General features: G+C 62.6%; 57 protein-coding genes, 1 tRNA gene and 1 riboswitch (2 of these 59 cut by a window edge). Of the genes, 29 read left to right on the plus strand and 29 right to left on the minus strand.

Translation table 11 applies throughout. From position 1 onward, the window contains the following. From tolB to R2N11_RS01885, 6 genes are all read right to left on the minus strand, one after another. Positions 1-487 carry the start of a Tol-Pal system beta propeller repeat protein TolB gene (gene tolB, locus R2N11_RS01860; protein ID WP_199032789.1) on the minus strand. It extends 815 nt beyond the left edge of the window, so only the first 487 of its 1,302 coding nucleotides appear in the window; the start codon lies at positions 485-487; its stop codon lies beyond the left edge, outside the window. A 55-nt stretch (positions 488-542) separates the two neighbouring features. Continuing rightward, a complete protein-coding gene (gene tolA / locus R2N11_RS01865) occupies positions 543-1,580 on the minus strand; it encodes a cell envelope integrity protein TolA (RefSeq protein WP_199032788.1) in 1,038 nt (345 codons plus the stop codon). Positions 1,581-1,617: 37 nt separating this feature from the next. Continuing rightward, positions 1,618-2,052: a protein TolR gene (gene tolR, locus R2N11_RS01870; protein WP_316679906.1), complete on the minus strand. Its 435-nt coding sequence runs from the start codon at positions 2,050-2,052 to the stop codon at positions 1,618-1,620. A gap of 19 nt (positions 2,053-2,071) precedes the next feature. Further along, entirely contained in the window at positions 2,072-2,764 is a 693-nt protein-coding gene (tolQ, locus tag R2N11_RS01875; RefSeq protein WP_199032786.1) for a protein TolQ, read from the minus strand. Further along, on the minus strand, positions 2,761-3,165 hold the full coding sequence (gene ybgC, locus R2N11_RS01880) for a tol-pal system-associated acyl-CoA thioesterase (RefSeq protein ID WP_316679907.1): 405 nt from the start codon (positions 3,163-3,165) through the stop codon (positions 2,761-2,763). The genes tolQ and ybgC overlap by 4 nt, the downstream gene beginning before the upstream one ends. A 90-nt stretch (positions 3,166-3,255) precedes the next feature. Further along, positions 3,256-4,008, minus strand: coding sequence for an SDR family NAD(P)-dependent oxidoreductase (locus R2N11_RS01885; protein WP_316679909.1), 753 nt, complete (start codon positions 4,006-4,008; stop codon positions 3,256-3,258). A gap of 138 nt (positions 4,009-4,146) precedes the next feature. Next, positions 4,147-4,284: riboswitch (ZMP/ZTP riboswitch) on the plus strand. Between the two features lie 131 nt (positions 4,285-4,415). Here R2N11_RS01885 and glyA point away from each other — a divergent pair. Together glyA and nrdR are read left to right on the plus strand one after the other, a co-directional pair. Then, positions 4,416-5,663: a serine hydroxymethyltransferase gene (gene glyA / locus R2N11_RS01890; protein ID WP_021195235.1), complete on the plus strand. Its 1,248-nt coding sequence runs from the start codon at positions 4,416-4,418 to the stop codon at positions 5,661-5,663. 131 nt (positions 5,664-5,794) lie between these two features. Beyond that, positions 5,795-6,259 carry a transcriptional regulator NrdR gene (gene nrdR / locus R2N11_RS01895; protein ID WP_316679910.1) on the plus strand — a complete coding sequence of 155 codons (465 nt, stop codon included), beginning with the start codon at positions 5,795-5,797 and terminating at the stop codon, positions 6,257-6,259. Positions 6,260-6,293: 34 nt separating this feature from the next. Here nrdR and R2N11_RS01900 read toward each other — a convergent pair whose 3' ends face one another. From R2N11_RS01900 to R2N11_RS01925, 6 genes are read right to left on the minus strand one after another with little or no spacing between them, the layout of a single operon-like run. Next, on the minus strand, positions 6,294-6,776 hold the full coding sequence (locus tag R2N11_RS01900) for a type IV pilin protein (protein ID WP_316679912.1): 483 nt from the start codon (positions 6,774-6,776) through the stop codon (positions 6,294-6,296). A gap of 2 nt (positions 6,777-6,778) precedes the next feature. After that, entirely contained in the window at positions 6,779-10,231 is a 3,453-nt protein-coding gene (locus R2N11_RS01905; RefSeq protein WP_316679914.1) for a pilus assembly protein, read from the minus strand. Further along, positions 10,231-10,821, minus strand: a complete 591-nt coding sequence (locus R2N11_RS01910) for a pilus assembly PilX family protein (protein WP_316679916.1) — start codon at positions 10,819-10,821, stop codon at positions 10,231-10,233. Before R2N11_RS01910 ends, R2N11_RS01905 begins: the two co-directional genes overlap by 1 nt. Then, the gene (locus tag R2N11_RS01915) at positions 10,818-11,558 is read right to left on the minus strand and encodes a PilW family protein (protein WP_316679918.1); all 741 of its coding nucleotides are present in this window, start codon (positions 11,556-11,558) and stop codon (positions 10,818-10,820) included. Before R2N11_RS01915 ends, R2N11_RS01910 begins: the two co-directional genes overlap by 4 nt. Beyond that, positions 11,555-12,130, minus strand: a complete 576-nt coding sequence (locus tag R2N11_RS01920; RefSeq protein ID WP_430715403.1) for a prepilin-type N-terminal cleavage/methylation domain-containing protein — start codon at positions 12,128-12,130, stop codon at positions 11,555-11,557. The genes R2N11_RS01915 and R2N11_RS01920 overlap by 4 nt, the downstream gene beginning before the upstream one ends. Next, a complete protein-coding gene (locus tag R2N11_RS01925; protein ID WP_316679919.1) occupies positions 12,121-12,657 on the minus strand; it encodes a GspH/FimT family pseudopilin in 537 nt (178 codons plus the stop codon). Before R2N11_RS01925 ends, R2N11_RS01920 begins: the two co-directional genes overlap by 10 nt. Positions 12,658-13,317: 660 nt before the next feature. Here R2N11_RS01925 and R2N11_RS01930 point away from each other — a divergent pair. The 11 genes from R2N11_RS01930 (at position 13,318) to R2N11_RS01980 (ending at position 21,600) form a co-directional block, all read left to right on the plus strand. Beyond that, positions 13,318-13,512 (plus strand): type II secretion system protein, encoded by a 195-nt coding sequence (locus R2N11_RS01930; protein ID WP_316679920.1) that lies wholly within the window; start codon positions 13,318-13,320, stop codon positions 13,510-13,512. Between the two features lies 1 nt (position 13,513). Beyond that, on the plus strand, positions 13,514-14,449 hold the full coding sequence (locus tag R2N11_RS01935) for a PilW family protein (RefSeq protein WP_316679921.1): 936 nt from the start codon (positions 13,514-13,516) through the stop codon (positions 14,447-14,449). A gap of 29 nt (positions 14,450-14,478) precedes the next feature. Then, on the plus strand, positions 14,479-15,255 hold the full coding sequence (locus tag R2N11_RS01940; RefSeq protein ID WP_316679922.1) for a pilus assembly protein: 777 nt from the start codon (positions 14,479-14,481) through the stop codon (positions 15,253-15,255). Further along, a complete protein-coding gene (locus R2N11_RS01945; protein WP_233176894.1) occupies positions 15,255-15,656 on the plus strand; it encodes a type IV pilin protein in 402 nt (133 codons plus the stop codon). The genes R2N11_RS01940 and R2N11_RS01945 overlap by 1 nt, the downstream gene beginning before the upstream one ends. Further along, positions 15,644-16,225 carry a GspH/FimT family pseudopilin gene (locus R2N11_RS01950; protein ID WP_316679923.1) on the plus strand — a complete coding sequence of 194 codons (582 nt, stop codon included), beginning with the start codon at positions 15,644-15,646 and terminating at the stop codon, positions 16,223-16,225. Before R2N11_RS01945 ends, R2N11_RS01950 begins: the two co-directional genes overlap by 13 nt. A 24-nt stretch (positions 16,226-16,249) precedes the next feature. After that, a complete protein-coding gene (ribD, locus tag R2N11_RS01955; protein ID WP_316679924.1) occupies positions 16,250-17,362 on the plus strand; it encodes a bifunctional diaminohydroxyphosphoribosylaminopyrimidine deaminase/5-amino-6-(5-phosphoribosylamino)uracil reductase RibD in 1,113 nt (370 codons plus the stop codon). Between the two features lie 5 nt (positions 17,363-17,367). Further along, on the plus strand, positions 17,368-18,003 hold the full coding sequence (locus R2N11_RS01960; RefSeq protein WP_316679925.1) for a riboflavin synthase: 636 nt from the start codon (positions 17,368-17,370) through the stop codon (positions 18,001-18,003). Between the two features lie 118 nt (positions 18,004-18,121). Next, the gene (gene ribBA, locus R2N11_RS01965; protein WP_199030319.1) at positions 18,122-19,264 is read left to right on the plus strand and encodes a bifunctional 3,4-dihydroxy-2-butanone-4-phosphate synthase/GTP cyclohydrolase II; all 1,143 of its coding nucleotides are present in this window, start codon (positions 18,122-18,124) and stop codon (positions 19,262-19,264) included. A 102-nt stretch (positions 19,265-19,366) separates the two neighbouring features. Continuing rightward, positions 19,367-19,861 (plus strand): 6,7-dimethyl-8-ribityllumazine synthase, encoded by a 495-nt coding sequence (ribH, locus tag R2N11_RS01970; protein WP_199030320.1) that lies wholly within the window; start codon positions 19,367-19,369, stop codon positions 19,859-19,861. 41 nt (positions 19,862-19,902) lie between these two features. Beyond that, positions 19,903-20,370 carry a transcription antitermination factor NusB gene (nusB, locus tag R2N11_RS01975; protein WP_039597640.1) on the plus strand — a complete coding sequence of 156 codons (468 nt, stop codon included), beginning with the start codon at positions 19,903-19,905 and terminating at the stop codon, positions 20,368-20,370. A gap of 45 nt (positions 20,371-20,415) precedes the next feature. Then, entirely contained in the window at positions 20,416-21,600 is a 1,185-nt protein-coding gene (locus R2N11_RS01980; protein ID WP_316679927.1) for a pyridoxal phosphate-dependent aminotransferase, read from the plus strand. 93 nt (positions 21,601-21,693) lie between these two features. Here the strand turns inward: R2N11_RS01980 and R2N11_RS01985 are convergent, their stop codons facing one another. Then, the gene (locus R2N11_RS01985; RefSeq protein ID WP_316679928.1) at positions 21,694-22,875 is read right to left on the minus strand and encodes a transglycosylase SLT domain-containing protein; all 1,182 of its coding nucleotides are present in this window, start codon (positions 22,873-22,875) and stop codon (positions 21,694-21,696) included. Between the two features lie 537 nt (positions 22,876-23,412). On the opposite strand from R2N11_RS01985, the gene ubiD reads away from it, so the two are divergent. The 5 genes from ubiD to R2N11_RS02010 all read left to right on the plus strand — a co-directional run bounded on the left by ubiD (position 23,413) and on the right by R2N11_RS02010 (position 30,253). Next, the gene (gene ubiD, locus R2N11_RS01990) at positions 23,413-24,924 is read left to right on the plus strand and encodes a 4-hydroxy-3-polyprenylbenzoate decarboxylase (protein ID WP_316679929.1); all 1,512 of its coding nucleotides are present in this window, start codon (positions 23,413-23,415) and stop codon (positions 24,922-24,924) included. A 127-nt stretch (positions 24,925-25,051) separates the two neighbouring features. Beyond that, entirely contained in the window at positions 25,052-26,557 is a 1,506-nt protein-coding gene (locus tag R2N11_RS01995) for an NAD-dependent succinate-semialdehyde dehydrogenase (protein WP_199030324.1), read from the plus strand. An 82-nt stretch (positions 26,558-26,639) separates the two neighbouring features. After that, positions 26,640-28,694 carry an acetoacetate--CoA ligase gene (locus R2N11_RS02000; RefSeq protein ID WP_316679931.1) on the plus strand — a complete coding sequence of 685 codons (2,055 nt, stop codon included), beginning with the start codon at positions 26,640-26,642 and terminating at the stop codon, positions 28,692-28,694. 128 nt (positions 28,695-28,822) lie between these two features. After that, positions 28,823-29,569: a hypothetical protein gene (locus R2N11_RS02005; protein WP_316679932.1), complete on the plus strand. Its 747-nt coding sequence runs from the start codon at positions 28,823-28,825 to the stop codon at positions 29,567-29,569. Positions 29,570-29,656: 87 nt separating this feature from the next. Beyond that, positions 29,657-30,253, plus strand: a complete 597-nt coding sequence (locus tag R2N11_RS02010; protein ID WP_199030327.1) for a ParB-like protein — start codon at positions 29,657-29,659, stop codon at positions 30,251-30,253. A 59-nt stretch (positions 30,254-30,312) separates the two neighbouring features. On the opposite strand, the gene R2N11_RS02015 is transcribed toward R2N11_RS02010, so the two are convergent. Beyond that, positions 30,313-31,518: an aromatic amino acid transaminase gene (locus R2N11_RS02015; RefSeq protein ID WP_316679933.1), complete on the minus strand. Its 1,206-nt coding sequence runs from the start codon at positions 31,516-31,518 to the stop codon at positions 30,313-30,315. Positions 31,519-31,551: 33 nt separating this feature from the next. Next, on the minus strand, positions 31,552-32,478 hold the full coding sequence (locus tag R2N11_RS02020) for a DMT family transporter (protein WP_316679934.1): 927 nt from the start codon (positions 32,476-32,478) through the stop codon (positions 31,552-31,554). A 118-nt stretch (positions 32,479-32,596) separates the two neighbouring features. Between R2N11_RS02020 and R2N11_RS02025 the strand changes: the two genes are divergently transcribed. From R2N11_RS02025 to trmB, 6 genes are all read left to right on the plus strand, one after another. Continuing rightward, the gene (locus tag R2N11_RS02025; protein WP_199030330.1) at positions 32,597-33,103 is read left to right on the plus strand and encodes an Lrp/AsnC family transcriptional regulator; all 507 of its coding nucleotides are present in this window, start codon (positions 32,597-32,599) and stop codon (positions 33,101-33,103) included. A 112-nt stretch (positions 33,104-33,215) separates the two neighbouring features. Beyond that, on the plus strand, positions 33,216-33,620 hold the full coding sequence (locus R2N11_RS02030; RefSeq protein WP_316679935.1) for a hypothetical protein: 405 nt from the start codon (positions 33,216-33,218) through the stop codon (positions 33,618-33,620). A 137-nt stretch (positions 33,621-33,757) separates the two neighbouring features. After that, positions 33,758-33,831 (plus strand) — tRNA-Gly (locus R2N11_RS02035). A 158-nt stretch (positions 33,832-33,989) separates the two neighbouring features. Next, positions 33,990-34,310 (plus strand): metalloregulator ArsR/SmtB family transcription factor, encoded by a 321-nt coding sequence (locus R2N11_RS02040; RefSeq protein WP_199030332.1) that lies wholly within the window; start codon positions 33,990-33,992, stop codon positions 34,308-34,310. A 115-nt stretch (positions 34,311-34,425) separates the two neighbouring features. Continuing rightward, positions 34,426-35,394 (plus strand): acyl-CoA desaturase, encoded by a 969-nt coding sequence (locus R2N11_RS02045; RefSeq protein ID WP_316679936.1) that lies wholly within the window; start codon positions 34,426-34,428, stop codon positions 35,392-35,394. A 66-nt stretch (positions 35,395-35,460) separates the two neighbouring features. Beyond that, complete coding sequence (gene trmB / locus R2N11_RS02050; RefSeq protein ID WP_316679937.1) at positions 35,461-36,213, plus strand: tRNA (guanosine(46)-N7)-methyltransferase TrmB; 753 nt, start codon at positions 35,461-35,463, stop codon at positions 36,211-36,213. 18 nt (positions 36,214-36,231) lie between these two features. Here trmB and R2N11_RS02055 read toward each other — a convergent pair whose 3' ends face one another. From R2N11_RS02055 to R2N11_RS02070, 4 genes are all read right to left on the minus strand, one after another. Then, on the minus strand, positions 36,232-37,344 hold the full coding sequence (locus R2N11_RS02055; RefSeq protein ID WP_316679938.1) for an NADH:flavin oxidoreductase/NADH oxidase: 1,113 nt from the start codon (positions 37,342-37,344) through the stop codon (positions 36,232-36,234). A 115-nt stretch (positions 37,345-37,459) separates the two neighbouring features. After that, positions 37,460-38,341: an undecaprenyl-diphosphate phosphatase gene (locus R2N11_RS02060; protein WP_199030335.1), complete on the minus strand. Its 882-nt coding sequence runs from the start codon at positions 38,339-38,341 to the stop codon at positions 37,460-37,462. Between the two features lie 64 nt (positions 38,342-38,405). Then, positions 38,406-38,999: a DUF1439 domain-containing protein gene (locus tag R2N11_RS02065; protein WP_199030336.1), complete on the minus strand. Its 594-nt coding sequence runs from the start codon at positions 38,997-38,999 to the stop codon at positions 38,406-38,408. Positions 39,000-39,005: 6 nt separating this feature from the next. Then, a complete protein-coding gene (locus R2N11_RS02070) occupies positions 39,006-39,263 on the minus strand; it encodes a YkgJ family cysteine cluster protein (RefSeq protein ID WP_316679939.1) in 258 nt (85 codons plus the stop codon). A gap of 193 nt (positions 39,264-39,456) precedes the next feature. Between R2N11_RS02070 and R2N11_RS02075 the strand changes: the two genes are divergently transcribed. The 4 genes from R2N11_RS02075 (at position 39,457) to R2N11_RS02090 (ending at position 42,901) form a co-directional block, all read left to right on the plus strand. Further along, entirely contained in the window at positions 39,457-40,200 is a 744-nt protein-coding gene (locus R2N11_RS02075) for a TetR/AcrR family transcriptional regulator (protein WP_199030338.1), read from the plus strand. 95 nt (positions 40,201-40,295) lie between these two features. Next, positions 40,296-40,946 (plus strand): protein-L-isoaspartate O-methyltransferase family protein, encoded by a 651-nt coding sequence (locus R2N11_RS02080; protein WP_199030344.1) that lies wholly within the window; start codon positions 40,296-40,298, stop codon positions 40,944-40,946. A 26-nt stretch (positions 40,947-40,972) separates the two neighbouring features. Then, on the plus strand, positions 40,973-41,305 hold the full coding sequence (locus R2N11_RS02085) for a rhodanese-like domain-containing protein (RefSeq protein WP_048935108.1): 333 nt from the start codon (positions 40,973-40,975) through the stop codon (positions 41,303-41,305). 117 nt (positions 41,306-41,422) lie between these two features. Then, positions 41,423-42,901 (plus strand): TolC family outer membrane protein, encoded by a 1,479-nt coding sequence (locus tag R2N11_RS02090; RefSeq protein WP_199030339.1) that lies wholly within the window; start codon positions 41,423-41,425, stop codon positions 42,899-42,901. Here R2N11_RS02090 and R2N11_RS02095 read toward each other — a convergent pair whose 3' ends face one another. The 4 genes from R2N11_RS02095 to R2N11_RS02110 all read right to left on the minus strand — a co-directional run bounded on the left by R2N11_RS02095 (position 42,902) and on the right by R2N11_RS02110 (position 47,486). After that, positions 42,902-43,618, minus strand: a complete 717-nt coding sequence (locus R2N11_RS02095) for an META domain-containing protein (RefSeq protein WP_199030340.1) — start codon at positions 43,616-43,618, stop codon at positions 42,902-42,904. Positions 43,619-43,730: 112 nt separating this feature from the next. Continuing rightward, positions 43,731-45,056: a lipid IV(A) 3-deoxy-D-manno-octulosonic acid transferase gene (waaA, locus tag R2N11_RS02100; RefSeq protein WP_316679940.1), complete on the minus strand. Its 1,326-nt coding sequence runs from the start codon at positions 45,054-45,056 to the stop codon at positions 43,731-43,733. After that, entirely contained in the window at positions 45,056-46,054 is a 999-nt protein-coding gene (gene waaC, locus R2N11_RS02105) for a lipopolysaccharide heptosyltransferase I (RefSeq protein WP_316679941.1), read from the minus strand. Before waaC ends, waaA begins: the two co-directional genes overlap by 1 nt. Positions 46,055-46,097: 43 nt before the next feature. Continuing rightward, complete coding sequence (locus tag R2N11_RS02110) at positions 46,098-47,486, minus strand: phosphomannomutase/phosphoglucomutase (protein ID WP_316679942.1); 1,389 nt, start codon at positions 47,484-47,486, stop codon at positions 46,098-46,100. Positions 47,487-47,607: 121 nt separating this feature from the next. Between R2N11_RS02110 and R2N11_RS02115 the strand changes: the two genes are divergently transcribed. Next, positions 47,608-48,546: a GumC domain-containing protein gene (locus R2N11_RS02115; protein WP_316679943.1), complete on the plus strand. Its 939-nt coding sequence runs from the start codon at positions 47,608-47,610 to the stop codon at positions 48,544-48,546. Positions 48,547-48,614: 68 nt separating this feature from the next. Here R2N11_RS02115 and R2N11_RS02120 read toward each other — a convergent pair whose 3' ends face one another. From R2N11_RS02120 to R2N11_RS02145, 6 genes are all read right to left on the minus strand, one after another. Next, positions 48,615-50,552, minus strand: a complete 1,938-nt coding sequence (locus R2N11_RS02120; RefSeq protein WP_316680030.1) for a polysaccharide biosynthesis protein — start codon at positions 50,550-50,552, stop codon at positions 48,615-48,617. Positions 50,553-50,560: 8 nt separating this feature from the next. Continuing rightward, positions 50,561-51,736, minus strand: a complete 1,176-nt coding sequence (locus tag R2N11_RS02125) for a DegT/DnrJ/EryC1/StrS family aminotransferase (RefSeq protein WP_316679944.1) — start codon at positions 51,734-51,736, stop codon at positions 50,561-50,563. A 48-nt stretch (positions 51,737-51,784) separates the two neighbouring features. Further along, positions 51,785-52,411 carry an acetyltransferase gene (locus tag R2N11_RS02130; protein WP_316679945.1) on the minus strand — a complete coding sequence of 209 codons (627 nt, stop codon included), beginning with the start codon at positions 52,409-52,411 and terminating at the stop codon, positions 51,785-51,787. Then, the gene (locus R2N11_RS02135; protein WP_316679947.1) at positions 52,408-53,001 is read right to left on the minus strand and encodes a sugar transferase; all 594 of its coding nucleotides are present in this window, start codon (positions 52,999-53,001) and stop codon (positions 52,408-52,410) included. Before R2N11_RS02135 ends, R2N11_RS02130 begins: the two co-directional genes overlap by 4 nt. 64 nt (positions 53,002-53,065) lie before the next feature. Then, a complete protein-coding gene (locus R2N11_RS02140; protein WP_316679948.1) occupies positions 53,066-54,334 on the minus strand; it encodes a glycosyltransferase family 4 protein in 1,269 nt (422 codons plus the stop codon). 2 nt (positions 54,335-54,336) lie between these two features. Then, a protein-coding gene (locus R2N11_RS02145) for a heparinase II/III family protein (protein WP_316679949.1) crosses the window boundary here: on the minus strand, positions 54,337-55,613 show its 3' portion. The gene runs 574 nt beyond the window's last position; only the last 1,277 of its 1,851 coding nucleotides appear in the window; its start codon lies beyond the right edge, outside the window; its stop codon occupies positions 54,337-54,339.

The following is a 55,613-nucleotide window of genomic DNA, read 5'->3' on the forward strand; positions in this document are numbered from 1 at the left end:
CTCGTTCGCCGATCAGCTTCTGGTAGATGTAGTCGGCAATTTCATGCGCAGCCAGACGCAATTGCCCTGGGCCGCGCGTGAGCGACAGACCACCCAGGCTCTCGCCCTTGGCGGTGTCATACAGGCGGAAGCGGATCTCGTAGCGGTCACCATTGCGCGTGACGGTGCCGCCCACGAAGGCAGCAGCGCCACGCGTCTTCCAGGCACCCAGATCCGGGGCCGGATTGTCCGGCACCACAGCGCCGGCCACATCCACGTTGGAGAAGCGCCCGCTGCGAACCAGGTCAGCCCGAACGATGGCCGAGAGGTTCTGCGGGGCTTCCGCCTCGCCCTGGAAGTTAGCGATGGCGATCGGGTACTGGCTCGATCCGACCCCCGAAATCTCAACGTTGAGCTGGGCGTGGGCCACACCAGCGCATGCTGCAGTCAGCAGCAATGCCTGCGCGGCTCGTCGGAAGATCGGAATCCACATCTTCATCATGTTCATCGTCCGTATCAAATCTGTGAACCGAAGCCAGCGCCACTCGGGCGACGCCAGCGCGTTATTCCTTAGGTCGGAACGTCAGGTTGACGCTCGACGGTGCCTTGCCGTTGGTATCGCGCGGCAGCGGGTCGGAGCGATCTACAGCCCGCAGCACGGCTTCATCATAGGCGCCGTTGCCACTCGACTTGGTCAGCCGCTTGGACAGGATCGAGCCGTCCGGCGCCATCGTCACCGCCACCACTGCTGCCGGGTTGCCGCTGATGGCGCCCGGGTCGAATACGATGTTCGGCTTGACCTTGGCGCGCACGCGCTCGGCATACCCGGCAGACGCCGTACCGCCCGTGCCCTGCGCATTGCCAACACCGCCGCCCGAGCCCTCCGCCTTGCCGGCACCACCTGCCAGAGCCTGCATGCGCGCCAAATTGGCGTTGCGCTGGGCATTGGCCTTCGACTCGGCAGCCTTGCGCTCTGCATCAGCCTTGGCCTTGGCATCGGCCGCAGCCTTGGCCTTCAATTCCTTCTGCTTGGCTTCAGCGTCCGCCTTGGCCTTGGCTTCTGCCTGGGCTTGCAGCTGCGCGTTCTTGCGGGCCTGTGCTTCAGCGGCAGCCGCCTTTTCCTTGGCCTGCTGTTCGGCCTGGGCCTTGCGTTGAAGTTCCGCCTGGCGGGCCTGCTGCTCCTTTAGCTGCGCCTGGCGTTGCGCTTCGGCACGATCCTCAGCGGCGCGGCGGGCGAGTTCAGCCTGACGCGCGGCCGCCACAGCAGCCGCTGCGGCCGCAGCTTCATGCTCACGCTTCTTGCGCTGCTCCAACGCAATGTCGGCTTCCTCTTCCACCTTCGTCGGCGGCGCCTTGATAACGGGCTCCGGCTTGACCTCAGGCGGAGGAGGCGCCGTCTGGACGGCCTGCTGAACGGCAGCCTCGTCCCACAGTTCAGCTTCTTCACCACGCGGTGTGCTGCTCTGCCACTGCACGCCAAAGTACAGGAAGGCGATCAGCAACAGATGCGTGAGGACTGCCAGTCCGAACGCGCGCAGTGTGCCGCGCTCGCGAACAGGCTCGTAACGATGCAACGCAGGGCTCAACGACCTTGTAGCCATGACGTTCAGGTTGCCTCGCCCGGAAACATCTTCGCGTTCATTGCGACTTCACCATCAGGCCGATGCGCTTGATGCCATCGCCCTTCAATACGCTCATCACCGTCAGCACGCGGTCGTATTGCACGGCTTTGTCTGCGGCGATGACAACTGGCTGATCAGGGTTCTCGTCGGTACGCTGCTTGACGAAGGCGCGCAACTCATTGTTGTTGGCGAGCTTCTGCTCGGTGGCACCCGAGCCCGTCTTGATGCGAGCAAGGATCGTGCCGTCGCCCTTGATGGTCACGACGATGGGCGGTTGGGTCTGCTGCGGCGTAGCGTTGGCCACGGTCGGCAGGTTGACTACACCGGGGTTCACCACGGGCGCCGCCACCATGAAGATGATCAGCAGCACCAGCATCACGTCGATGTACGGAACGACGTTGATGTCGGCCTTGGCCCGTCGGGCGCGGCGCGTTCGCTGGATGGTAGCCATAGCGATCCGTCCTTAGCGCTTAACGCGTTTGGCGCTGGAGGATGTTCGAAAACTCCTCCATGAAGCTCTCGAACCGGTTGGCCAGACGGTCTATCTCGGTGGCGTAGCGGTTGTAGGCAATCACTGCCGGAATGGCCGCAAACAGGCCGATGGCCGTGGCGACCAGCGCTTCAGCAATACCCGGCGCCACCGCAGACAGCGTGGCCTGCTGCACGTTGGAGAGGCCGCGGAAGGCGTTCATGATCCCCCACACCGTGCCGAACAGGCCGATGTACGGGCTGACCGAGCCGACCGAAGCCAGGAACGGCAGGTGCGATTCGAGCGAATCCATCTCGCGCTGGTAGGCGGCGCGCATGGCCCGGCGGGCAGCATCGAGGATGGCGCTCGGGTCGCCACCGCCGCGCTGCTGCTCGCGCGTCTTGAGGTATTCGCGCATGCCAGCCTCGAAAATGCGCTCCAGCGCACCCGTCTTGTGGCGGTTGTTGGCCGCGCTTTGATACAGCGCATGCAGATCGCCGCCGGCCCAGAAATCGCGCTCGAACGATTCGGTCTGGCTGCGCGCGGCGCGCAAGGCAAAGGCTTTGCGGAAGATGTACGTCCAGGAGAACAGCGACATCACCAGCAGCAGGCCCATGACAAACTGGACCAAGAGACTGGCGTGCAGCACCAGCGAGACGATCGACAGATCTTGTGTGACCTCGACGGGATTCATGCGGCAGCTTTGATGGTTGCGAGTACGGGAGCGGGGATCGGGGTCGGCCGGAATGTGAGTCGGTCGACACACCCAACGCGAATCGAGCCTGAGGCGAGCAGAACGTCGCCGCGCCAACCTTCCTGGGCAAATTGGACCGATGCCGGCCCGACCCGTTCCATACGCGAACGGATCTGCACCAGATCATCCAGGCGGGCAGGTGCGCGGTAGTCCACAGCGGTGCTGCGCACCACAAAAATGGCCCCGGCCGTGTCGGCCAGCGCCTGCTGGTCGACCCCGAGCGCGCGGAGCCACTCAGTGCGGGCGCGCTCAAAGAATTTCAGATAGTTGGCGTAGAACACCACGCCGCCTGCGTCGGTATCTTCCCAATACACGCGCAGGTTCCACTCAAAAGAAGACATCCGGCGATTTTACCAAGGCTCATGTGACGGCCAGCCATCCACCGGCCGGCCGAGGGCTTGCACGCTGCGGCAAACCCAGCATGACACGACTTAAGCCATACCTCGCGTCAGGCTCGTGGCCGAGAATGACTGGCAAACGGGCATGAGCTCGATTGCGTTGACATTGAAGTGCGCGGGCAGCGCCGCCATCCAGTAAACGGCCTCGGCGATGTCGTCGGCGGTCAGGGCCTCGGTGCCTTCATAGACCTTGCCCACGCGAGCATCATCGCCCTTGAAGCGGACGTTGGAGAACTCAGTGCCCGAGCACAAGCCCGGCTCGACGTTCGACACGCGCACACGCGTGCCGGTCAGGTCAGCACGCAAGTTCAGCGAGAACTGGCGCACGAACGCCTTGGTGGCGCCATAGACGTTGCCGCCCGGGTATGGGTACGTCCCGGCGATCGAACCGATATTGATCACATGGCCGCGGTTGCGCTCGACCATGCCCGGAAGTAGCGCACGCGTCACATGGACCAGGCCGGAGCAGTTGGTGCCGATCATGCGGTCCCAGTCGGTCAGGTCTGCGCGCTGGGCGGGCTCCAGGCCTAGCGCCAGGCCGGCGTTATTGACCAGCACGTCAACCTCGCGCCAGCCCTCGGGCAGCGTGCCCGGCAACGCGGCGACAGCGTCGGCGTCCAGCACATCCAGCACGAATGGCAGGAGCGCGTCGCCAAGCTCGGCCTTGAGCGCATCCAGGCGATCCTGGCGGCGACCGGCAGCGATCACGCGGTGACCTTCCCGCACGAAGCGTCGCGCAATGGCTGCACCGAAGCCGGCCGTCGCGCCGGTCACGAATACGATCATGGAATGTCTCCAAGCCTGAAAAAAGCGAAAAACAGAGTTTACCTGAAGCGTTGCCGCCTGTTGCGCTGCAATGTGCTTGGACAAGCGCCCCGCGCCTTGCGGCGCTCAAGGGGCTGTCGTACACTCGCGGGCAACCATTCCACCTTGCGCGACTGGCGAATCCCGGGCTGCACATGAAACGTGCGGCAAACTCCGGCAGTGGGCACCGACCACGAGGAAGCGCAAGGTTTCTGGCGTCATGCACAACGACGCCTGCCGCTCGCCTGGGCAGCGAATGGGAAGCAGGGTGACTTGGGCACCTGGCTGCAACGGCCTGAAGCAGGCGGATGCAGTTGCCCGAGCCGCGCGCGTTTCCCCGCCTCGCCCGACCATCGCCTTTTCCGTTTCGTTTTTGACAGACACTCGCCATGTTCGAACGCAGCCGCTATACGATCGACCAGATCGATCCCGAGATCTTTGCCGCTATCCAGAAGGAAAATCAGCGTCAGGAAGACCACATCGAGCTGATTGCCTCCGAGAACTACACCTCGCCGGCCGTGATGGCCGCGCAGGGTTCGCAACTGACCAACAAGTACGCCGAGGGCTACCCCGGCAAGCGCTACTACGGTGGCTGCGAGTACGTGGACGTGGTCGAGCAACTCGCCATTGACCGTGTGAAGCAACTGTTCGGCGCCGAAGCTGCCAACGTGCAGCCGAACTCCGGCTCGCAGGCCAACCAGGGCGTGTTCTTCGCCGTGCTCAAGCCGGGCGACACCATCATGGGCATGAGCCTGGCCGAAGGCGGCCACCTGACGCACGGCATGGCGCTCAACATGAGCGGCAAGTGGTTCAACGTGGTCAGCTACGGCCTGAACGCCCAGGAAGACATCGACTACGACGCGCTGGAAGCCCTGGCTCAAGAGAAGAAGCCGAAGCTGATCATCGCTGGCGCATCGGCCTTTGCGCTGCGCATCGATTTCGAGCGCATCGGCAAGATTGCCAAGTCGATTGGCGCGTACTTCATGGTGGACATGGCCCACTACGCCGGCCTGATCGCCGCGGGCGTGTACCCGAACCCGGTGCCGCACGCTGATTTCGTGACCACGACCACCCACAAGAGCCTGCGCGGCCCGCGCGGCGGCGTAATCCTGATGAAGGCCGAGCACGAGAAGGCCATCAACTCGGCCATCTTCCCGGGCATCCAGGGTGGTCCGCTGATGCACGTGATCGCCGGCAAGGCAGTGGCGTTCAAGGAAGCGCTGTCGCCCGAGTTCAAGGCCTACCAACAACAAGTGGTCAAGAACGCCGCCGTGATGGCAGAAACGCTCATGGCCCGTGGCCTGCGCATCGTGTCGGGCCGCACCGAAAGCCATGTGATGCTGGTCGACCTGCGCGCCAAGAACATCACCGGCAAGGAAGCGGAGAAGGTGCTGGGCGACGCGCATATCACCGTCAACAAGAACGCGATTCCGAATGACCCGGAAAAGCCGTTCGTGACCTCGGGCGTGCGCCTGGGCTCGCCGGCGATGACCACGCGCGGCTTCAAGGAAGCCGAGGCCGTGAAGGTGGCGCACCTGATTGCCGACGTGCTGGACAACCCGCACGATGAAGCCAACATTGCTGCCGTGCGCGCCAAGGTAGCTGAGCTGACCAAGCAGTTCCCGGTCTACGCCTAAGCAGTTGGCAATGGCCGCGGCACATGCGCCAGCGGCCACGTAGTACCCTTGCCGCGATGCGCCCCGAGCGGGCCGTCGCGGCGTTGTTCTTTTAGCGCAGTGCGTTCTTTGAGGTTTCTCAGGAGACCGGCATGAAATGCCCGTTTTGCGGCCACGCGGCCACCCAGGTGATTGAGACCCGCATGTCTGAGGAAGGCGATACCGTGCGCCGGCGCCGAAAATGCGAGTCCTGCGACCGCCGGTTCACCACCTACGAACGCATCGAGCTGTTTTTCCCGGCCGTCGTCAAGAAGAACGGCAGCCGCGTCGACTACGACCGCAACAAGGTCAAGGATTCCATGCGCCTGGCGCTACGCAAGCGCCCTGTTTCCGCCGAGGCCATCGACGAGGCCATCGCCCGCATCGAAGAAAAACTCCTTAGCCACGGCGAGAAGGAAATCGGCAGCGACCGCGTGGGCGAGCTGGTGATGCGCGAGCTCAAGCGGCTGGACAAGATTGGGTATATCCGGTTTGCGTCGGTGTACCGGAGTTTTGAGGATCTGGCGGAGTTTCGAGACGTGCTGGATGAGGTTTCCGCGCCGAACATACGCAAATAAAAAGAGGCCCCGAGGGGCCTTTTTTGTTACCAACTTACCAGCACTGAGCTGATGTGGTGCCAGTAGCCGTACCGGTGTTGTTCTGCACACCGAGCTGGTTGATGGTGTACGTCCCGCATGCATCCGCTGTTTGTGGGCTAACCGGAACGGCGGAAGCGGAATAGCCTGGCGCTGCTGTTCCGCTGGCGCCTGCCGTCCCCGTTACCGCTACATACATTTGGTAGTACGACTGTGTGCCGGACTGAATCGCCAGCGGGAAGCTGGCACCGCTGGCATAGCCGAGCGCGGCAGGCGAGCTAGTGTAGTTGTTCTGCAGTGTAAAGAACCGCTCCTGACGAGTCGCTAGATCCAGCAGCGCCGTCTTAGCATCCGCGCGGTGTGACTTGAGAACGTACTGCTGATAGGACGGATACGCGATCCGCGCCAGGATGGCGATGATCGCCACCGTGATCATCAGCTCCATCAATGAAAAACCACTCTCGTGACGTGGCAAGGCAGATGTCGTAGTTCGATTCATGATTAACGCAGCTTGGTCCAGGTCATGCGCGCACCGACACCTGCGGCACTTGGGTTGATCTGGTTGACCGTACCCGTACCGTTCACGGTCTGCTGCACCAGATACGGCAGTTTGTTGGCGGTCACGATCGACGGCGTACCCGTACCGCTCAGGCCGATGCCGCTGACGATGCCACCGTTGTAGGTCGGGAAGTTGTTGTTGTTGTCACCGAAGAACGAAGCCGTGCCTGCCCCGCCAGATGCAACGGAGATCGCCATGGTGTAACCCGACGCCGGAGTCGACGTACAGGACAGAATCTGCTGCACAGCCGGAACTGTCGTATTGACGATGAACATGCCGTAGGCCAATGTCGGGTTGTAGACGACCTGTTCATAGTTTGTGACCGCACTCGAACCCGAGCCCGTCGTGGTGCTGGGCAGCATAAGCTTCCAGCCATACTGCGTGTTTGCGTTGGCAGCACTACCGCATGCAGTTGAGCCAACCCAGCAAACCTTACCGTTACTCACAGTTCGGTACGATGGCGTCGTCCCGGAACTGGTGGAGGTGGCCGTGATGGTCTGCGTCAACAGTGTTGATGCATTCACGGTCTGCGATCCGGTGAGCGTCGCGTACACCGCAGATGCGGGTGCCTTGCTGTTCCAGGCGCTCATGTTCCAATCCCAGACGCCATACAGCCACTGTGACGTACCACTTGCGTAGGTGGCCGCATTTGTTTGCGTCTGCGGGAACGCTTGGCCGGTGCCGAAGCTGACCAATACACGCGCCGCACCGGTGCCGGTACCGGGAATCGCCGCCACAGCCACTTTGCTGGTAATCGGTTGCCCGGCGGGCGTCGAGAACAGCGGCGTGGTGGATACGTTCCATTGCGCCGGAGTTTGCGAGGTCAGATCGAAGCGCCAGACGTTACCGAAGGCATCGCCAGCATAGACATAGTCCGTAATGTGATCACCATCCAGATCAGCAGGCGTGACGTAGGCGATACCGTTCTTGTTGTTCTTGCCCAGCGGGTCCTTGCTAGGTCCGTAGCCGGTGTCGAGGTAATAGAACGACGTCGTCCCATCGCTCGCGACCAGCATGACGTACAACCCCGCACTGCCATTCGGGCTGTTCAGGCCATTGCCAAACAGCACGGCCCAGTTGCCATTGTGCAGACGGCGGATGACCGGCGTGCCGTAGGTGTTGCCGAGGTAGCCAGCACAACTGTTGGTCCCGGTGTAGTTGGTACACGAGAGGTTCGACGGCGACCACTCCTTGATGACCAGCGAGCTGGCATTGCCCTCACTAAAGTTCGCCGGGTTGGTGATATCAAGTGCGTAGATTGCGCCAGTGCCGGCAGAGGTGTTATTGCCAATAATGCCACCAGCGTTGCCGCCACCACCCAACCCGCCAACCAACCATGTATGCCAAGCGCCGCCGTAGTAGAGCTCGCCAGTGCCCGGTGTCGCATCCACAAACAGATTGTGCGCGTACGACGGTGAACTGAAATCCAGATTGGCGTTGGTACTGTTATAGATAGTACTCAGGGCAGCAGCCGGCATGTAGGCCAGCACCTCTTGCCCATCGTTCGGGGTCGTCGCCGTTGTGAAATTGCCATTGGTGTCGTAGCTGCCCGCACGGAAACCATGCAGCATGCCGTCGTTGGCGCCCACATACACCACGTTTGCACGCGTCGCGTTGTTGGTCGTAAAAAGCGCGTAGCTGCCGGCCGGCTCGGGTGGCGTTACCGTCGGGTAGAGAGCATCAACCCACGGGCCGTTATACGGCGCCGACGGTGCGCCAACCCAAGTGGGACTGGAGTTCATGATGTCGCCCAGCACACCATTGCGGGTGCGGAAGGCGCCGCCGTTGCTGACCTCATAGGTGCGGGCCCCGCGCAGATACTGCTGACGAGGGCTGCTAGCGCTGTTGGCGGAGCCGCTGTCCAATGCAGTCTTTTGCGCGGACGTCAGATTGGTCCATTGGAAGGGCACCCCGCTGGAGCCATTCCAAGTCAGAATGCTGCGCGCCGTCGGTCCTTGTGCGGTCACGGTCGCAGTCGAGCTAATTGCAGGGCAAGCGCCGCCCGTCAGGTTACAGCTGGCATTCCAGTTGGCGTTGGTAGCAATGGACACAATCCCTGTCGTGGGATCCATCACCAAATTCTGCGCGGTCAGCTCACCCCACCAGTTCGTCGGGTGGTAATAAGCCAGGTACACCTGGGTGCCTGCCTGTACACGCGCCGACTGTTGCACGTTGGTGCCGGCAGAGCTACTGGCCTGGCCCACTGGTGCAGCCTTGAAGCAGGTGATTTCGTGGACATTGCTACCGCCGCCGGTACCCGCAGAGAAGCCAAATCGGAATGAAGAAGGCAACGGTCCATTCGAAGCGGTAATACTCTGCTTGCTCAGCACCGTCTGCGCAGTGCCGCCGTTTACGCTGTATGACAGACTCAGCAAACCATCTTGCGTGATTGTGAGTGCGTAAGTAATCGGCGTTGCACTACCCCGCACCGCATTGCTGCCGCCGGAAGAGTTCTTTCCTGCAGCCTCCTGGCTGTAGATCGTGACGTTGTTGCCGAGCGTACTGCCAGTGATGTAGTTGTAGTTGTAGGGAATCTGCTCGGTGGTTTGATTGCCGTCGCCAATTGAATACCCGTTCGCGTCTTTTTGAGTCTTGCCGCTGAAGTTATAGAAATATCCCGCCGCGCACGTGCTCTGGACAGCGTTGGCTTGTGTCGTACTCAGACTCGACGCGGGATAGTATTTCGCGTAGTTGGTGGACAGGTTCGCCCAATTGGTGTTGCCGGCGCCCCGCAAGCTGATACGGCTTGGGATTGCACCAGCACCACCATTGGTATTGGCACCACTGCTGGTGTTGTCATTCGAGTTCGAGAAATTGCCGAACTCGTCAATCCCCACGCCGATGTAGCCGCCCTGAACACCATCATAGGTAGGGTTACCGTTCGAGCAGCTGTAGCCGAGGCTCCCACCGAGCGCCCCCACCGTTGCCGGCTTCGAACCGTCCGCCAGGAAGAAGCTGATGCCATCGGCACCAGACGCCTGTTTTGAAGCGTTCTTATAGGCGTTACCCCCGTAAGTCACGGTCGTAAATGTGACCTGCAACCCCTGGTTGGTCGGGAACGTAAAGTTGGAAACCACCGCACCGGTTTGGTTGTTGCCGTTGCTTCCGGTTGTGGTGTCACCGTTGGTCAATCGCAAAGCGCCTTGCCCAACAGCGTCGGGCAACGTTCCGTTCACGCCACCCACCAGCGTTGTACCGCTGTAGTAGCTCAATCCTGAGCACGCCGGGATCGAACCGGTGTTGTTGCCTGCCGTCAGACACGCGCCGTTCAGGCTTTGCCAGTTGTAGGAGGAAGACACCCCGGTCAGGTTGTCACTAATGACCAACTGCGCCCGTGCAGCCTCCGGCAGCAGCGCCGCGGTCGCCAACAGAACAATTCGTTGATTTTTCTTCATCACTGTTGCCCCAGATCCTTAGCGCCGGAACTAATTCGATAGGTGCTCTGCACTACTGCAGCAGTCATTGCATCACCGCCGTAGCCATAGGCGGTGATCGCGTAAAGTTGAGAAAGCCCGTTCGGGGTCAGGCCGAGGTAGTTGATATACAGCCCCGGAATACCCGCATAGTTGATATCCCCAGTGGGTGAGCTCGCCCCGGCCATGCCACCACCGCCGTTCGCCGTCATTGATGGCGGCAGGTACGTTGACCCAACGCCCCAAGGTAGCGCCGTGGGAGTCAGCAACCCGATATTGCAGACCCGCATATTTGCCAGCGTATTGCCGTTGTTGACCCCAGTACACGTCGTGCCGGTCGAGCCATTGCCTTGCCCCAGCCACCATTCACCGTACTGAAGCGCGCTCTGCGCGGCCTCAAGCGCGCGTTGCTTGTCGCGCGTATTCGCTGCAATTTTCTCTTGCAGGCCAAAGCTGCGAAACATCCCCACAGCAAACAGCGTGAGCACAAGTAGCAGCAGAAGCCCGACGATGAGGGTATAACCTCGCTCGCGTTGCCTGGGCATCGTAGAAAAACGCATCGTCATGCTCATGGCTGGTTCTTCAAACTGATGGTCTGCACCCACGTTGAGCCATTTGCCTGCCCGACCTGATTGCCAAACTGCGTCGTAAACTTGAGCGTGACTTGAACAGAGTGCACCTGAGCCCAATAGCCCCCCGCAGTCACCTGTGCCGCCGTCAAGTACGAGTCGTTATATCCGTTGCCGTTGGTGTCGGTGCCGTACAGCACTGACAACCAAGTCACACCACTGACCAGCGGTACTGTGGTCGGTGTACCGCCGGAAACGGTCAGCGTGCACTGCAGCTCGTTGTTGGGGCTAATAGACAGCGTGTTGACGTAGACCTGCTGGCTGCCTGTCGTGTTTGCCTGACCGAGACAGTTCATGTTGCCGTCGCCGCTGGCGGTAGCGAATTGCGTCGTCAGCGTATCGGTGCCGGCACTGGCGCCCGTTGTACCCGTCATCACCTGCGCCGCCGAAAGCGAGCCAGAAGCAGGCAGCGCTGAGAGCGCCGTATTGATCACCGGATTGGGGAAGTAACCAGCCTGCTGCACAACGTTGGTAAGAATAGTTAGCGCCAGCCGTTCACTGTCCTGCAACTGCGCAAGCTGATCCTGGCTCGTAAACGTCTTTTGCATGTTCACGAACATCACCACCACGCCGCTCATGATGAACAGCGCGATCACCATGGCGATCAAGATCTCGACCAGGCTCGTGCCAGCCTGTCGGCGCCCCGACCGCATACGAGGAGTCATCGATTTGGCGTTCATGGCTGGACGTAGACCGTAAAGCTCTGCTGTGTCGTCGGCGCTGCAGCGGCGGCAGCCGAAGCCGTCGAACTGTTGACAGCAATGTATTTCTCATTCCAGGTCACGGTGATATTGCAGTTCACCGGCACGCCTACGGTTGTGGTGCAGTTAACCGTGGCGCCATAGCCCGGGAAATTCCCGTTCATCGTGCTGGCCCATTGCTGAACGTCATACGCGGCCAATTGCTGTGGCGTACACGGGCTCCCGGTCAAGCACTGGCCGGGGGACAGTGTCTGGTTCAACACGTTCGAGCTGTCTGTAATGACCGCACCGCTCGCCGTACTATTCACACTGAATGTCGCGGGAGCCGTGCCGCCTGCCGCCCAGAAGGCGCGGTTGCCATGCATGGCTGCAGCCAGACTCTCCGTCTGCAACGCCACCAGCGAGCGCACGCGCGAGATCTGTGTGTTGCCCACAGCTGCAGCCTGAATCTTTGCCAAACCCAGCAGACCAACACCAACCACCACCATCGTGATCAGCGCTTCAATCAACGAAAAACCGGCCGCCTGACGACACATCATCCTCAACTGCATGAGCCCATCCCCCGTGTCTGCACAACCTGTCGGCCGACCATGTTGATTGCCACACAACGGGTTGCATTGTTGTTGACCGGTGCCGCAGTATGGAGCGTCATCGTGATGGTGCCGGTCGGCAGGTTCATCGCGAAGCCATCACGACCGTAGGTGAACGCTGACATCGCTGTGCTGGGCCTGAAGGTATCGCCATTCGTAAGCGGTGCGCGCACACGCAATGGCACGTCACTGGTGGAGTCAGTCGTACCAGAGCCGTTGACATCGTTGAACACGATCCAACCAGCCTCCCAGTTACTGGTATTGGTGGTATTGCACGAAGTGCCGTTGGACGATGGGCATAAGCTGACCGGCAGCCCCCGCTTGATCGCCTCGCTGCGGGCAAACTGCAAATCGTTGACCAACGAGTTGGCTTCCGCCTGCAAGCGGACCTGCTGCGTCAGCCCGACATACGACGGCGTTGCAATGATCGCCAAGACGGCCACAATGGCCAGCGTCACAAGCAACTCAACTAGCGAAATACCGCCCATGCGGCTCGAACGAATGCAACCGGCGCGCCCCCGCACACCGCTTAGCCCATTCGGATGCGACATATCTGTATGACTTTGGCTGTGAGGCAACATGTTGTCGGCACGAACGCCGACACCATCGTCATGCTTATACGACTGGCCCAAGAGCCAGCACTTGCGTGACGATTGAAACTGGTGCGCGGTAGGGTGTTTGCGGACCGCAGCCGCCATGTCAGTGCAACAGTTGACCGACTGAAGACCCGCGTCGCCAAATGGGCGAAATCCCGTTGTGCATATTTACCCCCGACATTTGTTATGCGGCAGTCACGGCGCCAGTGCTGTCGCTCGTGCTGCTGATTTCTGAACTTCTCGAGTTCTTTTGTTGGGCCGCGCTCAACCCCCGTTGAACACGACGATCTGCCAGCCAAAAAGCGCCGGCAGATGCACCCCCCGGAATAGTGGGGAATTAGTCAAAAAGTGTCAACAACCCCCTCCTCGATGGCAAGGTTCGAGCGAGCCGGCTTTGACGAAAATCCAACGATTGACAATGAAACGCAAACACGGGTGCCCTATGCGCAGACACCCTTGCCAGACCACAAGGGAGGGTATTGACCAGATATGACATTCATACGGCCAAATTCACACTAACTTGAGCGGCTCCGCCAAGTGCTCTGCCGACTCATGTCTCCCCGCTTCGACCGCCAACACGGCGCCATCCTGATCGAATCCCTCATCGCGCTCGCGCTGCTGTCGCTCTGCGCCGCAGGCACTCTTGCCGCGCTGGAGCGCATGGAAACGACCGGCCAAAGCCTGCGCCAACTATCGGCTCAAGTCCGCCAACACAACACCCAAATCGAAGCCGCGGACTTACGGTGACATGCGTCGGTTGTCCTACGCCACGCGCGGTACAACGCTGATCGAATTGCTGGTCGGCATGTTTGTTGCGCTAATCGTGCTTGGCGTCGCGCTCCAGCTCACACTCCTTGCTCGCGCGCGCTATCAGCGCATCACCGACGAAGCCCTGATCGAAGATCGCGGCACGCAGGCACTGGAACTGCTGACGACGGCGCTGCAACAAGCTGGCTGGGTAACCGATACGCCTGCGACGCGGGGGATACGCCAATGGCCTGACGCCAAGGCGCCACCATCCATCCAGGGCGCGGACAGTTGCACTCCGCGCGAGGCGGAAAACCTTGAGTGTGGCTCCGGTGGCATCCGCAGCAGCGACGCGGTGCTGGTGCGTTTTGCCGGCCGCAACGTGCCAACTACTTCCCCTCAACGCGCTGACAACAGTATCTCCGACTGCTCCGGCTATGGCGTGACCGAGCAAGTCCAGGGAGGCGACGCCGATCTGCGTCCCGGATACATGCTGCTATACCTCTCCAAGGCGTCTGATGGCGAGCCGCAGTTGATGTGTCGTTCGCGCAGACACCAATCTGGTCAGCCCTTGACCAACGCCTGGACATCCAACGGCATGGTTCGCGGCGTTGAAACGATGCAGCTCCTGTATTCAGTCGGCACCGCAGACGGCTCAACCATCACGACACTCTCCGCCCGGGCAATCCCCCCCGACCAGTGGCGCCGTGTGCAAGCCGTGCATATCGCGCTGGTCGTACGTGGTGACTACATCGACCCCGCCTCCACCGGCAAATCCGTACCGACGCTGACGCTGTTCCCCCGCCTGCGTCAGCCGGAAGGCGCCAACGCACAGGATCTGGGCTTTACCCCAACCCAGCCACAACGCCGCCGCGCCCTCTTCACGGCAACGGTCCGCCTGCGCAATCCGCTCGCCTGCGAAGTCGACGTATGTTGAATGGCAACGCCAGGGCGCACGGGTTCACGATGACGATCGTCGTGGCCGCAGCGGCGCTGCTCGGGCTGCTGACCATGGCGACGTTCCACATCGTGCTGGATCAGCGGCAACGCACCTCCCTTATCGTCGACCATGCCCTGGCCCAACAGGCCGCAGAACAAGCGCTGGGCGCTGCAGAGTGTGAACTGTCTGTGGCCACCGACACGCCAACCCCATCGGAATGCGCCGTTGCATTGCCACAAGACCGCATCGTCGCCCTCAATCCGGTCACGCTACCGGGGTTTGTGATTGGAGCTTGCGGTAGCGGTATTACGCTCGGGTTGTGCCGCCCGCGACCCGACCAATCGCTCTGGGAACTGGCGGGACTGCTGGATACGACTTCCCTCGGCGTGCCGATCGGTTTGCCCGCCCCCACCCCAGGCAGTGAGCGCGCATCCGCTCGCGCCGCGCGCTATGTTATCGAGCCCATTCCAGATCGGTGGTCTGGCCAAATCGCACAAACCGGGGAGGCATCGCCTCCTTGGTTGTACCGCATCACAGCCGTGGGTTTTGGTGCAGACCCTGCCGTCTATGTCGTACTACAAACGGTCTTTCGCCCACGAGTGTCGGGCCAGACGTCAACGCCCCAAATCACCATCGAACCCGCACGGCCAGTCAGCCGCCCCAACCACACGGTGACGCAGACCATCCAGACCACGCGCTGGACAACCAGCGGCGATCAGCAGCAGGTTGCCGAAACCCAGACACAAACCCTTAAGCTGGGTCGCCTGAGCTGGCTTGAGTTGATTACAGAAGGCACGCGTTGATGCGTCGTCAAGCCGCGTTCACGCTCGTCGAACTGATGACAGCAATGGCCATTGCTGTTTTGCTAGCCAGCATGGCCGTGCAAACATGGTCAAGCCATCGCGAGCGCGCACAAAGAACCTCAGCGCGCGCAGCATTGATCGCGGCCATGACGGAATTGGAACGTCTGCATGCATACACAGGCAAAAATTCCGCACCCGCCGATCTCTCCGAGCACGCCCCTGGCTACCATCTGCGCGCCAGCCTGTGTGAAGGTCGCACCCCAGCACATTGCATAGAAGTGATTGCGCAACCCTTGGACCCTGCCACCCCCTGCGGTGCACTCATCCTGCGCAGTACCGGCGAGCGGTTTACGCAACTCGGCAATGCACGCCAATCGGCATCACCGGCATGCTGGCCATGAAATCTTTTCGTTCGCACGCTGGATTTACGCTGGTCGAGCTGGTTGTCGTTTTGAGTGCCATATCACTTCTTGCGGTATTCGCCGTGCCCGCCGGACTGAACTGGTGGCAACGCGAAACTGTCGTTGTCCTAGCAGACCGTTTTGCAAGCACCGTTTCGCTGGCGCAGACCCTGTCGCGCAATCAGCGTGTTTGGGTTCATCTTGGCCCGATCAATGCAGCGCAAGGCTGGCCATCGGGATGGGCGTTGTATATGACGTCATCACCGCAAACCCCAGCGACACCGCTTGAACCGGGCGCCGACGATGTGCTGATTCATGTGTCGCCACCCATGGTGCCGGCAGTCGAGTTCACGTTCACGGCGTCGCAACGAGATGTCGACACCCTCTCTTATTCACCTGTGGGATACTCACGACAGCGCAACGGCAGCCAGCTCTACGGCACACTAACCATCCGATCTGGAATGCATGTACGGCTTGTCCGTATCAACGCTGCCGGCCGCGCCCGCATATGCGACCCAGCCCAGGACACTAAAACGTGCAGTACCAGCGCCGCCGCTGAAGACTCCTAACCCACACGCCTCGTTTCTCTGCCCATGTTTTCCGATTTCGACCACGCCATGATGCAGCGCGCCCTGGCGCTGGCCGAGAAGGGGCTCTTCACCACGACACCGAACCCACGCGTAGGCTGCGTGCTCGTGCACGGTGACACTGTCATCGGCGAAGGCTATACGCAGCCCGCCGGCCAGGACCACGCCGAAATCCAAGCCATCAAGGATGCCCAATCGCGCGGTCAGGATGTGCGCGGTGCAACGGCCTATGTGACGCTGGAGCCGTGCAGCCACTTTGGCCGCACGCCTCCCTGCGCAGACCGTCTGGTCGAGGCCGGCATCACCCGCGTGGTGGCGGCCATGGAAGATCCCAACCCCGCCGTTTCCGGACGTGGCCTGCAGAAGCTGCGCGATGCCGGCGTCGACGTGCGCTGCGGCCTGCTGGAGCGCGAGGGGCGCGAACTGAACATCGGTTTTGTTTCGCGCATGACGCGCGGCACCCCGTGGGTGCGCGTGAAGGTGGGCGCGTCGTTGGATGGCCGCACCGCGCTCGACAATGGCATCAGCCAATGGATTACCGAAACCGAAGCGCGTAACGACGGCCATCGCTGGCGCGCGCGCGCCTGCGCCATCCTTACCGGCATCGGCACGGTGCGTGAAGACAACCCGCGCCTGACCGTGCGCGCCGTGACCACGCCACGCCAGCCACGCCGCATATTGGTCGACTCAGCGCTGGATGTACCACTCGACGCGCACATCCTTACCGCCGACGGCCACCACGAGCCGACGCTGATCTTTGCCGCGCAACCGGAAGCCGGCCGCATGCGCGCCCTGGCCGAGCGCGGCGCAGAAGTCGTCCTGCTGCCCAGCGCAACCGGCAAGGTAGACCTGCCCGCCATGCTGCGCGAGCTTGGCCGCCGCGAGATCAACGAACTGCACGTCGAGGCCGGCTTCAAGCTCAACGGCTCCTTGCTGCGCGAAGGGCTGGTCGACGAGATCCTCGTCTATCTGGCGCCCAAGGTGCTCGGCTCGGGCCAGGGCATGTTCAATATGGGGCCGCTGCAGACGCTGGAAGGCGCGGCCGAATTCTTCTTTCACGATATCTCGCGCATCGGGGGCGATCTCCGCATCCTGGCGCGCCGCAACCCGACAGACTGATCACTATGTTTACCGGAATCGTCGCCGCAGTTGGCCGCATTGAAACCGTCACGCCGCTTGGCACCAACGCAGACGCGGGCGTACGCCTGTCCATCAACTCGGGCGGCCTGCCGCTGGCAGACGTCGCGCTGGGCGATTCGATCGCCATCCAGGGTGCATGCATGACAGTCGTGGCCAAAACCGACACGCAGTTCGACGTGGATGTCTCTCGTGAATCGCTATCGAAGACCGTCGGCCTGGAGCACCCGGGCGAAGTGAATCTGGAGAAGGCCCTGCGCCTGGCCGACCATATCGGCGGGCACCTGGTGTCGGGCCACGTCGACGGCCTGGGCACCGTCACGCATTTCGCGCCTGTGAACGAATCGCATGAGTTGCGCGTGCGCGCCGCGCCGGCGTTGGGCAAGTATCTGGCGTACAAGGGCTCGGTGGTGGTCAACGGCGTGTCGCTCACGGTCAACAGCGTGCGCGACGATGCCGACGGCTGCGAATTCTCGATCAACCTGATCCCGCACACCCTGGCCGTGACCACGCTCAAGCACTTGAAGGCCGGCAGCCAGGTCAACCTGGAAATCGACCTGATCGCCCGCTATGTCGAGCGCATGCTGAGCCACACCACACTCGCCCAGCCCGCCACTGTTTGAGCCCCGAGGGCCGAGGATCGGCCTCGGCCACCTTGGCGTACAATAGCGGGCTTCTCATTTACGCAGTCGCAGGGTCACCAAACGGGGGTGACCGGCGGCGCGCTCCCCCTGCTACGCCATGTCGATCGCCACAGTCGAAGAAATCATTGCCGAAATCCGCGCCGGCCGGATGGTCATTCTGGTCGACGAAGAAGACCGTGAGAACGAAGGCGACCTGATTCTGGCGGCCGATTACGTCACACCGGAAGCCATCAACTTCATGGTCACGCACGCGCGCGGCCTGGTGTGCCTGACGCTGACCGAAGAACACTGCGACCAACTCGACCTGCCGATGATGGCGAGCCGCAACGGCACGCAATTCGGCACCAACTTCACCGTCTCTATTGAGGCGGCCGAAGGGGTGACCACCGGCATTTCCGCTGCAGACCGCGCACGCACCATCCAGGTGGCTGCAGCCAAGAACGCCAAGCCGGCAGATCTGGTGAATCCGGGCCATATCTTCCCGCTGCGCGCCCGCAAGGGTGGCGTGCTGATGCGCGCCGGCCATACCGAAGCCGGTTGCGACCTGACCGCGATGGCCGGCCTGACACCGGCTGGTGTGATCTGCGAGATTCTGAACGACGACGGCACCATGGCGCGCCTGCCGGATCTGGTGGAGTTCGCCAAGAAGCACGGCCTGAAGATCGGCACAATTGCCGACCTGATCCAATACCGCAGCCGCACCGAAAGCATTGTCGAGCGCGTGGGTGAACGTGCCATGGAAACCCAGTTCGGCACCTTCCGCGCCGTGGCATTCCGCGACCGCGCCGCCGGCCATGCCCATCTGGCGCTGGTCAAGGGCGAACCGACGCCGGGCACCGAGACGCTGGTGCGCGTGCACGAACCGCTGTCGGTGCTGGACCTGCTCGAATGCCAGCGCACCACGCACTCGTGGAGTGTGCCGGCCGCCCTGCGTGCCGTGCAGGCCGCTCCGACCGGTGTTGTGGTGCTACTTAATTGCGGCGATTCGCCGGACCGCCTGTTCACCCAGTTCACCGCACTGGACACCCCGCATGAACGCCCGCGCACCAAACCCGATCCGCGCATCTACGGTATTGGCGCGCAGATCCTCAAGGATGTGGGTGTCGGCAAAATGCGTGTGCTGGCTTCGCCACTCAAGCTGCCAAGCATGACCGGCTACGATCTGGAGGTCACGGCTTACCAGTCGATGGCCGAGTCGGCCGAAACCCTGCCGGACACGGCGACGGCAGCCACACACTGATGCTCTTCTGCGGCAGCTCCGGCTGCCGCGCTGGTTTTCTCCTTTTCGCTTTCTTCTCGATTTCTGACGTTGCCTGACTGGCAACCCCAACCGGAACACATCATGGAACACGGCTTCTACCCGACCAATCTCGACGGCGAAGGTCTGCGCATCGGCATCGTTCAGGCACGCTTCAACGAACCCGTGTGTGAAGCGCTGCGCGAAGCCTGCGTCGCTGAACTCGAACAGCTCGGCGTGGCCGGCGAAGACGTGCTGCTGGTCACCGTGCCGGGCGCACTGGAAGCCCCGCTGGCACTGCAGAAGATGGCCGAATCGGGCCAGTTCGACGCGCTGATCGCGCTGGGCGCCGTGATCCGCGGCGAGACGTACCACTTCGAACTGGTGTCCAACGAATCCGCCGCCGGCATCACGCGCGTCGGCCTGGACTTCAACATCGCCATCGCCAACGGCATCCTGACCACCGACACCGACGCACAAGCCCACGCCCGCACCCGTGAAAAGGGCCGCGACTGCGCCCGTGCCGCCGTTGAAATGGCGAATCTGACCAGCGACCTCGACGGCCTGCAGGATCACGGCCAAGACGACGAAAACGAATAAATGCGCGAATCAGCGCGGCTATTCACGCAAAGGCTTTTCCCATGACGCAAGACAATTCCCAGGCCAAGACCAAGGCCCCCGCCAAGAGCGCGCGCCGCCGTGCGCGCGAACTGGCGCTGCAGGGCCTGTACCAATGGCTGCTCAATCGCAACGACCCAGGTGTGGTTGAAGCGCACCTGCAAGACGCGCAAGGCTTCAACAAGGCCGACCGCGCGCACTTTGACGCCCTGCTGCATGGCGCGATTCGTGAAGAAACCACGCTGACGGAAAGCTTCACGCCGTTCCTCGACCGCCCGGTTGCCGAGCTGTCGCCGGTTGAGCGCGCGGCCCTGCTGGTCGGCGCGTACGAGCTCGTGCACTGCGTCGACATTCCGTACAAGGTCGTGATCAACGAGGCTGTGGAACTGACCAAGACCTTTGGCGGCGTGGAAGGCTACAAGTACGTCAACGGCGTGCTGGACAAGCTGGCTGCCCAGGTCCGTGCCGTTGAGGTTGCCGCCCGCCGGTAAATCCGGCGTTTGCTGTTCGCTATCCCCCTTTAGTTTCGCCCCGAGATGGACGCCCACCGCCTGCAGACAGCCGCCCGGCTGGCCAATATCCGCGCCTTTCACGTGATGGAGCTGGCCAAGCAGGCTCGCGAACTGGAACTGGCGGGGCGCAGCATCATCCACATGGGCATTGGCGAGCCGGATTTCACCGCCGCCGAACCCGTCGTGCAGGCCGCAGCCGATGCCATGCGGCGCGGTGTGACGCAATACACCGGCGCACTTGGCATCCGCCCGCTACGCGAAGCCATCGCCCGCTACTACCAAACCACCTACGGCCTCGACATCGCGCCCGAGCGCATCATCGTGACGGCCGGCGCGTCGGCAGCGCTGCTGCTGGCGTGCGCGGTGCTGGTGGAAATTGGCGGCGAGGTGCTGATGCCCGACCCGAGCTACCCGTGCAACCGGCATTTTGTCGCCGCCTTCGATGGCGTAGCGAAGCTGATTCCGTCTGGGCCGGAACAGCGCTTCCAGTTGACCACCGAGCAAGTCGAAGCCAATTGGGGCGCACGCACACAGGGGGTGCTGCTGGCCTCCCCTTCCAACCCGACCGGCACGTCGATCCTGCCGGACGAGTTACAGCGCATCGTGCAGGTGGTGCGTGCACGCGGCGGGTTCTCGATCGTCGATGAAATCTACCAGGGCCTGTCGTATGACCAGGCACCGGTCTCTGCGCTGTCATTCGGCGACGATGTCGTCACGATCAATAGCTTTTCGAAGTATTTCAACATGACTGGCTGGCGACTCGGCTGGCTGGTGGCACCCACCGAGCTGGTGCCCGAGTTCGAGAAGGTCGCGCAGAACCTGTTCATCTGTGCGTCGGCCGTGGCACAGCACGCGGCGCTGGCGTGCTTTGAACCTGAAGCGCTGGCGATCTACGACAGCCGCAAAGCCGAGTTCCGCCGTCGTCGCGATTTCATCGTGCCGGCGCTCGAGTCGCTGGGTTTCAAGGTGCCAGTCAAGCCGGACGGCGCGTTCTATGTCTACGCCGACTGCCGCGGCGTGAACCATCCGCACGCAGCAGATGCGGATGCCCTCACACAATCGATGCTGCAAGACGCAGGCGTCGTACTCGTACCGGGGCTGGACTTCGGACCGTACACGGCGCACCACTACATCCGCCTGTCCTACGCCACGGCGATGGATCATCTTGAAGAAGCTGTCGCCCGACTTGGCAAGCTATTCGGGCGCTGAGCTAGCGGCTTCGCGTCACCCAAACGAAAAGGCCGCCCCGAAGGACGGCCTTTTTTTTTGCCCTCTATATATAGAGGGCGGAGCGTCTGCCAATCAGGCTTGGCCCTGCAACTTGTTGTCCAAGCGTGCCTCTTCCTGCTGACCGGTGACCTGTTGCTTGTCGGCCGGCTTTGCAGCCTGCGTCTTCGCATCGGCCTGGGCCACAGGCGTGGCTGCCGCGACCGGCTTGGTCGACTCGCGTTCGGACGCCATCGTCACCGGCGACTTATGGCCGGTCGCCACCATGCGCAGGCGCGAACGTTCAGCCAGCACCTTGCTACCGTAGCCACCGTCGCCTTGCGTTACGGCGCCAACGTACAGCTTCAGGCCGCCTTCGATCGAACCGCCGCGGGCGATGCAATCCTTCAGCACCAGTGCACCGACCTTGATGTTGGCGTACGGGTTAAGCGCGGCATTCACACCGCCCATCACCTCATATTTATCCTGGTGGACTTTGGTCATCACCTGCATCAGGCCCTGCGCACCCATGCCGCTTTCGGCAAACGGGTTGAAGCTGGACTCGATAGCCATCACACCCAGAATCAGCAGTGGGTCGATACCGACTTCCTTACCGGTCTGGTAGGCCGCCTTCACCAGCTGACCGGTGGCGGTGGCCGCCACGCGGTACTTGCGGGCGATGTACTCGGCCACGGCAGCCTGCTCGCGGGGCGTACCGGCGGTCGCCGACTCACGCGCGTCGCGGACGACCTGCGTGTTCGGAATCTGCGCAGCCAGCTCGGCCACGGAAGGTACCTTGGACAGCGAATCCCAGCCCGCAGCCGCTACCGTACCGCCCGCTTGGGCAGCCGTAGCAGGTGCGACAGCCTGGGCAGCGCCCATGCCAGCCGACGGTGCGGCCGGTGCAAAGGCGACCGGCTCTACGCCAGCGGGCGACGTCGCCGAAACCACGTTGGCGTCCGCGCCCGGCGTGAAATGCAGCACGCGTTGAGCGACCATGGCACGCCACTCGCCGTTGAGCGAGAGCGCGACCGCGGCCACCACCGCCAGCACGCCGATGCTGTTCAGCACGACATGCCCGCTGCGGAACACCAGCAGGACGCCAGGATGCAAGGCATTGCGGGACGCGGCAGCGCCCCCTGCGTTCAATTCCATGCGCAGCTTACGAGGCAGCGCAATTTGACCAGCACGCGCGAGGCGGCGGCCGACCGGGGTGACGAGCCGGCGTTGCAGCGCCGAACCGAGCCCGGAAGAATGAAGGGTTTTCCAACCGTTCATACTTACCTCCGTCCGCTGCGCTGATTCGGTAGACGCCTTTCTTTTGCATGGCGCCGTGCGTTTCGAATCGCAACGGTTTTTAGTAAGGATGCCGCGCTGTTGCAGTCAGCCGGCATCTGTTGGGGGCACTCCCCGTGTGCCCAGACAAAAGCGGGGCGTGTCCTTGGGGAGGTCACGTCCCGCAGCGATGCTGAAGTGCTCTGGTGTCGCCCCTCAGACGAATGAGAGCAGGGCGAAGGCAATAGCCGAAAACATGTTGCGATGCAACAATTACCAGATCGGATTGGATTGTAGGAAGCGCGTTATGCCAAGTCAATCATAAAGAATATGTTTTTCATATCTGAAAGTTATGATGAAGCCCGCGTTGTTGGGACTAGCTGACCTGCGGTTCGTTCTGTCATCAGGGTGCCGCGAAGTTTTGGCCGTACAATCGCGGCCACCCCGCCTACACCAAAAAAATCGCGCCCATCTGGTCATTTGACGGTTCCGGGATGTGCGCGACAGGTTTCTTACCCTTACCTTTGGTTACAAAAATCCATGCAATACAGGGACTTACGTGACTTCCTCGCCCAACTGGAGCGCGCCGGTGAGCTGCGCCGGGTGCGCCAACCGGTCTCGCCGCGGCTGGAAATGACCGAAGTCTGCGACCGCCTGCTGCGTGCTGAAGGGCCAGCGGTTGTGTTCGAACAGCCCGTGGACGGTGCGCATAAGTACGACATGCCGGTACTCGCCAACCTGTTTGGCACCACGCGCCGCGTGGCGCTGGGCATGGGTGCCGAGTCGCTCGACGAGCTGCGCGATGTGGGCCGCCTGCTCTCTGCATTGAAGGAGCCCGAGCCGCCGCGCGGCCTGCGCGAGGCCGGCAAGCTGTGGACGATGGCCAAGGCCGTGTGGGACATGGCGCCGCGCAAGGTATCTTCACCGGCGTGTCAGGAGATCGTATGGGAGGCCGATGACGTGGACCTGTCGCGCATTCCCGTGCAGACGTGCTGGCCGGGCGATGCAGCACCGCTCGTCACATGGGGGCTGGTCATCACGCGCGGGCCGCACAAGAAGCGGCAGAACCTGGGCATCTACCGCCAGCAGGTGATCAGCCGCAACCAGGTCATCATGCGCTGGCTGGCGCACCGGGGCGGCGCGCTGGATTTTCGCGAGCACGCCATCGCCAATCCAGGCCAGCCTTTCCCGATTGCCGTGGCGCTGGGCGCAGACCCGGCCACCATCCTTGGCGCGGTTACGCCGGTGCCGGATACGCTGTCCGAATACCAGTTCGCCGGCTTGCTGCGCGGCAGCAGGACCGAGCTGGCGACCTGCCTCACCCCCTCGCTCGCGCAGGCACAACTACAGGTGCCGGCCGGCGCCGAGATCGTGCTCGAGGGCCATATCAACCCGGACCCGACGCACCCAAGCGGTTACCAGCATGCGCTTGAAGGCCCGTTCGGCGATCACACCGGCTATTACAACGAGCAGGACTGGTTCCCCGTGTTCACGGTCGAACGCATCACCATGCGACGCGACCCGATCTATCACTCTACGTATACGGGCAAGCCGCCCGATGAGCCGGCCGTGCTGGGCGTAGCGCTCAATGAAGTGTTCGTGCCGCTGCTGCAGAAGCAGTTTCCGGAGATTGCTGATTTCTATCTGCCGCCCGAGGGCTGCAGCTATCGCATGGCGCTGGTCAGCATGAAGAAGCAATACGCCGGCCACGCCAAGCGCGTGATGTTTGGCGTGTGGAGCTTCCTGCGGCAGTTCATGTATACGAAGTTCATCGTGGTGGTGGACGACGACGTGAACCTGCGCGACTGGAAGGAAGTGATCTGGGCGATCACCACCCGCGTCGACCCGGCGCGCGATACGGTGATGGTCGAGAACACCCCCATCGACTACCTCGATTTCGCCTCGCCCATTTCGGGTCTGGGCTCCAAAATGGGGATCGACGCCACCAACAAGTGGCCCGGTGAGACCACCCGCGAATGGGGCCAGCCCATCGTCATGGATGCCGCAGTCAAAGCCAAGGTCGACACCATGTGGGAGTCGCTCTTCCAGTAACCACAAGGGCGGGCAGCCCGGTCAGCAAGCGAACGGTCGTTCGGTTATTCTTACCAAGTTAAGCGACTGCTGCATCTAAAAGGCGGGCCCTTTTTCTACTGGGTCCGCCTTCCTTATGGAGAACGCCATGGCCGAAGCACTCGACCCCCGCACCACCAACGCGCTGGAACGCATCAAAGACCACACGCTCATCAAAACGCAGTCCTACGTGGACGGTACCTGGGTGGGCGCAGCGGACGGCGCGACCTTCGCTGTCCACGACCCCGCCACCAACGCGCACCTGGCCGACGTTGCCAACCTCGGTCACGCCGAAACACTGCGCGCCATCGATGCCGCCAACGCGGCATGGCCGGCTTGGCGCGAGTTGACCGGCAAGGAGCGCGCCGGCCTGATGCGCCGCTGGTTCGACCTCCTCATCGCCAACGCTGATGACCTTGCCGCGCTGATGACCGCCGAGCAAGGCAAGCCGCTGGCCGAGGCCAAGGGCGAAATCATCTACGGCGCCTCGTTCATCGAATGGTTTGCCGAAGAGGCCAAGCGCGTCTCGGGCGACGTGATGGCGAGCACCTGGCGTGACAAGCGCATGGTCGTGCTCAAGCAGCCGGTGGGCGTGTGTGCGTCCATCACGCCGTGGAACTTCCCGCTCGCGATGATCACGCGCAAAGTCGCGCCAGCCATGGCTGCAGGCTGCACGATCGTCATCAAGCCGGCCGAGCAGACGCCGCTTTCCGCACTGGCGATGGCCGAACTGGCGCACCGCGCGGGCATTCCCAAGGGCGTGGTCAACGTGGTGACGGGCGACGCCGATCGCTCAATCGCCATTGGCCGCGCCCTGTGCGAATCACCGATCGTGCGGCACCTGTCGTTCACGGGGTCGACCCCGGTAGGCCGCATCCTGATGGAGCAGTGCTCGCCGACGGTGAAGAAGGTGGCGCTGGAGCTGGGCGGCCATGCGCCGTTCATCGTGTTTGACGACGCCGACATCGATGCCGCTGTGGAGGGCGCGGTGCAGTCGAAATACCGCAACGCAGGCCAGACCTGCGTGTGTACGAACCGCTTCTACGTGCACGCCTCGGTGTACGACACGTTTGTCGAGAAGCTCTCGGCCAAGGTGCGCGGCATCAAGGTCGGCAATGGCTTTGATGCGGGCGTGGTGCAAGGTCCGCTGATCGACGACCAGGCCGTGGAAAAGGTGCAGCGTCATATCAACGATGCCACGCAAAAAGGCGCGCGCCTGACCGCCGGCGGCAAGCTGATGCAGGGCTACGGCTCGCAGCGCTTTGTCGAGCCCACCGTGCTGGCCGACGCCACGCCAGAGATGCTGATCGCGCACGAAGAAACCTTTGGCCCCGTCTCCGCCATCTTCAAGTTCCAGGACGAAGCGGAAGTCGTGCGCCTGGCCAACGACACCGAGTTTGGCCTCGCCTCGTACTTCTTCAGCCGCGACATCGGCCGCATCTGGCGCGTGGCCGAGCAGCTTGAATACGGCATGGTCGGCATCAACACGGGGTTGATCTCGAATGAGGTGGCGCCGTTTGGCGGCATCAAGCAATCGGGCCTGGGCCGCGAAGGCTCCGTCTACGGTATCGACGAGTATCTCGAACTCAAGTATCTGTGCATGGGCGGTATCTAAGCCGCAACCCCACCCCATCGGCCGACCTGCCACATCGATAGAGCAGGCGGCCTTCCCCCTTGCCTAGCGGCGGAGGAGACACATGAGCACCATCCAGGAAGGCGCCCTGTTGTGGACGCCATCGGCTGACTTCATCGCGCGTTCGCGCCTGACCCACTACCTCGACTGGCTCGCACGCGAGCGCGGCCTGCGCTTCTCGGCTACCACGCCCGAGGGCTATGCCCAACTTTGGGACTGGTCCACCACCGAACTCGAAGCGTTCTGGACCTCGGTCTGGGACTACCTCGACCTGCGCGCCTCCACGTCCTTCACGCAGATGCTGGGCGAGCGCACCATGCCCGGTGCGCAATGGCTGGTGGGGGCCAAACTGAACTACGTCGACCAGGTCATGCGCCACGTGGAAGAAGGCGGCAGCCCCGACCGCCCTGCCATCCGCTACGCCAGCGAAACCAAGCCACTGGCGGACCTGTCATGGCGCGAACTGCGCCAACGCGTCGCCTCGCTGGCCGATGCGCTGCGCAAGATGGGCGTGGTGCCGGGCGACCGCGTGGCCGCGTATCTATCGAACACGCCGGACGCCATCATCGCATTCCTCGCCACAGCAAGCGTCGGGGCAATCTGGTCGGTCTGCGCGCCCGACATGGGCCAGGTGGCCGTGACCGATCGCTTCCGGCAGATCGAACCCAAGGTGCTGATTGCCGTGGATGGCTACCACTATGGCGGCCGGTCGTTCGACCGCACCGACGTGGTCGCAGAGATGGTTGCTGCGCTGCCGACGGTCGAACACCTCGTGCTCGTGCCGCAGTTGCTCGGCGACATCAACCGCGCGCGCTTCCCGCAAGCCAAGGACTGGCGCGACCTCACCGCCAACGATGTGCCACTCGTCGTCACACCGGTAGCGGCGGATCACCCGCTGTGGATTCTGTATTCGTCCGGCACCACTGGCATGCCCAAGCCCATCGTGCACGGCCACGGCGGCCTGCTGCTGGTGCAGACGATGATGGGCGCGCTGCATCTGGACCTCGGCCCCAGCGACGTCTACCACTGGTACAGCAGCACCGGCTGGGTCATGTGGAACTCGCAGGCGAGTGGCCTGCTGGGCGGCGTCACGCTCGCGATCTACGACGGCAACCCAGGCACGCCCGATCTCAACACGCTGTGGCGCTTTGCGCAGGATGCAGGCGTGACGTTCTTTGGCGCCGGGGCGGCGTTCTTCGCCAACTGCTTGAAGGCGGGCATCGAGCCTGGGCGGGATTTCGATCTGTCGAAGCTGCGCGCGGTGGGCTCGACGGGCTCACCGCTGTCGGCCGAGGCCTACGACTGGATCTACCGCCACGTCAAAGCCGATGTCTGGCTCAACCCGATTTCTGGCGGCACCGACTTCGCCGGCTGCTTCGTCGGTGGCGTGGCCACCCTGCCTGTCTACGCGGGCGAGATGCAATGCCGCAACCTCGGCTCCCGCGTAGAAGCGCTGGACGAGGCCGGCAAGCCCCTCATCGACGCCGTGGGCGAGTTGGTCTGCACCGCGCCCATCCCATCGATGCCGCTGTTCTTCTGGGGCGATACCGACGGCAGCCGCTACCGCGACAGCTACTTCGACATGTACCCCGGCCAGTGGCGCCATGGCGACTGGATCAAGATCACGCCGCGAGGCGGCGCCATCATCTACGGCCGGTCTGACGCCACCATCAACCGCCACGGCATCCGCATGGGCACAGCCGAGCTATATCGCGTGGTAGAGGATCTGCCGGAAGTGCTCGACAGCCTGGTCGTCGATCTGGAATTCCTCGGGCGCGAGTCGTTCATGCCGCTGTTCGTCGTTCTGCGCGAGGGTGCCGTGCTGGACGACACGCTGCGCACGACGATCAACGCCCGCATTCGGGCCGGGTTGTCGGCGCGGCATGTGCCCAACGTCATCGTGCAGGCGCCGGGCGTGCCGCGCACCCTGTCGGGCAAGAAGATGGAGGTGCCGATCAAGAAGCTGCTGCTGGGCGCCCCGCCCGAGCGCATCGCCAACCCCGACGCCATGGCCAATCCAGACGTGCTGGCGTGGTATGTGAGCTACGCCCGCGCGCTGGCCGGACAAAACAGCACCCCAGGAGAAGCCGCACCAGCGCTGGAATCCTGGCGGAGCTAGACCAATCGTTCGCCTCGGGTTTAACAATCTCCGCCAATCGTACGATGGCATCGCTCGAAAGTGCTGACTAACGTACAGCTTGCACCGGCACACAAGAGGCCGGGCTTGCTGCTTAACGGGGAGTCATCATGCTTGCTACGACGAGCGTCCTGATCAAGACGGAGGATGGGCGCGAGGCCCTGGCCGCGCACCGCCACGATATGCAGATGCGCCAGCGCCATCTGCTCATCCTCATCGACGGCGCCCGCACGGTCGGGCAACTGCACCAGTTGCTGGGCGACTGGTCCGATCTGGACGACTTGCTTGCGGGGCTGCAACGGGCCGGAATGGTCGATGTGTTGCCTGGGATCACGCACGAGGACATGCCGGCTCCCGCGGTACCCGTCGACGCATTCGACCCCATCGCCTACTTCAACCGCCCGCTGCTGGACGATGACGCCGAACACGGGCACGGTGCCCTATCGTCCATATCGCCCATCTACGACGAACTACCGCCGCTGACCGGCATGACACTCGGCCTGCAAGCAGTGGCTGCACCGGTTGACGTGCCAGCAGCCAACGAGCCGCGCCTCACGCCCGTCGAGCCCCCCAAAGCACCGCCCTCGCCCACCCTCACGGTTCAGACACCCATCTCGCCCGAGTTGGCCGATGTGCTGCCCAACGTGGTCAAAGTGGAGCTGATGCGACTGGCCGTCATCCATTTCGGCTCGGCCGCCGGGGCTGCCATGCCACTGCTGCGCGCCTGCCGGGAAGACACGGCATCGCTGTGCCACGTGATTGCCAACTGCGCCAAGGCCGCCGCACCCATAGCCGGCGAACTTGCCGCGGCAAGATTCGTCGATGCGGCCATGCAGGCGATGGCACGACGGCGATAGGCTCGTGCGAGGTTTGTTCGATGAGGTGCCTTGCTATGCTGCTAGAGACCAGCATCGTTCGTCGGCAACCCAAGCAGAGGAAACACCATGCCCAAGATCCACGAATCGCCCGTCCACGACCTGCGCCCCACGCAGCTCACCGTGGGCATGATCGAAGTCCAGGACAAGAAGAAGCATCTCCAGTCGCTTGCGCCCAAAGACCAGCAGGCCTTCATGCAGGCGCATCCGATTCCTGCTGTGCTCGGGCCGGGCAACAAGCTATACATCACGGATCACCACCACCTCGGGCGCGCTGCGCTGGAGGCTGGCGTCAGCCTCGGCTACTTCGAGGTCGAAGCGGATCTGTCCGATCACGCCATCGAGGATTTCTGGAAAGCGATGGACAAAAGCTGCTGGGTCCATCCCCTCGATGAGCATGGCGTGCGGCACTACTACGCGTCCGTTCCTGACAGCCTGGAGAAGCTGATCGACGATCCTTATCGGTCGCTCGCCGGATACGTGCGCAATGCGGGCGGCTATGACAAGACGCCCACCGCGTTCGCAGAATTCGTGTGGGCCGACTTCTTCCGCCGCAGCATTCCGGTTGAAGATCTGCTGGGCGATTTCCTGACCGCCGTACAGAGCGCGGTCGTGCTGGCGCATAGCAAGCAGGCGAGCGGATTGCCGGGGTTCAAGGCGAAGTAAAGGCGACTGCGCAATACAACAGGGGCCGCATCGATAGCTGCCCCTGCCTTGGGTACCGGTTAGGCCGGTGTGCCGATCGTTTCCGAGGCCACGGCCACCAACGCACCAGCCACCCGGTCGATCTGATCCGGCGCCAGCCCCGCGATATTGATACGGCCGCCCTGGGTGCCATAGATCGCGTGATCCACGCGCAAGCGCTCCATGGCGTCGACATCCAGCGGCAGCATGGAGAACATGCCCTTGTGCCGCGACAGGTTCTGCAGCGCGGCGGGTGCTCCCAGGCCAGCCAGGGCGTCGTCAAGCCGGCGCCGGTTGCCGACAATGCGCTGACGCATGTGCTCCAGCTCGTCGCGCCAGCACGCCGTCAGCGCTGCGTCGGCAAGGATGGCGGCGACGATGGCAGCACCGTGGTCCGGCGGCATCGAATAGTTGCTGCGCGTGATGCGCTCCAGCACACCGCCCACCGGTTGCAGCGAGGCCATGTTCTTGCCGATCACCATCGCGGCACCGGTGCGCTCGCAGTACAACCCCATGCTCTTCGAGCAACTCGCTGCCACCAGCACCGTGTCCAGCGCGTCGACGAGTTGCCGCAAGCCCTCGGTGTCCGGCTCCAGACCTTCAGCGAGCCCGAGATAGGCCATGTCGACCAGTGGCACCAGGCCCTGCTTCGCGCAGCGTTCCGCCACGGCCTGCCAGACCCCGATCTCCATATCGATGCCGGTCGGGTTGTGACAGCAGCCATGCAGCAGCACGATATCGCCGGCACGCGCGGCGGCAAGATCCGCGAGAACGGCATCTGCGTCGAGCGCACCGCCGTCGGCCTGCCAGCGGTAGCGTTCGACCGTCAGCCCCGCCGCCCGCATGATGGGCACGTGGTTGACGTAGCCGGGGTCGGACACCCAGACGCGGGCACCAGGCGACGCCACGGCGATGAAGTCGGCCAGCAGTCGCAGTGCGCCGGTCCCGCCCACGGTCTGCATCGTGTACTGGCGCGCCAGGCGCCCCGTGTCGCGCCCGAGCAGCAGGGCCGCCAGACCGGCGTTGAACTCGGTGTTGCCCGCCAACCCGCGATAAGCCTTGGAGACCCCGGCAGCAGCCAAGCGCGCCTCTGCCATCTTCACGGCAGCCATGACCGGCGTCCGCCCGGTTTCGTCACGGTAGACGCCCACCACGAGATCGACCTTATTGGGCCGTGGGTCGGCACGGAAAGCGGCGGTCAGCCCCCACAGCGGGTCCGGGGTAACGGTTGCAAGCGTCGTGAGCATGGGTGCGGTCTCCAGAAGAACGATGCGATGCGCTTAAGCGCGGTTTGCGAGGATCACGCCAGCGGTAATCGCAGCAATGCCGCACACAACGGTCAGCGTCAGCGATTCGCCGAGCAGGGGCACGGCGCCAAGGCATGCCAGCGCAGGTGCCAGCGAGCCAATCGCAGAACAGCGCGGCGTATCCAGATGGCGAATCGCCAGCGCATAGGACACGCTGGAAATCACGCCAACCCCCAGGCCCTGGGCGAGCAGGAACGGCATCGCGCTGGTCATGGAGAAATGTCCGATGTGGCTGTCGACCACGCCCAAGGCCACCAGCAGTACGAGCAGCAAGAACGACGGCACGCTCAGCAGCAGCGCACAGCCGATGGCGTCGAGCCCAGCACGACGCAGCCCCAGCGTGTAGCTGCCCCAGAGCAGGCTGGCCAGCAACAGCAGCGCGGCTCCGCCAACGAACGCGCCATGCGAAGCGTGCGCTTGGGACACCAGCAACAGCACCACGCCCGCAAGGATGATCGCGATAGCCCTCCCGCGCGCCGCACCGATGCGCTGACCATCCAGCGCGTAGGCGATCAGCGCCACCGACAACGGCGTGGTGCCCGCAATCAGCGCAGCCACATGAGCGGCGGATGTCACCTTGCCACCGGCAGAAGCCATGAAGAAGAACGGCAGGCCGCCACCTGCCAGGACCATCAGCGCACTGAGCGGCTTCACACGCCGCAGCATCGACCAGCGTGACGGCAGAAACGGCAGCAGCAACAAGGTCGGCAGACCGAAACGGATGAGCGCCACATCGGCCGGTGCCAGCGGTGACGCACCAATGGCGCGAATCGACAGCGCAAACCCGGCCCAGATCAGCACCGTCAGCACCATCGCCGCATACCCGATCAGCGGACTGGTTTGGGTGGCGCCCCGTCCAGCCAGACCACCCGTTCCCGCCGTCAATGTTGAACCGCGCATTCCGTCATCCTCGATTTCTGAATGACGACAGAATGCCCCAGCGCAAAAAGTAGTATCTTGTTATTTCCGCCAATGCAGCGGATCAAATTGGCAGAGTCTGCCACTCCAGGAGAATCGCGTGGACAAGAAGGACAGGCAAATCATCGCCGCCCTCCAGAAGGAAGGCCGTTTGACCAATCAGGAGTTGTCGGAGCGGGTCAACCTGTCGCCCTCTCCCTGCCTGCGCCGGCTTCGGCTGCTGGAAGAGGCGGGCGTGATCCGCGGCTACACAGCCATCATCGATGAAGAGGCATACGGCCTGCCGGTCACGGCATTCGTCCATATTCGCCTGCAGCAGCACACGCGGGAGGTGGTCGCGACATTCGAGAACCGGGTCCGCGCCATCGACGCAATCCTCGACTGCTACGTGCTGACCGGCGAAGCGGACTACCTGCTGCGCGTGCTGGTGGAAAGCCTGCAGGACTACGAGCAATTCGTGCGCAGCCAGCTGCACGCCATTCCGGGCATCGCCGCCATCGACACGAGCTTTGCCTATGGCGTGGTCAAGCGCTCGACCGTGTTCCCGGCTTGGGATGAAAACCGCAGGAGCATGGGACGCAGCCGCGGAACACCGCGGGGTCGATAGTCTAGGGGCGCCTAGCGGCAAATCGCCTCTCCTACCGCATTGCCGATGCTACGATCCAAAGTTAATCGGTTGGCAGCTCAATAAACGATTTCCCTCTCGAAAGAGCGAAACGATGAAAACGGCTTTGAAACTTGGGGCATTGGTTGCTGTGATGGCATGTAGCGCTGCTGCACAGGCAGAGGCTGGGAAGATCAAGCTATGCAGAATTCCAACCATTTCCTCGTTGTCTGACGGCAAAGTCGTTACTTTTCCGCCGCTCAACTACGTTGGCGATTGCGACAAAAATGGCGATAACTGCCGCACCATCACCGTTAGCGCTGAAGGTGGCACGGTTGGCAAAGAGAAAAAGGCATGCGCCGTACTGAACGCCACCGTCACCAAGTCGGATGGCCAGCCCATCAAGGCAGGCACGCTGCTGCGCCCATCCTTCTCGTCTGATGAGTTCCAAGGCTACGACAGCCTTGCTAGCGTCTTCATCACCTCGTCGAAGGTCATTGTGTCCTCGGTTTTCAAATAGCCTTGACGGGCCTTGCGCTCTCTCGACCCGCACTTGAGCAACACGAAGACCATGTGACAGAGGTGCCTCTTTCTATGACTTCCGCGCAAGTCATGGCTTGCCCAAGGGTAGGAACCCCGCATAGAATGTGGGGCTACGCGGGCGTCGTATAATGGTAATACCCTAGCTTCCCAAGCTAGAGCCGTGGGTTCGATTCCCATCGCCCGCTCCAGATACCGCATCATCGCGCTGCTTTTCACCGCGATGCCTCTTCTAGGAAACCGGACACCGCTCCGGTTTTTTTGTACCTTCCCCCCCTCCCACGTTCGCCTTGACACCAGATGCATCGTCGACAAACAATAAATTAACAAATTTGCTAATCCTTGAATCATGACCAGCATCGACAAGATCTTTGAAGCGCTGGCGTCCACGCCGCGCCGGCAGATCCTGGCCTATCTGTCAGAAGCCGAACTCACCACGTCTGAACTGGCCGAGCGCTTTGCCATGAGCGCGCCGGCGGTCTCGCGCCATCTGTCGGTCCTGGAGAACGCTGGGTTGGTCGTCAGCGAGCGGCGCGGCCAGTTTGTTCTGTACAAGCTCAATGGCGACAGCCTCGTCAACAGCCTGACCAGCTATGCCTTCGAGCTATGTCCGGTTGCTCGCCCGCTCAAGGCGGAGTCGCGCAAGAAGGCCTCGGAAAAACCCGGCTGACATCTCGCACAGCCACGCTCATACCACCCTAGCAACCACCGCAGTCATGCATTCCCACCATCGGGAAGGGAGACCTGTTGTGCAAAATTTTGCCGAGAGTCTGAAAACACACCGTGTGCAAGCCGCCGATGTGCAAAGCGTGGTCCGTGGTGAAGTCCGCTATGCACCGGTCAAATCGCTTTGGTTGACCGGCATGGCAGTGGCGGGGGTGGTTGGCGGCATATGGACGTTCAGTTGGGCTGCCTTCGCCGTCTTTATCCTGACAACCGGCAGCGTCTTGCTGCTGGGGCATTCGCTCGGCAGCCACCGCAAGCTCATCCACGACAGCTATCAGTGCCCCAAATGGCTGGAGTACACGCTCGTGTACTTCGGTGTGCAAGTCGGCTTGGCCGGCCCTGTCGGCCTGTTGCGTCAGCATGATCTGCGTGACTATGCGCAGCGCCTGCCTGACTGCCACGATTACCTGCGCCACGGCCGCTCGTTCTGGCAGGATGCCTGGTGGCAACTGCACTGTGAATTGCAGCTGACCCATCCGCCCCGGATTGAGTTGGAACCACGGATCGCCAACGACCGCGTCTACCGGTTTCTCGAGCGGACGTGGATGCTGCAGCAATTGCCGGTCGCGTTGGTGTTGCACGGGCTGGGCGGGTGGAGTTTCGTGTTCTGGGGGACCTGCGCGCGCGTGACGGCCGGCGTGTTCGGTCACTGGTTGATTGGCTACTTCGCGCACAACCACGGCGGCATGCACTACGAGGTACGAGGCGCCGCCGTGCAGGGCCGCAACATCCGCTTTGCATCTCTGCTGACCATGGGTGAGTGCTGGCATAACAACCATCACGCCTATCCGGGCTCGGCACGTCTGGGCCTGTTTGCCGGCGAATGGGACCCGGGCTGGTGGATGCTGATCGCCTTGCGCAGGGTCGGCCTGGTCTGGAACCTCCGTCTGCCATCGGACCTGCCGACCCGCCCGGAACTGGTTCGCCTGCCAGACGAGCCCGCGCCCCCGGCCAAACGACCCGCTTGCCGCTGGCACCTGATGTGTCCGTGCCGACGCCTTCGGGCCCGCAAGGCTGCGCTGCTATAATCCGCGCATCTCCCAAGCCGCCCTCGGCGGCTTTTTTATTGCCGCCACGTCCGTGGTGAATCCGCCATGCAGTCCACCGAACACACCAACGACGGCACTCCCGTCGAGCCGTCTGACGACGATCAATCCGGTACGCCGGAAACCGGCCACCCGCGCCGTATCCGCTCCTATGTGCGCCGCGCTGGCCGCACGTCTACCGGCCAGCAGCGCGCCATCGACGAACTTGGGCCCCGCTTCCAGCTCTCCTACGCCGCCGAGCCGCTCGACTGGGAAGCTGCCTTCGGCCGCACCGGCGCCAAGCGCATCTTCGAGATCGGCTTCGGCATGGGCGAGACCACCGCCCACATCGCGCAACTGCGTCCGGACGATGATTTCCTGGGCGTGGAAGTGCACGAGCCGGGCGTGGGTGCGCTGCTCAAGCTGATCGGCGAACGCGAGATCGGCAACATCCGCATCTGCTCCCACGATGCGGTGGAAGTGCTGGCGCACATGATTCCGGAAGGCACGCTGGATGGCATCCACGTGTTCTTCCCCGACCCGTGGCACAAGAAGCGCCACAACAAACGGCGCCTGATCCAGGGCCCGTTCGTGGCGCGCCTGGCGGCCCACCTGAAGCCGGGCGGCTATCTGCACTGTGCAACGGACTGGGAGGAATACGCCCAGCAGATGCTGGAGGTGCTGTCCGCCGAGCCGCTGCTGGAGAACACCGCCGACGGCTTCGCGCCGCGCCCCGACTATCGCCCCGTCACCAAGTTCGAGAAGCGCGGCCTGCGCCTCGGGCACGGCGTGTGGGACGTGATCTTCCGCAAGCGCGGCTGACCACAGCCCACGCACGGGTCACCGCGCGCCGAAATGCGTGTCGCCGAAGAGGTTCTTGGCGTGACGCGGAAAGGCGCGCCAGTACTGCGGCGGTGCCTTGACGGTAGCGCCCAGTTCAGCCGCAGCTGCCCAAGCCCAGTGCGGGTTGTAGAGAAAAGCGCGGCCGACCGCGACCAAGTCAGCGCGCCCCTCTGCAACGATTGCCTCTGCCTCGTGTGCCTCGTTGATGAGGCCGACAGCGATGGTCGGCACCTCAGCCTCACGACGGATCTTCTCGGCAAATGGCACTTGGTAGCCGGTCGACAGCGGAATCTGCTGCAGCGGCGACACACCGCCTGACGACGCGTCGATCCAATCGCAGCCACGTGCACGCAGTGCCTGCGCAAATACCACCGAATCCTCCGGCGTCCAGCCACCTTCCACCCAATCGGTAGCGGATACACGCACGCCCACCGGAATGCGGTCCGGCACCGCAGCACGCACGGCCTCAAAGATCTCCAGCGGATAGCGCATGCGATTCTCGCGCGAGCCGCCGTACGCATCAGTGCGCTGATTGGCAATCGGCGAGAGAAATTCGTGCAGCAGATAACCGTGCGCGGCGTGCAATTCGATAGCCGCCATCCCCAGGCGCACGGCGCGGCGCGCGGTCGCCACAAATTGATCGCGTACGCGGGCGAGATCGATGTCATCCATCTCACGCGGTGCACGTTCTTCAGGGCGTTGCGGCACAGCCGACGGGCCCATCGTTTCCCACCCGCCCGCGTCGAGCGGGAGCAGCGCCCCACCCTCCCACGGACGCGCGCTGGAAGCCTTGCGGCCAGCGTGCGCGATCTGCATGCCGATCGGCACCAGCGCGTTCTGGCGGATGGCCGCGAGCGTGCGCGCCAGCGCGGCTTCGGTCGCGTCATCCCACAAGCCCAGGCAGCCATTGGTGATGCGCCCTTCCGGCGACACCGCGGTCGCCTCGATCATCAGCAACCCGGCGCCCGAGAGCGACAGGCCGCCCAGATGCGTGTGATGCCATGCCGTAGCCTGGCCGTGTTCCGCCGAGTACTGGCACATCGGCGAGATGACGATGCGGTTCTCAAGCGTGAGACCGCGCAGGGAGAAAGGCTGGAAAAGTGCACTCATGATCGGGAGATTCGGTAGCGAGCGGCTGACGGAAGAAGCCGCCAGTGTGTCCGAATCCGCCCGATCGTGCAGACGGCGCGAAAACCCGCGCCGAGGAAGGGAATAGCGCGCTGGCTTAGGCCTGCCAGGCGATGAGGTGCGTGTACGCGGTCACCAGCACGATGATGCCGAAGATGATCCGGTACCACGCAAAGCCACGGAAATCGTGCGTGGCAATGAACTTCAGCAGCCAGCGCACGCAGAAGAATGCCGAGATGAACGCGGCCACAAAACCCACCGCGAAGATCGACAGATCATCCGCCGACAGCAGCGCACGCGACTTGTACAGCTCGTACACCGTCGCGCCAAAGATCACGGGAATCGCCAGGAAGAACGAGAACTCGGTGGCCACCTTGCGCGACAGGCCGAACAGCAGGCCGCCGATGATGGTCGAGCCCGAGCGCGACGTGCCCGGAATCAGCGCGAAGCACTGCGCAAAACCCACCTTGATGGCGTCAGAAATGCGCAGGTCGTCGAGTGTTTCGATGCGCGGCGCACCGGCCTTGGCGGCCTGGAGCAGCGCATTGGCACGCGGGTCGTGCGTCTCGCCGCGATGGCGCTCGCGCCATTCGGCCCACAGGATCACGAAGCCGCCGATGATGAACGCCGACGCCACCACGATCGGGTTGAACAGATGCGCCTTGATCGCCTTGCCGAAAATCAGCGCGAGCGTGATCGCGGGAATCGTCGCCACGATCACGTTGATGGCGAAGCGCTGTTGGCGTGGGTCGCTGGGCAAGCCCTTTACGACCTCGATGATCTTGTGGCGAAACTCCCAGCACACCGCCAGGATGGCGCCGAACTGGATCACGATTTCAAAGATCTTGCCCTTCTCGTCATTGAAGTCGAGCAACTGGCCGGCCAGGATCAGGTGGCCCGTGCTGGAGATAGGAAGAAACTCGGTCAAACCTTCGACGACACCGAGAATCAGCGCTTTGATGACGAGTGCAATGTCCATGCAGTAAGCAGAGGAGGAGAAAAAAGACGAGGCGCCGGGCGTGCTGCGTACAACAGCAAATGCTTCAAGGCCGCTTGGCCTGAACGTGCACACCTTCGGGCAAAACCGTGATTGTACCGGGCTCTACAGCGATGCCGGCCACTTTCAACTGCTCCGGCTTGAACGTGTAGACCGCGTAGTCGTTAAGCAGTTGGCCCGCGATCAATGAGCCGATGGCGCTGATCTGCTGTCCCAATCCACCAGGCACGTTCTGCAGATCGAAGCGGTCGACACTGGGTTGATCCAAGCGAATCGAACGCGTGGGCGCGTCGTAGTGCAAACCGCTGGAGATGGCCAGTGGCCCGGTCAACGGCTGGCGCAGCAGGCCGCTTTCCACGCTCGCATCCGCCTGGATGGCGATACGGTTGCGTGCGGCGTCCAGCGAAATCTGCGGGTTGGTCAGCGTAACGTCGAAGAAGCCCAGAAAGCGCCGCTGAAACGGAAACTTGCGCGCCAGCGCTTCCTGCATCTGGTTGCGGGAGAAGGTATAGCCGCCTCCCGTCCAGCCGGTGGGCATGCAGGCCACCAGCACAACGGCCACAACCGCAGCGACAGCGGCTGCGCCAGCCCACCAGCGGAAACGGTTCGAGCGCGCGGCAAGTTTCGTGGAATCGGTCATGAACGATCAATGCGCCGCAGTGGCGATCTCGAGTTGGGTCAGGAACTGCATGGCGTGCACTGCCGTGGCGCCGCACATGTCGGGTTCGGGCTGCAGGCTGCCGCACACGGCCGGACGCTCCGGGTGGCCGAAGATGCGGCAGCGGTTGGTGCCATCCAGCTGCGCACAGCGCACACCGGCCGGCTTGCCGTCCGGCATGCCGGGAATCGGGCTGGAGATGGAGGGCGCGACGCAACACGCACCACACTGGGGTCGGCAGTCCATGGCCGTCCTAGTCAACGAAATGGTTCGGAAAGCCGCTATTGTGCACCAGCACATTCGAGGCCCAATCTGATTGACCATTCCGATGTCACTTGACCCACCCTCGCGCCATGCGTACATTAATGACCGAAAAGTAAGTTATCCGTGAGTCAGTGACCAACGTGCATTGGCTGACACCACTTTTGCAGTTGCTGCCGTGACAGATCGAGAACCCGAGTCTTCCGCCAAACGATGGACCCGCCGCAAGGAAGCCCGCCCACAGGAGTTGGTGGCGGCGGCGCTCAACCTGTTCGTAGCGCGCGGCTATGCGGCTACGCGGCTGGAAGACGTGGCCTCGGCAGCCGGCGTGTCCAAGGGCACGGTCTATCTGTACTTCGCCAACAAGGAAGAACTATTCAAGGCCGTGGTGCAGGAAAACCTGCTGCCCGCCCTGGCCGAGGGCGAAGCCCTGATCGACACGTTTGAAGGCTCCACCGAAGCGCTTCTGCACGAAATCCTGATGGGCTGGTGGGAGCTGATTGGCGAATCGCCGGCCTCTGGCCTGACCAAGCTGCTGATGGCCGAATCGGGCAACTTTCCCGATCTGGCGCAGTACTACAACGAAGAGGTCATCGAACGCTGCGACCGCCTGTTTGCGCGCATCCTGGCACGCGGCGTGGCCCAGGGTGAATTCCGCGAAACCGATGTGGACCTGACCACGCTGGCGCTGACTGCCCCGATGCTCTTCCTGATGATGTGGAAGCATTCGTTCGGCCCGTGCGCCTCCAAGGTGCTGGAGCCCAAGGCATTCATCACACATGTGGTGGCGCTGGTGCTGCATGGTCTGTTGCGCAATCCGGTGCCTGGCGCTGTGATTCCGCCGCCACCTCCGCTCACGGCGCAGCCATGGCGCACCCCGTCCGATGTCAATGGTGATGCCAACGGGGGCACCAAGTCGTGAGGTTCTCTGCCGGAATGTCCTCCGGACTTGCTAAAATGCCGGGTTTGTCGCCAAACCCTCATCCGCATTACGCGCTCCACATGGAAGGCATGCCCATGGACATCGAAAAATCCCGGTTCAACATGATCGAGCAGCAAATCCGTCCGTGGGACGTGCTCGACACCGACGTGCTCGACCTACTCACCGTCGTCAAACGCGAACACTATGTGCCCGAGGCTTATCGCGCACTGGCCTTCGTCGACATGGAAATCCCGCTGGCCGGCGGCCAGAACATGCTGGCCCCGCGCGTGGAAGCCCGCGTGCTGCAGGAGCTGGCCGTGCGCAAGCATGAAGACGTGCTGGAGATCGGCGCGGGCTCCGGCTACATGGCTGCCCTGCTGGCCCACCGCGGCCGCCAGGTCACCACGCTGGACATCGTGCCCGAGCTGATCGCCTTTGCCCGCAGCAACCTCTCTCGCAACGGCGTGACCAATGTCGACGTGGTCGAAGCCAGCGGCGCGCAAGGCTGGGGCCACGACCTGTATGACGTGATCTGCGTCTCAGGCTCCGTGCCGGCCGTGCCGGAAGCCCTGCTCAAGCAGCTCAAGGTGGGTGGCCGCCTCGCGATCTTCGTGGGCGGCGCGCCGGTCATGGAAGCGCAGCTCATCACGCGCATCTCCAACACCGAATACCAGACGCGCAACCTGTTCGAGACCTACGTGACGCCGCTGGTGGGCGTGTCCGCACCCTCGCAGTTCCGCTTCTGATCCACTTCGGCCAACCCCAATCAAACATGCAACAGCTCGCCCCCTCCGCCCTCGCCCAATGGCTCGCAGACGCATCGCGCGCGAAGCCCGTCCTGCTCGACGTGCGCTGGGCTGAAGAGGTGGAGATCTGCGCCCTGCCTGGCATCACACACATTCCGATGAATGAGATCCAGGTGCGTGCCGGCGAGCTGCAAGCTGACCAAGACATCGTCTGCATCTGCCACCACGGCGGACGCAGCGCGCAGGTTGCGCAGTATCTGATCGTGCATGCCGGCTTTGATCCGGCTCGCGTCTACAACCTGCAAGGCGGCGTCCATGCCTGGGCCAACCAGGTGGACCCGCAGATGGCGACGTACTGATTGGGGAAGCCGCCGCCGGGCACGAGAACCCACTGAGTCTGCTTACGCTCCGACTCGTGTGAACAGGTTCTGACGCGCCCGCGCTGCCTTCCGACGTTTTCCTCGTCCGGGGGCTTTATGAGTGTTGCTCGCAGTCACCGCGCGCGGTTTGCCGTGCGCGGTTCGCTTGTTGTGCTGTGCTGGTCGATGACGCCGCTGCTGGCGTGGGCGCAAACGCCTACGCCGGAAGTACCGGCCGCGACCGATCTTCTCTCCGCTTACCGCGCCGCACTGGCCAACGATCCGCAGTTCGCATCGGCCCGCGCGCAATCGCTCGCGCAGCGCGAAAAACTCACGCAGGGTCGTGCCGGCCTGCTTCCGCAGATTGGCGGTGCATGGAGCTCGACGCGCATCATCTTCGATCAGAACGCGCCGGTCGATTTCAACAAGACCTTCTCGTCGACGGGCTGGACGCTGTCGCTCTCGCAACCGCTGTTCCGCTGGGATCGCTGGGAGACCTACAAGCAAGGCGAGATTGCCGCGCAAGCCGCCGAGGCCTCGCTCGCGCAGGCGCAGCTCGATCTCATCACGCGTACGGCGCAGGCCTACTTCGACGTGCTCAACGCGCAAGACACGCTGCAGCTTGCCACCGCGCAGCGCGACGCCATCCAGCAACAGTACGAGCAGGCACGCCGCAACTTTGACGTCGGCAACGCCAACATCACCGATGCCAACGACGCGCAAGCGCGGCGCGATTCCATCGATGCAACCGTCATTGCCGCGCGCAGTGACCTTGAAGTCAAACAGTCAGCACTCAAGCAGATCGTCGGCGAGCCGGTCGGCACGCTGGCTGGCGTGCGTACGGGCGTGGCGCTGCCGCAGCCGGAACCGGCAACCCCCGAGCCCTGGGTAGACCAGGCACGCAGCGGCAACCTGCAGGTAGCGCTCGCTCAGTACAACCTGCAGAGTGCCGAGCGCGACGTGAAGAAGGCCAACGCCGGCCACCTACCCTCCGTCGACCTCGTCGCGCAAACGGGTCATACCAACGCGAGCGGCAACCAGTACATTCCGTCGCTGCCGGGCGGCGCGCGCTTTGAGAGTTCGCAGATCGGCGTGCAGGTGTCGATTCCGATCTTCGCAGGCGGCGCGATCCAGTCGCGCGTGCGCGAGAACATCGCGCTGGAGACCAAAGCTGCGAGCGACCTTGAGTACGCCCGCCGCGCTGCGGAACAAGGCGCGCGGCAAGCGTATATCGGCGTGATTGCGGGGCTGGCGCAGGTGAAGGCGCTGGAGGCGGCTGAACTGTCGGCGCGTACAGCGTACGACTCCAACCTGCTCGCTTATGGCGTGGGCGTGCGCATCGGCACCGACGTGCTGAATGCGCAAGCGCAACTGTTTCAGGCGCGGCGCGATCTGGCTCGCGCACGCTACGACACCATCGTCAACGGCCTGCGGCTGAAATCTGCCGCCGGCTCGCTCAACGAGGCCGATGTGATTCAGGTGAACACGCTGCTCACGGCGAACGGGTCGAGCGACATCACCGCCCTGCCGCCACGCGCCGCCAAGCCCGCATTGGCAAAATCGGCACCTACCGCGGCCAAACCCGCCAAGCGCTGATCAGTGGTTCTGGCCGCTCGGCGCCGGCGCTGGCGCCGTCAGTGGCCGCTCTGCAAACTGCAGCAGCGCGCCGCTGGCAGTCTTCCAGATCACCTGGCGGCCTTGGCGCCCTGAAGCCGACGGCTGCATGCCGACAGTCGCCAGCGGCGATTTCAACGCTTCCAGGAAAGCCGTCTCCAACTCCATGCGCGCTGGGTCACACGCCATGCGTGTCGATGCGAGGTTACCGAAGCGCATGCCCGAGACAAGCTTCTCGTACGGACCGGTAAAGCGGTTGCAGCCCGAGTAACCCGACACAACGCCGTTGGCAGCTTCCAGGCCTGCGCTAAATTCGATGGCGATCGGCTGTGCGGTCGGATCGGCACCCTCTTCCTCCGCCGACGGCAGTTCCTTGGGCGCCGCCCCCGGCTCTTGCCAGCGCACCAGCACGAAGCGTGAGCGGCCTTCACCTTGCGCCTGGGTCAATGTGGCCTGACCGGGGTTGGGCGCGGCGCTGGCGGGGGCAGGGTTGGCTTCAGGCACCGATGCTGCCTGCGCGACAGGCGCTGAAGCCGTTGGGCTGGCCATGGCCGACGCGGGCTTGCCGGTGGGCGCGGGCGTCATACAGCCGGCGCCAATGATGCTGGCAGCCGTCAGCACGGCCAAGGCCGCTGCCGTCAACACCACACGGCGCGGCGTCTGCAGCAGGCTTGGCTTGGGACGATTCGATTGAGACATGAACGGGTCGTGAACAGTGACGAATGCAAACTACAGCAAACTGCGCAAAGAGCCGTTAGTCTGCGCCACGCGGATTGAGTTCGCAGTTTTCGTACCGAACATGGCTTGCGCGTTACAGCGTCGGCAAAACAAGCGATGCCACCGCCTCCACAGTGCGCGCTGTCGCCCCACCATGCGTGGCAGCGAAGGCCAGCGCGGCGCGTGATGCGGTCTCGCGCGCATCGGCGTCGGACAGCCACGTATCGATCACGCGCATCACCGCTGCCGCATCGTCCACCTGTATGCAGGCACCTGCGGCCACAGCATCGCGCGTGGCCTGTGCAAAGTTGAACGTGTGCGGACCGATGACCACCGGCGTGCCCACAGCACATGCCTCGATCAGGTTCTGCCCGCCCAGCGGCAACAGGCTGCCGCCAATGAAGGCGGCCTCGGCGGCGGCGTAGTACAGCGCCATCTCGCCCATCGAATCGCCAAGCAGGACATCCGCTTCACCCAAACCGGTGTCGTTGGCCATGCCGGCAGCCGAGACCGTCATCGCGCTGCGACGCGCAACACGCAAGCCCACGCGTTCCGCAAGCTGCGCCACTTCATCAAAGCGCTGCGGATGGCGCGGCACAAGGATCAACAGCGGATGCCGACGCCCGGCATGCTGTGCGCGATGGGCCTGCCAAGCATCCAGCAGCAACGCCTCTTCCCCTTCGCGCGTGCTGGCGGCCACCCAGGCCACACGCCCATACGGCCTGTGCAGGGCTTCGCGCAGTACGCGGCCCGCCATGATCTGGTCGACATGCGGGGTGATGTCGAACTTCAGGTTGCCCGTCACGCGCACGCGCGGCACACCGAGCGAGCGATAGCGATCAGCATCGTCCGGGGTCTGCGCCAGCACTGCGGCCAACTGTGCATACGTCTCGCGCGCGGCATCGCCCAAGCGCGCAGTGCGGCGGTGGCTGCGCGCCGACAGGCGCCCGTTGACGAGCACCATCGGCACGCCGGCGGCGTAGGCACGTTCGATCAACACCGGCCAGATCTCCGTCTCCATCAACAAGCCGAGACGCGGCTGGAAGTGGCGCAGGAACCGGTCGACCGCCCCAGTCAGGTCATACGGCAGATAGGCCTGGATGACGCGGCCATTGCGTTGCGCGGCGAATTCGGCGCCCGTGCGGCGGCCGGTCGGCGTCATGTGCGTGAGCAGCACCGCATGGTGCGGAAAACGCGCGAGCAGCGCATCGATGAGCGGCTGCGCGGCGCGCGTCTCACCCACCGACACGGCATGCACCCACAGCAGCGGGCGATCAGGATTCGCACGTGAAGGATAGAACCCGAGTCGCTCGCCAACGTGCTGGCGATAACCGGGCTCCTTACGGCCCCGCCACCACAGGCGCAGCAGTGCGAGAGGCAGCGCAATGCGCCACAGCAGGCGATACAGAAAGCGCAGCATCAGAGCACACCCAGCGCGCGCAGCGCATCAAGCGCCTGCGCGCTGGTGGGATGGGCCTCGGCGCTGCCGAGGTCATGCACGTTGGGCGTCCAGTAGCCGCCCGTGCGCCACGACGTCGTAAAGTTGTAGAGCGCCACCGTAGGCTTGCACAGCGCGGCGGCAATATGCACGAGCCCCGTGTCCACGCCCACCACGGCCGTTGCCTGATTGAGGAACGCGGTCACATCCGGCAACGACATCCGCGGTGGAATCACCACACGCCGCACCGTGCCCGGCACCGCCGCGATGATGGCTTCACGAATGGCTTCGCTGGTGCGGCGCTCGGTCTCGCTGCCCCACGGCAGAGCAATCGCGTAGTCACGTGCGAGCAGCTCGCGTGCGACATCTACCCAGGCCGCCTGCGGCCAACCCTTGTCAGCGCGCGAGGTCGCATGCACCAGTGCAACGTATGGGCGCGGCATCGCAAACGGCAAGTCCGACGACGGCTGCAGACCAAAATCAATCGACGCGGGCAGCGTGTAGCCAAGCGCCTCGGCCACCATGCGGCGCGAGCGCTCGACCACGTGCACGCGCGGTTCCATCTCGATCTTGCGTTGATAGAACAGCTTGGCGAGCGGCTCGTAACCCGCGCCATCGGTACGGTTTCCAAAGCCGGCAACAAAGCCGCTTGGGGTCAGCCTGGCCTGCGCCGCAACCAGCGCGGTCTTGATGAGGCCCTGCGTATCGAGCACCGCGTCATACGGCTTGGCGCGCAGCGCGCGGCGAAAGGCCGCCATCTCGCCCCACGTTTTTCCGGAACCCAGCGACTTGCGCCAACGGCGCAGCGCAAACGGAATCACGCCCTGCACACCGCGCACGATACGCACGATGCCCGCAAAACCTTCTTCGACGACCCAGTCGATCTCGGCATCCGGATACGCGCGCAAAATATCGGCCACGACCGGCGTGCAATGCACCACATCGCCAAGCGACGATACCTTGACGATCAGCACACGCATGCCGCCATCCTTTCCCCCAACTTCATGAGTGCAGGCCGTGCGATCAGAACGGCAGTTGCGCGTCCGGCTTCTCGGCCAGGATCGCGCTGCGGAACTGCGCCTGGATGCGCGCCATGGCGGCATCGTTGTCGGCCTCGAACCGCATCACCACAACCGGCGTGGTGTTGGACGGGCGGGCCAGACCGAAGCCGTCTTCGTACTCCACGCGCACGCCGTCGATGCGATTGACTTCCTTCGCACCCGCAAACGTGGCATTGGCCTTGATCTTGTCGAGCAGCGTGAAGGCTTCACCCTCGGCACATTTCAGTTGCAGCTCCGGCGTGCAGTGCGAGTTCGGCAACGCATTAAGCGTGGCGCTAGGATCCGACAGGCGCGAGACGATCTCCAGCAGGCGCGCGCCCGTGTACAGACCGTCGTCAAAACCGTACCAGCGGTCCTTGAAGAAGATGTGGCCGCTCATCTCGCCAGCCAGTGGTGCACCGGTTTCCTTCAGCTTGGCCTTCACCAGCGAATGGCCGGTCTTCCACATCGTGGCCTTGCCGCCGTGCTCGCGGATGAACGGTGCCAGCTTGCCCGTGCACTTCACGTCGAAGATGATTTCGCCACCCGGATTGCGCGACAGCACTTCCTGCGCGAACAGCATCAGTTGGCGGTCGGGGAAGATCACCTGGCCGTCCTTGGTGACCACGCCCAGGCGGTCGCCATCGCCATCAAAGGCGAGGCCGAGTTCGCAATCGGTTGTCTGCAGCGTGCGCACGAGATCCTGCAGGTTCTCGACGTGCGCCGGGTCCGGGTGGTGGTTCGGGAAGTGGCCATCCACCTCACAGAACAGCTCCGTCACCTCGCAGCCCATCGCGCGGAAAAGCTCCGGCGCAAAGGCACCAGCCACACCGTTGCCGCAGTCCACGGCAATCTTCATCGGACGGGTCAGCTTGACGTCCGACACGATGCGGTCGATGTACTGTTGGCGGATATCCACCTGAACGTAGCTGCCAGCGCCTTCAGTGAAGTCGCCCTGCTCGATGCGCGTACGCAGCGCTTGGATCTGTTCACCGTAGATGGCCTGGCCTGCCAGCACCATCTTGAAGCCGTTGTAGTCGGGCGGGTTGTGGCTGCCGGTGACCATCACGCCTGAAGTTGCACGGCGGCCCGCCAACTCGATGTTCGTACCGAAGTAGACCATTGGCGTGGCAACCAAGCCGAGGTCGATCACGTCGACGCCGCTTGCGCGCAGGCCGTCTGCCAGCGCTGCCAGCAGCTCGGGGCCCGACAGACGACCATCGCGGCCGATCACCACGACCGATTCGCCCTTGGCACGTGCTGCAGAGCCGAATGCTTGGCCGATCAGGCGAGCGGTTTCGGCATCGAGTGTCTTACCGATGATGCCGCGGATGTCGTAGGCTTTGAAGATGGTGGGGTGAATGGATTGCATAGACCGTATGGGAATTCAAGGCACGGCCGACATTGTAAGCCGAGGTGACAAATGGCCTTAGGATCGCCCGCTGACGATAAGATCAACTTCCGCGCCAGCCTAGCTATCGATGTATCGCAAAATGCACATCACCCAAAAACCAGATAGCGGCAAGTTACAATGCGCTCCTGCAATCAATAAGGCCTCTTTAGCCCCAAACATGACGGTAACTCCCTTAGAAGAGCGAACCCCCACCGCCGATGTGATGCGCGCGTTGCGCAACTCGGGAAAGTGGATCCTCCTAGCCGGTGTCATTGGCACCGCCGCGGGGCTGCTGGCATCGGTAGTCATGCCGTCTCGCTGGACCGCCAAGCTGACAATCCAAATCGGGCAAGTCGCTATGGCCAGTACAAACGGGGTTCCGACCAAGCTGCCCATCGAGAATCAGCTAACAGCAGCAGAGCGCTTCAACCAGCCAAGCTTCCGCCTTGATGTTCTCAAGGCCCTGGGACTCCCTCAACCGGATACGGGAAACAAGGAGTCCGACTTAGCCTTCGACTCCCTGAGGGCGTCTGCGGAGCGCAGCCCAGACCTGATTACGGTACAGGCGTCGGGCTACTCGAGAGAAAGCGCACTTACAGTTGTTGACGCTGCATTCAATAGCTTCTCTGCAACACATCGCAAGCTCTTCGAGCAGTCGACGGAAACGTCTCAGAGCGAACTAACTCGGGCGCGGAACAGCTTGACGGCTGCCGAAACCGAGTACCGCAATGCAATTGCCGCACTTAAGTCTGGCTATGCCCCTGGAGCAAGTGCCGCGAACAATGCACGTGACATCCTAGTTTCCAATACGGTGTCTCTGCTTCGCGCCCAAGTGAGCGACCTTCAACAACAAGTCAACGCTTACCAAGACGCATTGGGGCCTGTGCAAAGTTACCCGACACGTGCCATGACGGCAGCGTATGTGCCAGAACGCCCAAGCACCCCGAGCAGGACCACGTGGACACTTGGTGGCGCCATCCTCGGCCTGATTGTAGGTGTGATACTAGCGTTGCTGCGCGACTCACTTAAGAGCGACTGAGGTACAAAAAAGCCCGGATTTCCGGGCATCTTTTTACCTGCTTCCTGAACACAAAGCTGTGGCAATGCCTAAGCAGCAGCCTCATCAGAGGGCAGCGCATTGATCTGCGGCTCATAGCCGTGAACATAAGCTCGCAGGACCTCTTTGATTGACGCCTCATCGCTTCGCTTGGCTGCAGAACGCATTTTCGCAAGTGCCGGCGCAAACTCTGACCACGGAACATAGTCCTCACGTGCCTTCATGATGCGTTCATGGATGGTGCCTTCAGGATTGTCCCCAATGAGCAGTTCTTCGTAGAGCTTCTCTCCCGGGCGCAAACCAGTGATCTTGATGGCGATATCACCACCCGGATGATCGTCGTCGCGCAAGGCCAGACCCGCGAGCTGCACCATCCGACGTGCCAGATCCATGATCTTGACGGGCTGCCCCATATCAAGGACAAACACTTCGCCGCCATGCGCCATAGCACCTGCCTGTAACACAAGTTGTGCGGCCTCAGGAATGGTCATGAAGTAGCGTGTGACCTCAGGGTGCGTCACGGTGAGAGGCCCGCCCTCCAGCAACTGTCGGCGAAACAGCGGTACAACACTGCCACTGCTGCCCAGCACGTTGCCGAAACGTACCATTGCAAATACCGTTTTGTTCAAGGTAGCCGTGCGCGCCGTGCCATCGAGCACCCCGAAATCAATGGACTCAGCCGCAGAAAGCGCCTGTAGCACTAACTCCGCCATGCGCTTTGAAGCGCCCATCACATTTGTCGGGCGTACGGCTTTGTCGGTGGAGACAAGTACAAAATACTCGGCCCCGCTTTCCATGGCGGCGCGCGCCACGCTGAGCGTTCCGAAAACATTGTTCAGCACACCCTCTGACGGATTGCACTCCACGAGCGGCACATGTTTGTAGGCAGCAGCGTGATACACCGTAGCGGGTCGGTGTGCCTGGCAAATCTCACGCATGCGATCAAGGTTACCTACGCTAGCCAGCAGCGGCACGACTTCGATTGCTAACCGGTTCTCAATACACAGGCCTTCAAGCTCACGGTGAATTGAATACAGCCCGAACTCATTGTGCTCAACCAGAACGAGCTTGCGTGGGCGCTCCAACACGATTTGCCGGCAAAGCTCGCTGCCGATGCTGCCGCCGGCCCCCGTCACCAGAACCGTTTTATTGCTGAGGTTACGAGCCAGCAGGGCCTCATCGGGCGGGACAGGCGCACGCCCCAAGAGGTCCTCCACATCCAGTTCCTGAATATCGCGCACTGTCACGCGCCCTGAAGCCAGATCAACCATGCCCGGCAGCGTACGCACATGCACGGGCAGCTCGCGTAGTTTGGCGATAATGGCGTTGCGACGAGATCGCCCCAATGAAGGAACCGCCAGCAGAATATCGGTGACCCCCATACGCTCGACGGCGTCGGCAACATCATCCTGCCCGATGATGTCCATACCGTTGATCGTGCGGCCAACCTTGGTGGGATCATCATCGATGAAGCCAAGCAGCACGAACTCACGGGCTACACCCAACGCAGATGCGGTCTGCACCCCAGCCTCCCCCGCACCGTAGATCAGCAGCCTTCCGATTCCGTGGTACGACTTGCCCGACTGGCCGGCCAGCCAGAACCGCGCCATCGCTCGACTCATGCTCACCAGCAAGAGGAACAGAATTGGCTGAATCAGGCCGACACTTCGTGGCACGCCATCCCACTTGAACGCGAGAATGACGATGAAGAACAGTGCCCCATAGATACCGATGGCCTTCGCGGTGCTCGCCAGTGCAGCCATCCCCGTGTAGCGAAAGATCGCCCGATACAGGCCAAAGCGCACGAACAACGGAAACGCCAACAGTGGTGCAAGCAGATACACGTACTTCTGCTGCATCTGCGGCAAGCCGGTTTGATCAATTCGCAGATAAAAGGCAACCCACACCGTGATCAGCGACAGCAGCAGATCGAGCGCAACGACCAAGGATCGCTTGGTCGGCCGCGACAGTGCAAGCAAAGGACTCATCAACTTGTTCACCGGGTTGCCCGTCCCAGTATGTCGTTCAACACAGCGCAGGTTTTTGCGATCTCAGCATCGGTCAAGGTCGGGTGCACCAAGAACATAACGCTGGCCTCACCCAGAGAGTGCGCGATAGGCAACGGTGCATCCGGGCGCCAGCCTGTCCCGTCAAAGGCTTTCTCAAGGTAGACCTCCGAGCAGGAACCCTGATAGCTCGGGACACCCGCTGCGTGGATCTCCTCAATGATGCGATCGCGCGTCCAACCTTCAGCCAACTGTTGTGGCTCGACATAGACATAGCACTTGTAATGCGCATGCGTGCTGCTAGCAGGAACATCAGGCACGCGCACGACCGCATGCTGACGGCAAGTTTCCCAGATTGCTTCCGCGTGAGAGGTGCGGCGCTTGGTCCAGTCCGCCATGCGACGCAGTTGAATGCGACCGATCACAGCCTGCATTTCGAGCATGCGCCAGTTGGTACCAAAGCTTTCATGCAGCCAACGGAAACCCGGCGGATGCTGACGCTCGTACACAGCCTCATAGCTCTTGCCATGGTCCTTGAACGACCACATGGTGCGCCAAAGCGATTCATCATTGGTTGTGACCATGCCACCCTCGCCGCCCGTGGTCATGATCTTGTCCTGACAAAAGCTCCATGCGCCAATATGGCCGATCGAGCCAACATTGCGACCTCGATATTTTGCGCCGTGCGCCTGCGCACAGTCTTCGATCACTTTGAAGCCATGCTGGTCTGCCAGCGCCATGATTGGATCCATGTCGCACGGCCATCCGGCCAAATGCACGCAGATCACGGCCTTGGTGCGCGGCGTAAGCACACGGGCGATGGTCTGTGCCGACAGGTTCCCGCTATCTGCTTCGACATCGGCAAATACCGGGGTCGCACCCGCGTTGACCACAGTGGAAATGCTGGCGATGAAGGTGCGTGGCGTCACCACGACTTCATCACCCGGTCCAATATTTAGCGCCTTGAGAGCGAGGTCTAGTGCCAGCGTGCCATTGGATAGGGCAACGGCATAGCGGGTCCCTGCCCACTCGGCAAATTCCTTCTCGAATTCACGGCATTCCGTGCCCGTCCAATAGTTGACCTTGTTGGACATCAGCACACGCTGGACCGCGTCAGACTCCTCAGGAGTGAAGCTCGGCCACGGAGAAAAAGGGGTATTTAGCATAGATACGCCAACAATCGAAGGGTTACAAAGTTCGCGTCTGGGCGGCACTCAGCCCCGCGAGATCGGTTTGGCAGGACACCCCACCACCGTTGATCCATCCACCACTGTGCTCACCACCACCGCGCCTGCGCCGACCATCACACTCGAGCCGATGTGGGTTCCTTGGCGCGCAATTGCGCCGACTCCCACCCAACTGCAGTCGCCAACCGTCACGTTTCCAGAAAGATGCGCACCTGGACCGATATGAATCCCGCAGCCCAGCACACAGTCGTGATCGACGGTCGCACCCGTATTCACAATGGCGGCATCACCGATGATCGCATCAACGTTAACAACCGCATTGGCCATTACAACGGAACCAGGGCCAAGCCGTGCGTATGCACTGACGCACGCGCGCGGATGCACCACCGTGGCTATGGCTGCGCCAGCCTCTTGCAGGCTTTGCTGCTTGCGCCAGCGCGCCTCGCAGCTGCCGATTGATACCAGTACACCGTCGAATTCGCGAATGCGCGTAAGTAACACAGCCGTATCGCCAACGACGGGCCAATGGCCGTTCCTCTCAAGACCAGGCCATGCGTCATCGAAAAACACGATGTCCTGCCAACCCGCAATCAATGCAGCGTCGGCCACCACCTTCCCGTGCCCGCTCGCACCCAGCAACGCAAGCCGTTTCATGGCTTGTTTCCGGTGAACTTTGACATGGTGGCCTCTCCGTCTGCGCTGATGCCTTCACGCACGAGCACCTTGCGCACCGTCAGCCACAGAATTTTGATATCCAGCCAGAGCGAGCGGTTGTCGACGTACCAGACGTCCAAGCGGAACTTGTCGTCCCAGCTGAGAGCATTTCGCCCATTGACCTGGGCCCAACCGGTAACGCCTGGGCGCGCCTCATGCCGGCGAGCCTGCTCGGCGGAATAGAGCGGCAGATACTCCATCAGCAAAGGACGCGGCCCCACGAGGCTCATGTCTCCCTTAACGACATTCCAAAGCTCCGGCAATTCATCCAGGCTAGTCGAGCGCAAAAATCGCCCAAACGACGTCAGCCGCTCCGCATCTGGCAATAACTCGCCATCAGCGCCGCGCGCGTCCGTCATTGTGCGGAATTTCACCATCTCGAAAGGCTTGCCGTGCAAACCAGGGCGCTGCTGCCGGAAAAACACAGGGCTGCCCAGTTTGCGACGAATTGCCCAAACCAACAGCAAAAACGGTATCAGAAGTGCCGCCAATGCGAGCGTGGCGACGACAAAGTCAAAGATGCGCTTCATTGATAGCGTCCGAATTTTGCCAAGATGTGGCGGCAACCAGCTCGGCTAACCTGCAGTTGCTCGCTCATTCCGCCCCCTTGCTCTCGTGAGACGCCAGCGGTGGTTTTTGGGCCGTGGTAGGTGCGACCCGCTCCAATGTATGCAGCCAGAGATCCGCCAGAAGGGCGCGATCAAAATCACGCTCCGCCAGGGCCCGCGCCCGCTGCCCCATCGCTTTCAATGCGGTCCGATCATCGGCGGCACGTTCCAAGGCATCTGCAAAAGCAGCAGGATTATCTGGTGGCACGGCAAAGCCGCACGCCTGCGTCGCGATCATCTCCGCGAGCCACCCGGGATAGTTGTTGACGACCGGCAGCCCCGCTGCAATGTAGTCGAAGAACTTGTTGGGCGAAGTGCCGAAGTAGAACGCCGGAACGTTTGCAAGCACCTGCAAGCCAACGTCTGTCGAGGCCATCAGGCCAGCCAGTTTGCCCTTGTTCACGGCGGCGTGGAACACAACATTGTCGAGTTGCTCACGTTGCGCACGTGCCTCCAACGCAGATTTGAGCTTGCCCTGCCCGATCAGTACGATCTTGATATCCGTCCGGCCGCGCCGCTTGAGTTCGGCAGCAGTATCGAGCACCGCATCCAGACCATTCGCCATGCCGTGTGTTCCGGCAAATACCGCCATCAGATCACTTGGCAGCACGCCCTGCGGTCGCCATGGTTCTGCGGGCGAATCAAAGATGGCCAAGTCACAGCCGTTCGGGACCATGGTGATGCTATCTTTCGACACCCCACGGTGGGCAATGCCCTCGACAATGCCAGGGGACAAGCCGATCAGACGATGCGCCGACCGATAGCTCGCCCATTCGAGTACACCCATTGCCCAGAGGACAACGGGATTGCGAATGACCCCCATCGCACGCGGCAACTCAGGCCACAAGTCACGCACCTCGAAGACAAAAGGCTTGCCTCGGAGCCAGCGCGCGAAGATTCCTGGGATCCCGGCGGTGAGCGGTGTGGTTGTCGCGAAGATGACATCGTATTGCTCACGCAAAGCGAATCCGATGCTGCGCAGCGCAAACTTCAGAAACGTTCCCGTGCGCTTGATGAAACCATCGCTGTTCGAATAGGCCAGATCAAGCTCGATCACATCGATGCCTTCAACCATGCCCCGCCGCATGCCCTGCTGAAAAGGCATTTCCAGTCCAGTATGCCCGCCCGTGAAGCTGCCGCACACCATGGTGACCGAATGACCTGCCTCAACTAGACGACGCGCCATGGCATAAGAGCGAATGCCGCCTGTACCCCTGGGGGTCACAAAGTGCTGATGGAAATACAAAACTTTCATGTTCACCACTCGTACTCGGAGATCAATGTGCCGCTGCGAACCACCTCGAGCTCCAATACTGGGGTAGCTGTCTTCTCGAGATAGTACAAAGACTCCCATCCCTCAACGAGTTCGCACCGCGCAATCGGAATATCAGCCGACACGCGCAGCCGCTGCCCCCCATCGGCACTGACAGCAACAAAGCTACCGTCGACACTGTTCGACTTAAGTCCCCAGTCACCGGGGGCAAGCCGCCATCGAAGCACGGCGCGATCGTTAAAACCGTCAATGCGATCCCGAATTTGCAGGCGGTTGCCATGCAAGCGCAACGAGCGGTGATGGTGCGCGCCTTGATGGTCTCGATACGCTGCAGCAGTCGTCACGGGATCGATGCCGGTCACGGGCTCCACGGAATCGGTCTTGAGCCAACTGCCAAACAAGAAGCGTGACAGGCGCGGCATCTGGTCGCGGCCGTCAAACTGCACCGTATTGTGGCTCTGCGTACCACCGAAATAACCAAGCCAGCGTGGTTCTGTGTTGTAGCTGAACGTCCCCGCGTCTCGCAGGTGGCTCTTACCAGCAATCCAGAGATCCACGTGCAATGCATCCGCCTGGCTAGGACGAAATCGGAACCGCGGATAACGCAGCAATGCCATGGCTTGCGCATTGCGAATGACCGTAAACCCGCCGTCGTCTGCCTGCAGCACGCCGGGGGGGGGCGCAAGTTCGGCCGCCTCAGGTACGTCAAGCCATGCCAGCATTGCTTGCGCCGGCGCGCACGACGCATAGGCTTGCTGGTTACCAAACAAAGCCATCGCCAGGTGCACACTAGGCCGATAGTCACGATACGGCGCATCGGTGAGTGGCAACAACCGCGCACCGTCATTGGCCCCAACGTTGGGAACATCGCCGGTCGACGGCTGCGTCATGGCGTAAAGCCAGCGGGCCGCAGCCAGCGCTTTTTCGTGCCATGCTGTAGACAACGGAGGACCACCTACGAGACGTTGCCAGACCGCAACCCAACTGAACGTGTCGAGCATCAGTCGATGGTAATTGGCCGAATACTGACTGAACGTACCTTGTAGCCCAATCAAGCGTACAGCACGGTTTTCTAGCCATTTACGCCCGGTCGCAGCCCAACGTGCTGCGCGCGCATCCCCGAACATCGCCAACCACGTACCACCAATGAAGAGCGCGGCGGCTTCCGACGTGCCATGGTTGTTGTCTTGGGCCATCGCGTACTGCACCGTGGGCTCGATCCGCTGCAAGTGCAACGCGACCAGTGCACGCAATGCAGGTT

Origin of the sequence: Ralstonia flaminis (assembly GCF_958415495.1) — a bacterium.
GTDB classification, from domain to species: Bacteria; Pseudomonadota; Gammaproteobacteria; order Burkholderiales; family Burkholderiaceae; genus Ralstonia; species Ralstonia flaminis.

Excerpts from the sequence above, each read along its gene's own strand:
- trmB (WP_316679937.1), top strand. The coding sequence starts at position 35,461 with ATGCAGTCCACCGAACACACCAACGACGGCACTCCCGTCGAGCCGTCT.
- R2N11_RS02140 (WP_316679948.1), bottom strand. The coding sequence starts at position 54,334 with ATGAAAGTTTTGTATTTCCATCAGCACTTTGTGACCCCCAGGGGTACA.
- R2N11_RS02030 (WP_316679935.1), top strand. The coding sequence starts at position 33,216 with ATGAAAACGGCTTTGAAACTTGGGGCATTGGTTGCTGTGATGGCATGT.
- ribBA (WP_199030319.1), top strand. The coding sequence starts at position 18,122 with ATGTCGATCGCCACAGTCGAAGAAATCATTGCCGAAATCCGCGCCGGC.
- ribD (WP_316679924.1), top strand. The coding sequence starts at position 16,250 with ATGTTTTCCGATTTCGACCACGCCATGATGCAGCGCGCCCTGGCGCTG.
- R2N11_RS02130 (WP_316679945.1), bottom strand. The coding sequence starts at position 52,411 with ATGAAACGGCTTGCGTTGCTGGGTGCGAGCGGGCACGGGAAGGTGGTG.
- tolR (WP_316679906.1), bottom strand. The coding sequence starts at position 2,052 with ATGGCTACCATCCAGCGAACGCGCCGCGCCCGACGGGCCAAGGCCGAC.
- nrdR (WP_316679910.1), top strand. The coding sequence starts at position 5,795 with ATGAAATGCCCGTTTTGCGGCCACGCGGCCACCCAGGTGATTGAGACC.
- R2N11_RS01900 (WP_316679912.1), bottom strand. The coding sequence starts at position 6,776 with ATGAATCGAACTACGACATCTGCCTTGCCACGTCACGAGAGTGGTTTT.
- R2N11_RS02010 (WP_199030327.1), top strand. The coding sequence starts at position 29,657 with ATGCCCAAGATCCACGAATCGCCCGTCCACGACCTGCGCCCCACGCAG.
- R2N11_RS02095 (WP_199030340.1), bottom strand. The coding sequence starts at position 43,618 with ATGTCTCAATCGAATCGTCCCAAGCCAAGCCTGCTGCAGACGCCGCGC.
- R2N11_RS02080 (WP_199030344.1), top strand. The coding sequence starts at position 40,296 with ATGGACATCGAAAAATCCCGGTTCAACATGATCGAGCAGCAAATCCGT.
- R2N11_RS01925 (WP_316679919.1), bottom strand. The coding sequence starts at position 12,657 with ATGGGCGGTATTTCGCTAGTTGAGTTGCTTGTGACGCTGGCCATTGTG.
- R2N11_RS02120 (WP_316680030.1), bottom strand. The coding sequence starts at position 50,552 with ATGAGTCCTTTGCTTGCACTGTCGCGGCCGACCAAGCGATCCTTGGTC.
- glyA (WP_021195235.1), top strand. The coding sequence starts at position 4,416 with ATGTTCGAACGCAGCCGCTATACGATCGACCAGATCGATCCCGAGATC.
- R2N11_RS01960 (WP_316679925.1), top strand. The coding sequence starts at position 17,368 with ATGTTTACCGGAATCGTCGCCGCAGTTGGCCGCATTGAAACCGTCACG.
- R2N11_RS01995 (WP_199030324.1), top strand. The coding sequence starts at position 25,052 with ATGGCCGAAGCACTCGACCCCCGCACCACCAACGCGCTGGAACGCATC.
- R2N11_RS02000 (WP_316679931.1), top strand. The coding sequence starts at position 26,640 with ATGAGCACCATCCAGGAAGGCGCCCTGTTGTGGACGCCATCGGCTGAC.
- R2N11_RS02040 (WP_199030332.1), top strand. The coding sequence starts at position 33,990 with ATGACCAGCATCGACAAGATCTTTGAAGCGCTGGCGTCCACGCCGCGC.
- R2N11_RS02115 (WP_316679943.1), top strand. The coding sequence starts at position 47,608 with ATGCACATCACCCAAAAACCAGATAGCGGCAAGTTACAATGCGCTCCT.
- R2N11_RS02015 (WP_316679933.1), bottom strand. The coding sequence starts at position 31,518 with ATGCTCACGACGCTTGCAACCGTTACCCCGGACCCGCTGTGGGGGCTG.
- R2N11_RS02135 (WP_316679947.1), bottom strand. The coding sequence starts at position 53,001 with ATGAAGCGCATCTTTGACTTTGTCGTCGCCACGCTCGCATTGGCGGCA.
- R2N11_RS02070 (WP_316679939.1), bottom strand. The coding sequence starts at position 39,263 with ATGGACTGCCGACCCCAGTGTGGTGCGTGTTGCGTCGCGCCCTCCATC.
- R2N11_RS01915 (WP_316679918.1), bottom strand. The coding sequence starts at position 11,558 with ATGAACGCCAAATCGATGACTCCTCGTATGCGGTCGGGGCGCCGACAG.
- ubiD (WP_316679929.1), top strand. The coding sequence starts at position 23,413 with ATGCAATACAGGGACTTACGTGACTTCCTCGCCCAACTGGAGCGCGCC.
- R2N11_RS02060 (WP_199030335.1), bottom strand. The coding sequence starts at position 38,341 with ATGGACATTGCACTCGTCATCAAAGCGCTGATTCTCGGTGTCGTCGAA.
- ribH (WP_199030320.1), top strand. The coding sequence starts at position 19,367 with ATGGAACACGGCTTCTACCCGACCAATCTCGACGGCGAAGGTCTGCGC.
- tolA (WP_199032788.1), bottom strand. The coding sequence starts at position 1,580 with ATGGCTACAAGGTCGTTGAGCCCTGCGTTGCATCGTTACGAGCCTGTT.
- R2N11_RS02110 (WP_316679942.1), bottom strand. The coding sequence starts at position 47,486 with ATGCAATCCATTCACCCCACCATCTTCAAAGCCTACGACATCCGCGGC.
- R2N11_RS01950 (WP_316679923.1), top strand. The coding sequence starts at position 15,644 with ATGCTGGCCATGAAATCTTTTCGTTCGCACGCTGGATTTACGCTGGTC.
- R2N11_RS01935 (WP_316679921.1), top strand. The coding sequence starts at position 13,514 with ATGCGTCGGTTGTCCTACGCCACGCGCGGTACAACGCTGATCGAATTG.
- R2N11_RS02085 (WP_048935108.1), top strand. The coding sequence starts at position 40,973 with ATGCAACAGCTCGCCCCCTCCGCCCTCGCCCAATGGCTCGCAGACGCA.
- R2N11_RS01910 (WP_316679916.1), bottom strand. The coding sequence starts at position 10,821 with ATGAGCATGACGATGCGTTTTTCTACGATGCCCAGGCAACGCGAGCGA.
- R2N11_RS01980 (WP_316679927.1), top strand. The coding sequence starts at position 20,416 with ATGGACGCCCACCGCCTGCAGACAGCCGCCCGGCTGGCCAATATCCGC.
- R2N11_RS02005 (WP_316679932.1), top strand. The coding sequence starts at position 28,823 with ATGCTTGCTACGACGAGCGTCCTGATCAAGACGGAGGATGGGCGCGAG.
- R2N11_RS02020 (WP_316679934.1), bottom strand. The coding sequence starts at position 32,478 with ATGCGCGGTTCAACATTGACGGCGGGAACGGGTGGTCTGGCTGGACGG.
- R2N11_RS01905 (WP_316679914.1), bottom strand. The coding sequence starts at position 10,231 with ATGAAGAAAAATCAACGAATTGTTCTGTTGGCGACCGCGGCGCTGCTG.
- R2N11_RS01940 (WP_316679922.1), top strand. The coding sequence starts at position 14,479 with ATGACGATCGTCGTGGCCGCAGCGGCGCTGCTCGGGCTGCTGACCATG.
- R2N11_RS01885 (WP_316679909.1), bottom strand. The coding sequence starts at position 4,008 with ATGATCGTATTCGTGACCGGCGCGACGGCCGGCTTCGGTGCAGCCATT.
- R2N11_RS02125 (WP_316679944.1), bottom strand. The coding sequence starts at position 51,736 with ATGCTAAATACCCCTTTTTCTCCGTGGCCGAGCTTCACTCCTGAGGAG.
- R2N11_RS02090 (WP_199030339.1), top strand. The coding sequence starts at position 41,423 with ATGAGTGTTGCTCGCAGTCACCGCGCGCGGTTTGCCGTGCGCGGTTCG.
- ybgC (WP_316679907.1), bottom strand. The coding sequence starts at position 3,165 with ATGTCTTCTTTTGAGTGGAACCTGCGCGTGTATTGGGAAGATACCGAC.
- R2N11_RS02055 (WP_316679938.1), bottom strand. The coding sequence starts at position 37,344 with ATGAGTGCACTTTTCCAGCCTTTCTCCCTGCGCGGTCTCACGCTTGAG.
- tolQ (WP_199032786.1), bottom strand. The coding sequence starts at position 2,764 with ATGAATCCCGTCGAGGTCACACAAGATCTGTCGATCGTCTCGCTGGTG.
- waaC (WP_316679941.1), bottom strand. The coding sequence starts at position 46,054 with ATGCGTGTGCTGATCGTCAAGGTATCGTCGCTTGGCGATGTGGTGCAT.
- R2N11_RS01920 (WP_430715403.1), bottom strand. The coding sequence starts at position 12,130 with ATGCAGTTGAGGATGATGTGTCGTCAGGCGGCCGGTTTTTCGTTGATT.
- nusB (WP_039597640.1), top strand. The coding sequence starts at position 19,903 with ATGACGCAAGACAATTCCCAGGCCAAGACCAAGGCCCCCGCCAAGAGC.
- R2N11_RS01985 (WP_316679928.1), bottom strand. The coding sequence starts at position 22,875 with ATGAACGGTTGGAAAACCCTTCATTCTTCCGGGCTCGGTTCGGCGCTG.
- waaA (WP_316679940.1), bottom strand. The coding sequence starts at position 45,056 with ATGCTGCGCTTTCTGTATCGCCTGCTGTGGCGCATTGCGCTGCCTCTC.
- R2N11_RS01930 (WP_316679920.1), top strand. The coding sequence starts at position 13,318 with ATGTCTCCCCGCTTCGACCGCCAACACGGCGCCATCCTGATCGAATCC.
- R2N11_RS02065 (WP_199030336.1), bottom strand. The coding sequence starts at position 38,999 with ATGACCGATTCCACGAAACTTGCCGCGCGCTCGAACCGTTTCCGCTGG.
- R2N11_RS01945 (WP_233176894.1), top strand. The coding sequence starts at position 15,255 with ATGCGTCGTCAAGCCGCGTTCACGCTCGTCGAACTGATGACAGCAATG.